At 59.8% G+C, this 56,822-nt stretch carries 50 protein-coding genes, 1 other RNA gene, 1 pseudogene and 1 riboswitch (1 of these 53 running past the window's edge); of the genes and pseudogenes, 36 read left to right on the plus strand and 16 right to left on the minus strand.

Going from position 1 to position 56,822, the window contains the following annotated elements:
- Window positions 1-70: 70 nt before the first annotated feature.
- Together AC3WTM_RS20810 and AC3WTM_RS20815 are read right to left on the minus strand one after the other, a co-directional pair.
- On the minus strand, window positions 71-913 hold the full coding sequence (locus AC3WTM_RS20810; protein ID WP_371318439.1) for a methyl-accepting chemotaxis protein: 843 nt from the start codon (window positions 911-913) through the stop codon (window positions 71-73).
- A gap of 12 nt (window positions 914-925) precedes the next feature.
- Window positions 926-2,212, minus strand: a pseudogene (locus AC3WTM_RS20815) (methyl-accepting chemotaxis protein); the annotation flags it as partial.
- Between the two features lie 271 nt (window positions 2,213-2,483).
- Between AC3WTM_RS20815 and AC3WTM_RS20820 the strand changes: the two are divergent.
- Window positions 2,484-3,302: a M48 family metallopeptidase gene (locus AC3WTM_RS20820; RefSeq protein ID WP_102671749.1), complete on the plus strand. Its 819-nt coding sequence runs from the start codon at window positions 2,484-2,486 to the stop codon at window positions 3,300-3,302.
- 165 nt (window positions 3,303-3,467) lie between these two features.
- On the opposite strand, the gene AC3WTM_RS20825 is transcribed toward AC3WTM_RS20820, so the two are convergent.
- From AC3WTM_RS20825 to AC3WTM_RS20835, 3 genes are all read right to left on the minus strand, one after another.
- Window positions 3,468-4,052, minus strand: coding sequence for a TMEM165/GDT1 family protein (locus AC3WTM_RS20825; protein WP_102671694.1), 585 nt, complete (start codon window positions 4,050-4,052; stop codon window positions 3,468-3,470).
- 89 nt (window positions 4,053-4,141) lie between these two features.
- A riboswitch (yybP-ykoY riboswitch) is annotated at window positions 4,142-4,266 on the minus strand.
- Window positions 4,267-4,316: 50 nt separating this feature from the next.
- A complete protein-coding gene (locus tag AC3WTM_RS20830) occupies window positions 4,317-5,315 on the minus strand; it encodes a methyltransferase (RefSeq protein WP_102671693.1) in 999 nt (332 codons plus the stop codon).
- Window positions 5,316-5,348: 33 nt separating this feature from the next.
- Entirely contained in the window at window positions 5,349-6,314 is a 966-nt protein-coding gene (locus AC3WTM_RS20835) for a 2-hydroxyacid dehydrogenase (protein WP_102671692.1), read from the minus strand.
- A 91-nt stretch (window positions 6,315-6,405) separates the two neighbouring features.
- On the opposite strand from AC3WTM_RS20835, the gene AC3WTM_RS20840 reads away from it, so the two are divergent.
- The 7 genes from AC3WTM_RS20840 to AC3WTM_RS20870 all read left to right on the plus strand — a co-directional run bounded on the left by AC3WTM_RS20840 (window position 6,406) and on the right by AC3WTM_RS20870 (window position 17,120).
- A complete protein-coding gene (locus AC3WTM_RS20840; RefSeq protein WP_102671691.1) occupies window positions 6,406-7,035 on the plus strand; it encodes a LysE family translocator in 630 nt (209 codons plus the stop codon).
- A 281-nt stretch (window positions 7,036-7,316) separates the two neighbouring features.
- Window positions 7,317-8,999: a fatty acid--CoA ligase gene (locus AC3WTM_RS20845; protein ID WP_102670975.1), complete on the plus strand. Its 1,683-nt coding sequence runs from the start codon at window positions 7,317-7,319 to the stop codon at window positions 8,997-8,999.
- A gap of 339 nt (window positions 9,000-9,338) precedes the next feature.
- Complete coding sequence (locus tag AC3WTM_RS20850) at window positions 9,339-11,243, plus strand: DUF1302 domain-containing protein (protein ID WP_102670976.1); 1,905 nt, start codon at window positions 9,339-9,341, stop codon at window positions 11,241-11,243.
- Between the two features lie 28 nt (window positions 11,244-11,271).
- Window positions 11,272-12,636, plus strand: coding sequence for a DUF1329 domain-containing protein (locus AC3WTM_RS20855; RefSeq protein WP_102670977.1), 1,365 nt, complete (start codon window positions 11,272-11,274; stop codon window positions 12,634-12,636).
- A 175-nt stretch (window positions 12,637-12,811) separates the two neighbouring features.
- Complete coding sequence (locus tag AC3WTM_RS20860; protein ID WP_102670978.1) at window positions 12,812-15,550, plus strand: winged helix-turn-helix domain-containing protein; 2,739 nt, start codon at window positions 12,812-12,814, stop codon at window positions 15,548-15,550.
- A gap of 89 nt (window positions 15,551-15,639) precedes the next feature.
- The gene (locus tag AC3WTM_RS20865; protein ID WP_102670979.1) at window positions 15,640-16,281 is read left to right on the plus strand and encodes an MBL fold metallo-hydrolase; all 642 of its coding nucleotides are present in this window, start codon (window positions 15,640-15,642) and stop codon (window positions 16,279-16,281) included.
- Between the two features lie 104 nt (window positions 16,282-16,385).
- Window positions 16,386-17,120 carry a YiaD family glycine zipper/OmpA-like lipoprotein gene (locus AC3WTM_RS20870; RefSeq protein ID WP_102670980.1) on the plus strand — a complete coding sequence of 245 codons (735 nt, stop codon included), beginning with the start codon at window positions 16,386-16,388 and terminating at the stop codon, window positions 17,118-17,120.
- Between the two features lie 273 nt (window positions 17,121-17,393).
- Here AC3WTM_RS20870 and AC3WTM_RS20875 read toward each other — a convergent pair whose 3' ends face one another.
- Window positions 17,394-17,828 carry a Z-ring associated ZapG family protein gene (locus AC3WTM_RS20875; protein WP_008045970.1) on the minus strand — a complete coding sequence of 145 codons (435 nt, stop codon included), beginning with the start codon at window positions 17,826-17,828 and terminating at the stop codon, window positions 17,394-17,396.
- Window positions 17,829-17,972: 144 nt separating this feature from the next.
- On the opposite strand from AC3WTM_RS20875, the gene AC3WTM_RS20880 reads away from it, so the two are divergent.
- From AC3WTM_RS20880 to zapE, 3 genes are all read left to right on the plus strand, one after another.
- Window positions 17,973-18,602 (plus strand): alpha/beta hydrolase, encoded by a 630-nt coding sequence (locus AC3WTM_RS20880; protein WP_102670981.1) that lies wholly within the window; start codon window positions 17,973-17,975, stop codon window positions 18,600-18,602.
- Window positions 18,603-18,626: 24 nt separating this feature from the next.
- Window positions 18,627-19,982: a tryptophan--tRNA ligase gene (locus AC3WTM_RS20885; protein WP_102670982.1), complete on the plus strand. Its 1,356-nt coding sequence runs from the start codon at window positions 18,627-18,629 to the stop codon at window positions 19,980-19,982.
- A 90-nt stretch (window positions 19,983-20,072) separates the two neighbouring features.
- Window positions 20,073-21,167: a cell division protein ZapE gene (gene zapE / locus AC3WTM_RS20890; protein ID WP_007998226.1), complete on the plus strand. Its 1,095-nt coding sequence runs from the start codon at window positions 20,073-20,075 to the stop codon at window positions 21,165-21,167.
- Window positions 21,168-21,257: 90 nt separating this feature from the next.
- Here zapE and AC3WTM_RS20895 read toward each other — a convergent pair whose 3' ends face one another.
- From AC3WTM_RS20895 to AC3WTM_RS20915, 5 genes are all read right to left on the minus strand, one after another.
- The gene (locus tag AC3WTM_RS20895; protein WP_102670983.1) at window positions 21,258-22,241 is read right to left on the minus strand and encodes an asparaginase; all 984 of its coding nucleotides are present in this window, start codon (window positions 22,239-22,241) and stop codon (window positions 21,258-21,260) included.
- A 77-nt stretch (window positions 22,242-22,318) separates the two neighbouring features.
- Window positions 22,319-23,512, minus strand: coding sequence for a hypothetical protein (locus tag AC3WTM_RS20900; protein ID WP_102670984.1), 1,194 nt, complete (start codon window positions 23,510-23,512; stop codon window positions 22,319-22,321).
- A 16-nt stretch (window positions 23,513-23,528) separates the two neighbouring features.
- Window positions 23,529-24,416, minus strand: a complete 888-nt coding sequence (locus AC3WTM_RS20905) for a nitrilase family protein (protein WP_102670985.1) — start codon at window positions 24,414-24,416, stop codon at window positions 23,529-23,531.
- 207 nt (window positions 24,417-24,623) lie between these two features.
- On the minus strand, window positions 24,624-26,570 hold the full coding sequence (locus tag AC3WTM_RS20910; RefSeq protein WP_102670986.1) for a flavin monoamine oxidase family protein: 1,947 nt from the start codon (window positions 26,568-26,570) through the stop codon (window positions 24,624-24,626).
- 198 nt (window positions 26,571-26,768) lie between these two features.
- Entirely contained in the window at window positions 26,769-27,689 is a 921-nt protein-coding gene (locus AC3WTM_RS20915; RefSeq protein ID WP_173677934.1) for a GlxA family transcriptional regulator, read from the minus strand.
- Between the two features lie 221 nt (window positions 27,690-27,910).
- On the opposite strand from AC3WTM_RS20915, the gene AC3WTM_RS20920 reads away from it, so the two are divergent.
- Window positions 27,911-29,047, plus strand: coding sequence for an acyl-CoA dehydrogenase family protein (locus AC3WTM_RS20920; RefSeq protein WP_102670988.1), 1,137 nt, complete (start codon window positions 27,911-27,913; stop codon window positions 29,045-29,047).
- Window positions 29,048-29,148: 101 nt separating this feature from the next.
- Here the strand turns inward: AC3WTM_RS20920 and AC3WTM_RS20925 are convergent, their stop codons facing one another.
- Window positions 29,149-30,189: an NADP(H)-dependent aldo-keto reductase gene (locus tag AC3WTM_RS20925; RefSeq protein WP_102670989.1), complete on the minus strand. Its 1,041-nt coding sequence runs from the start codon at window positions 30,187-30,189 to the stop codon at window positions 29,149-29,151.
- Between the two features lie 245 nt (window positions 30,190-30,434).
- Between AC3WTM_RS20925 and rplM the strand changes: the two genes are divergently transcribed.
- The 7 genes from rplM to AC3WTM_RS20960 all read left to right on the plus strand — a co-directional run bounded on the left by rplM (window position 30,435) and on the right by AC3WTM_RS20960 (window position 35,323).
- Window positions 30,435-30,863: a 50S ribosomal protein L13 gene (gene rplM, locus AC3WTM_RS20930; RefSeq protein WP_007917032.1), complete on the plus strand. Its 429-nt coding sequence runs from the start codon at window positions 30,435-30,437 to the stop codon at window positions 30,861-30,863.
- Window positions 30,864-30,877: 14 nt separating this feature from the next.
- The gene (gene rpsI, locus AC3WTM_RS20935; RefSeq protein WP_003228056.1) at window positions 30,878-31,270 is read left to right on the plus strand and encodes a 30S ribosomal protein S9; all 393 of its coding nucleotides are present in this window, start codon (window positions 30,878-30,880) and stop codon (window positions 31,268-31,270) included.
- A gap of 268 nt (window positions 31,271-31,538) precedes the next feature.
- The gene (petA, locus tag AC3WTM_RS20940) at window positions 31,539-32,132 is read left to right on the plus strand and encodes a ubiquinol-cytochrome c reductase iron-sulfur subunit (RefSeq protein ID WP_057713353.1); all 594 of its coding nucleotides are present in this window, start codon (window positions 31,539-31,541) and stop codon (window positions 32,130-32,132) included.
- Complete coding sequence (locus tag AC3WTM_RS20945) at window positions 32,132-33,343, plus strand: cytochrome b (protein WP_102670990.1); 1,212 nt, start codon at window positions 32,132-32,134, stop codon at window positions 33,341-33,343. The genes petA and AC3WTM_RS20945 overlap by 1 nt, the downstream gene beginning before the upstream one ends.
- Window positions 33,343-34,125 carry a cytochrome c1 gene (locus AC3WTM_RS20950; protein ID WP_057713354.1) on the plus strand — a complete coding sequence of 261 codons (783 nt, stop codon included), beginning with the start codon at window positions 33,343-33,345 and terminating at the stop codon, window positions 34,123-34,125. Before AC3WTM_RS20945 ends, AC3WTM_RS20950 begins: the two co-directional genes overlap by 1 nt.
- A 150-nt stretch (window positions 34,126-34,275) precedes the next feature.
- Window positions 34,276-34,893 carry a glutathione S-transferase N-terminal domain-containing protein gene (locus AC3WTM_RS20955; RefSeq protein ID WP_007989864.1) on the plus strand — a complete coding sequence of 206 codons (618 nt, stop codon included), beginning with the start codon at window positions 34,276-34,278 and terminating at the stop codon, window positions 34,891-34,893.
- Between the two features lie 16 nt (window positions 34,894-34,909).
- The gene (locus AC3WTM_RS20960; protein WP_007998247.1) at window positions 34,910-35,323 is read left to right on the plus strand and encodes a ClpXP protease specificity-enhancing factor; all 414 of its coding nucleotides are present in this window, start codon (window positions 34,910-34,912) and stop codon (window positions 35,321-35,323) included.
- A gap of 90 nt (window positions 35,324-35,413) precedes the next feature.
- On the opposite strand, the gene AC3WTM_RS20965 is transcribed toward AC3WTM_RS20960, so the two are convergent.
- The 4 genes from AC3WTM_RS20965 to AC3WTM_RS20980 form a co-directional block, all read right to left on the minus strand.
- Window positions 35,414-35,992, minus strand: a complete 579-nt coding sequence (locus AC3WTM_RS20965) for a BON domain-containing protein (RefSeq protein WP_057713355.1) — start codon at window positions 35,990-35,992, stop codon at window positions 35,414-35,416.
- A complete protein-coding gene (locus AC3WTM_RS20970) occupies window positions 35,989-36,582 on the minus strand; it encodes a phosphoheptose isomerase (protein WP_007972584.1) in 594 nt (197 codons plus the stop codon). Before AC3WTM_RS20970 ends, AC3WTM_RS20965 begins: the two co-directional genes overlap by 4 nt.
- A gap of 103 nt (window positions 36,583-36,685) precedes the next feature.
- Entirely contained in the window at window positions 36,686-37,048 is a 363-nt protein-coding gene (locus tag AC3WTM_RS20975; RefSeq protein ID WP_090457618.1) for a YraN family protein, read from the minus strand.
- Complete coding sequence (locus AC3WTM_RS20980; RefSeq protein WP_102670991.1) at window positions 37,048-38,859, minus strand: penicillin-binding protein activator; 1,812 nt, start codon at window positions 38,857-38,859, stop codon at window positions 37,048-37,050. The genes AC3WTM_RS20975 and AC3WTM_RS20980 overlap by 1 nt, the downstream gene beginning before the upstream one ends.
- Window positions 38,860-39,036: 177 nt before the next feature.
- Here AC3WTM_RS20980 and rsmI point away from each other — a divergent pair, with 177 nt between their 5' ends.
- The 17 genes from rsmI to ftsZ form a co-directional block, all read left to right on the plus strand.
- Window positions 39,037-39,942 carry a 16S rRNA (cytidine(1402)-2'-O)-methyltransferase gene (gene rsmI / locus AC3WTM_RS20985; RefSeq protein WP_167362876.1) on the plus strand — a complete coding sequence of 302 codons (906 nt, stop codon included), beginning with the start codon at window positions 39,037-39,039 and terminating at the stop codon, window positions 39,940-39,942.
- Between the two features lie 75 nt (window positions 39,943-40,017).
- An RNA gene (gene rnpB / locus AC3WTM_RS20990) (RNase P RNA component class A) lies at window positions 40,018-40,371 on the plus strand.
- Window positions 40,372-40,727: 356 nt separating this feature from the next.
- Entirely contained in the window at window positions 40,728-41,183 is a 456-nt protein-coding gene (gene mraZ, locus AC3WTM_RS20995; RefSeq protein WP_007917012.1) for a division/cell wall cluster transcriptional repressor MraZ, read from the plus strand.
- The gene (rsmH, locus tag AC3WTM_RS21000) at window positions 41,180-42,127 is read left to right on the plus strand and encodes a 16S rRNA (cytosine(1402)-N(4))-methyltransferase RsmH (protein ID WP_371918579.1); all 948 of its coding nucleotides are present in this window, start codon (window positions 41,180-41,182) and stop codon (window positions 42,125-42,127) included. The genes mraZ and rsmH overlap by 4 nt, the downstream gene beginning before the upstream one ends.
- The gene (ftsL, locus tag AC3WTM_RS21005) at window positions 42,124-42,417 is read left to right on the plus strand and encodes a cell division protein FtsL (protein ID WP_007998257.1); all 294 of its coding nucleotides are present in this window, start codon (window positions 42,124-42,126) and stop codon (window positions 42,415-42,417) included. The genes rsmH and ftsL overlap by 4 nt, the downstream gene beginning before the upstream one ends.
- Window positions 42,417-44,156 carry a peptidoglycan D,D-transpeptidase FtsI family protein gene (locus AC3WTM_RS21010; RefSeq protein WP_173677933.1) on the plus strand — a complete coding sequence of 580 codons (1,740 nt, stop codon included), beginning with the start codon at window positions 42,417-42,419 and terminating at the stop codon, window positions 44,154-44,156. Before ftsL ends, AC3WTM_RS21010 begins: the two co-directional genes overlap by 1 nt.
- On the plus strand, window positions 44,156-45,619 hold the full coding sequence (locus tag AC3WTM_RS21015; RefSeq protein ID WP_102670992.1) for a UDP-N-acetylmuramoyl-L-alanyl-D-glutamate--2,6-diaminopimelate ligase: 1,464 nt from the start codon (window positions 44,156-44,158) through the stop codon (window positions 45,617-45,619). The genes AC3WTM_RS21010 and AC3WTM_RS21015 overlap by 1 nt, the downstream gene beginning before the upstream one ends.
- Window positions 45,612-46,979, plus strand: a complete 1,368-nt coding sequence (locus AC3WTM_RS21020) for a UDP-N-acetylmuramoyl-tripeptide--D-alanyl-D-alanine ligase (RefSeq protein WP_102670993.1) — start codon at window positions 45,612-45,614, stop codon at window positions 46,977-46,979. Before AC3WTM_RS21015 ends, AC3WTM_RS21020 begins: the two co-directional genes overlap by 8 nt.
- Window positions 46,979-48,061, plus strand: coding sequence for a phospho-N-acetylmuramoyl-pentapeptide-transferase (mraY, locus tag AC3WTM_RS21025; RefSeq protein ID WP_015096766.1), 1,083 nt, complete (start codon window positions 46,979-46,981; stop codon window positions 48,059-48,061). Before AC3WTM_RS21020 ends, mraY begins: the two co-directional genes overlap by 1 nt.
- 6 nt (window positions 48,062-48,067) lie before the next feature.
- Complete coding sequence (murD, locus tag AC3WTM_RS21030; protein WP_102670994.1) at window positions 48,068-49,414, plus strand: UDP-N-acetylmuramoyl-L-alanine--D-glutamate ligase; 1,347 nt, start codon at window positions 48,068-48,070, stop codon at window positions 49,412-49,414.
- Complete coding sequence (ftsW, locus tag AC3WTM_RS21035; protein ID WP_056726220.1) at window positions 49,411-50,628, plus strand: putative lipid II flippase FtsW; 1,218 nt, start codon at window positions 49,411-49,413, stop codon at window positions 50,626-50,628. Before murD ends, ftsW begins: the two co-directional genes overlap by 4 nt.
- The gene (gene murG, locus AC3WTM_RS21040; protein WP_046041926.1) at window positions 50,618-51,688 is read left to right on the plus strand and encodes an undecaprenyldiphospho-muramoylpentapeptide beta-N-acetylglucosaminyltransferase; all 1,071 of its coding nucleotides are present in this window, start codon (window positions 50,618-50,620) and stop codon (window positions 51,686-51,688) included. The genes ftsW and murG overlap by 11 nt, the downstream gene beginning before the upstream one ends.
- Window positions 51,681-53,141 carry a UDP-N-acetylmuramate--L-alanine ligase gene (gene murC, locus AC3WTM_RS21045; RefSeq protein ID WP_102670995.1) on the plus strand — a complete coding sequence of 487 codons (1,461 nt, stop codon included), beginning with the start codon at window positions 51,681-51,683 and terminating at the stop codon, window positions 53,139-53,141. Before murG ends, murC begins: the two co-directional genes overlap by 8 nt.
- On the plus strand, window positions 53,138-54,121 hold the full coding sequence (locus AC3WTM_RS21050) for a D-alanine--D-alanine ligase (RefSeq protein WP_102670996.1): 984 nt from the start codon (window positions 53,138-53,140) through the stop codon (window positions 54,119-54,121). The genes murC and AC3WTM_RS21050 overlap by 4 nt, the downstream gene beginning before the upstream one ends.
- Before the next feature lie 4 nt (window positions 54,122-54,125).
- Window positions 54,126-54,995, plus strand: a complete 870-nt coding sequence (locus AC3WTM_RS21055) for a cell division protein FtsQ/DivIB (protein WP_102670997.1) — start codon at window positions 54,126-54,128, stop codon at window positions 54,993-54,995.
- A 15-nt stretch (window positions 54,996-55,010) separates the two neighbouring features.
- Entirely contained in the window at window positions 55,011-56,270 is a 1,260-nt protein-coding gene (gene ftsA, locus AC3WTM_RS21060; protein WP_102670998.1) for a cell division protein FtsA, read from the plus strand.
- A gap of 73 nt (window positions 56,271-56,343) precedes the next feature.
- Window positions 56,344-56,822, plus strand: the 5' end (the start) of a protein-coding gene (gene ftsZ, locus AC3WTM_RS21065) for a cell division protein FtsZ (protein WP_008016708.1). Its footprint extends 715 nt past the window's final position; 479 of the gene's 1,194 nt are visible here — the first part of the coding sequence; the start codon lies at window positions 56,344-56,346; its stop codon lies off the right edge, out of view.

Raw genomic sequence — 56,822 nt, forward strand, 5'->3', positions numbered from 1 at the left:
CGCTCCCACAGGTTTTGTGAACACCGCAAATCCCTGTGGGAGCGAGCTTGCTCGCGATGGGGCCGCTGGATCAAACCCTGAACTGATTGATCAACCGCCGCTGCTGTTCAGCCAGTTTGGTCAAGTCGGCACTGGCCGCACTCGACTCATCCGCACCACCGGCCACTTCATTGGCCACCTGGCCGATGTTGATTACGTTGCGGTTAATGTCGTCCGCCACGGCACTTTGCTCCTCAGCCGCGCTGGCAATCTGGGTGTTCATGTCGTTGATCACCGACACTGCCTGAGTAATGGTTTCCAGTGCTTCAGCGGCTTTCGATGCGTGAAGTACGCTTTCGTCCGTGCGGTTCTGGCTGTCTTCCATTACTCGCACCACATCCCGCGTGCCCTGCTGCAGTTGCTGGATCATGGTCTGGATTTCTTCGGTGGCCTTTTGTGTCTTCTGCGCCAGGTTACGCACCTCGTCGGCCACCACGGCAAAACCTCGGCCCTGTTCACCGGCACGGGCGGCTTCGATGGCTGCGTTCAGGGCCAGCAGGTTGGTCTGCTCGGCGATCCCGCGAATGGCGGTGAGGATGGCGTTGATGTTTTCGCTGTCCTTGGCCAGGGTTTGCACCACGCCGACGGCCCGGCCGATCTCCACGGCGAGGGCGCCAATGGAGTTCGAGGTGTCGCGCACGATCTGCATGCCCTGGCTGGCGGCCTGATCGGCATGGCTGGCGGCCTGTGCGGCCTGGGTCGCATTGCGCGCGACGTCCTGGGCGGTGGCGGTCATTTCCTGTACGGCGGTGGCCACTTGATCGATCTCGGCCATTTGCTTGTGCACGCCGGTGTTGGTGCGGATGGCGATATCGGCGGTGTGTTCCGATGAATCGCTGACACTCTGCACCGAAGTCACCACTTGGGTGATCATCGCCTGCAACTTGGCCAGGAAAGTGTTGAAGCCTTTGGCGATCGAGCCCAGTTCATCGGCGCGATCACTGGTCAGGCGTCGGGTCAGGTCGCCTTCGCCCTGGGCGATATCGTCGAGCATGGCCACCATCTGCTTGAGCGGACGGGCGATGCCGTGGCCCACCAGCCAGATCACCAGCAAGCCGATACCGGCAATCACCAGGCCAACCATCGCCATACCGAAGGTGTCGGATTTGCGCTGCGCGTCCAGATCGGCCTGGAGCTTTTGCAGGTCGGCCATGACCGCATTCAGCGGCAACTGCAGCATCAGGGTCCAGCGGGCGTCGGTCTGGCCGATGCCGAACGGCAGGTACAACTCGATTCGGCCTTGGGCCTTGTCGACGGTATAGGTGACTTCGCCGCGTTTGAGATTGGCCATGTTGGCGATCTGTTTGCTGTCGAGGATGTCGCTGACCTTCTCGCCGAATTTGCTCGGATCCTTGGTGTAGGCAACGATCCGGCCATTGCCGCCGATCAGGGCCATTTCCCCGGCGCCGCTGTAAAGTTTCTGGTTGGCGCCCAGGAGCATTTCCTGGATGAAGTTCACCGACAGGTCAGCACCGACGATGCCCTGGAAGGCACCGTTGAGCATGATCGGTTCAATAAAGGAGGCGAGCATGACGATTTTGTCGCCCACCTTATAAGGCGCCGGATCGATCACGCAGGATTTTTTGGTTTCTTTCGAGCACAAGTAGTACTCGCTGGCGCGCACGCCAGTGGACAGGGTTTTCTGGTCGTCGACGTCCACCAGTTTGTCCAGGCCCAGGGTGCCGTCGTCGTTGCGGAACCACCAGGGCAGGAAGCGCCCGTTGCTGGCGTCGATGCCGACCACCTGGGTGCCGACGTAGGTCGCATCGTTGTGATCCAGTGCGTCTTTTTCCCAACCGATGTAGGTGCCGAGGATTTTCGGGTTCTTGACCACGTTTTCCTTGATCAGGCCGATCAGTTGCTCGCGGCTCAGGCTCAGGGCGGGCTGGCCATCGGCACCCGGTGTGCCGATCAGGGCGTTGACCCGCACCAGTCCGCCGGCAATCAGCAGCGGTGCTTCGAGTTCGCGCTGGATCTGGCTGACCTGGGTTTGCGCCAGGGACGTCAGGCGTTGTTCGATGACTTGCTCGAATTGGGCCTGGGTCCGCTCCTGGACCATGTCTTGCGTCCGGGCGCCGGAGAACAGTGCGTACACAACCAGCGCTGCCACGACACTAAGGACAATGGCGCCGGCAAGGGCCGCCACGGAAAACTGGATCGACTTGAATTTCATGGAGGCTCCGCACGCGAAAGGACGTTTGCCCAGGTGTATCGGCAGGGTGACGGGCGGGCATGAGCGCGGGCAGTTGAAAGGACCGTTTTTGCGTGCCGGATGTCGTAATTGAATCAATGAGCGGCGTTATGGGCTGCGGGTTGTCGCCGTATGTGAATTTTTTCTACGGCGATGAGAGCTTTGTCCGAATTGTGCGTCTTACGTCCATTGTATCTGGCGTCGATACATTTCCACGCCTAGGATAAGCGGCATGTTTTCAGAGAGTTTTTTGATGAACAAGATTTTGGTTGTCAGTGCACTGAGCGCAGCGCTGTTGCTCACCGGCTGCCAGTCGGTCAATACCACCAGTGGCGGCGCTGTAGGCGTTGAGCGCAAGCAGTACATGTTCAGCATGTTGTCTGCGCAAGAGGTCGACCAGATGTACGCCCAGTCCTATCAGAAGACAGTGGGCGAAGCGTCCAGCAAGGGTGTGCTGGACAAGTCCAGCAATGAAGCCCGGCGGGTTCAGGCGATTGCCGACCGGCTGATTGCCCAGGCGCCGAATTTCCGTCCGGACGCGGCCCAGTGGAAGTGGGAAGTCAACCTGATCAAGAGCGATGAACTCAATGCCAACTGTGGCCCTGGCGGCAAGATCATTTTCTACACCGGGTTGATCGACAAACTGCAACTGACCGACGATGAAATCGCCGCGATCATGGGCCATGAAATCGCCCACGCCCTGCGCGAGCATGGTCGTGAAGCGATGTCCAAGGCTTACGGCATCGAAATGGCCAAGCAGGGCGCCGGTGCATTGTTGGGGGTGGGGCAGGACACCTTGGCCCTGGCCGATACCGTGGCCAACTACGGCATGACCTTGCCCAACAGCCGTGCCAATGAAAACGAGGCGGACCTGATCGGCCTGGAACTGGCCGCCCGCGCCGGTTACAACCCGAATGCCGCGATCACCCTGTGGAACAAGATGAGCAAGGTCTCGGAAGGTTCACCACCGGAGTTCCTGAGTACTCACCCGGCGTCGTCGAGTCGTATTGCGGCGTTGCAGGCGGCGATTCCGAAGGTCATGCCGCTTTATGAGCAGGCTAGGAAGTCCTGATAGTCATGTGGTGAGGCTGCTGGCCTCTTCGCGAGCAAGCCCGCTCCCACAATAAATCTCCATTGACTGCAAACTTTGTGTGCACTGGAGACCCAATGTGGGAGCGGGCTTGCTCCGGGCGGCGTTCCGACGAAGAACGATAACGCGGTCTAACGACCTATCGCGTCAAACCCACCCGCTGCTCTGCATCGCCTTGTACACCGCGACAATCGCCAGGATGAAGAACGCCGACGCCGCCAGTCGACGGATCAGGGTCAACGGCAATTTCTCCGCGGCAAAGTTACCGGCCAATACCACGGGCACGTTGGCAATCAGCATGCCGAGGGTGGTGCCGATGATCACCAGCCATAGCTCCGGATACTGCGCAGCCAGCATCACGGTCGCGATCTGGGTCTTGTCGCCGATTTCCGCCAGGAAGAACGCAATCAGTGTAGTCAGGAACGGCCCGAACTTGCGGGCGGTGCTGGCTTCGTCGTCATCCATCTTGTCTGGGACCAGGGTCCATAGCGCCGTGGCGGCGAAGCTCGCAGCAAGGATCCAGTGCAACATCGTATCCGAGAAGAAACTGCCGACCCAGGCGCCCACTGCACCGGCGGCCGCATGGTTGGCCAGGGTCGCGGCGACGATACCGGCGATGATCGGCCAGGGCTTGCGGAAGCGGGCAGCGAGAATGAGCGCAAGCAGTTGCGTCTTGTCGCCGATTTCGGCCAAGGCAACGATTGCGGTAGGTACGAGTAGTGAATCCAGCATCAGGGGTTTTCCTAAGGGGCGGGTCGACACGGCTATGACACGTACAGCCTTCCCGCCCCGGGTAAGGTGTTCGTGTCATAGGTCTTGTCAAACCCTGCGATCCATCTGATGTGGATGCTTGGGTCGCATGCGCCATGGTCTGAGGACCAAGTATGTTGACGCATGCCGGACGAGCGTGGCGCTCGTGGGAGACTACTCCCCTAGGACGGAGCGGATTCTGCCTTTGCAAAACCCATTCGGCAAGCCTTCTTTTTCAACGAAGTTCTATCCGCGCTTGGCTCGGTAGATCCGGAAGCCCTGTCCTTCGGCCTTGATCGTGCACGGGCCCAGATGCTCTTCGATCAGAGGCTGGTACTTCAGGAAGCTGTTCGCCACCAAACGCAGTTCACCGCCGTTTTTCAGATGTTTGGCCGCTTTTCGCAGCAAATTCTCCGTTGCGAAATAGTCGGTGTGCACGCCGACATGGAACGGAGGATTGCTCAGGATCGCACTCAAACCCATCGGGGCGGCATCGATGCCGTCACCGGTAATCACCTCGGCTTCCAGACCATTGGCCGCCAGGGTCAGGCGACTGCTGGCAGCGGCAAAGGCATCCACATCCAGCAACGTGACCTGATTATGCGGGTAACGACGTTTCACTGCCGCGCCCAAGACCCCTGCGCCGCAACCGAAATCGAGCAAGTGACCGCTGGGCAGTTTGTCCAGATGTTCAAGCAGCAGCGCGCTGCCGCGATCCAGGCGACCATGGCTGAACACCCCCGGCAGGCTGATGACCTTCAACGGGCCTTCGGCCAGCGGCAGTTCATAGGTCTGCGCCAGGCTTTCCAGTGGTTTGGCTTCAGGCGCGTTGGCCACGGTGACCAGCCAGAGCTGGCAGTGGCGCGCGCTGTCGAGTTTGCGTGGCTTGCCGAACGGGTTGAGTTGTTTGGCGGCGCCTTCGATGCCGCTTTTTTTCTCGCCGACCAGGTACAGCTCGCGGCCAGCCAGCCGTGAGGCGAGGGCGTTGAGAATGTAGTCGGTCAGGTCCTTGGCCTTAGGCAGAAACACCACCGCTGTATCGAACTCGCGCTCAGGAGCATTCACACCAAAATGGCTGCGCTCGGCGAAGCGGGCGTCCAGCGAGGCCTGATCGCCGGCGTGCCAGCACCAGCCATGAGCTTCGGGCAGACGGCCCAGCAAGTCGTCGGCGGGCAAGCCGGCCAACAACACCGAGCCCTGGAATAACTCGGCCTGACGAAGCAGTACTTCACTGCGCGGATCCATAACTGCTCCTGTGAAAAAAAGTGCCGCAGTTTATCAACTGACGACCCGCAGCGCCTTACCGCTGAAGTACCCCAGTGCATTTTCGGTCACTTGGCCAACGATTCGCTGGCGCGCTTCACGGCTGCCCCAGGCGTTGTGCGGAGTGACGATCAGGCGCGGGATGTCATGGGCCAGCAGCGGATTGCCGTTGACGGGAGGCTCGACGCTCAGCACGTCAGTGGCGGCGCCGCCCAGATGCCCGTTGCGCAAGGCGTTGGCCAGCGCCTGTTCGTCGATCAGGCCTCCGCGAGCGGTGTTGACCACGAATGCGCCGGGTTTCATCGCGGCCAGTTCGCGGGCGCCGATGAAGTGACGGGTGTGTTCGTTGAGCGGGCAGTGCAGGGTCAGGGCATCGACTTGCGGTAGCAGCTCATCCAGTGGCAGGCGGTCCGGCCGGGCAGGGCGCCCTGGAATTTGCCCCAGCACAACGCGCATACCGAAGGCTTCAGCCAGCCGTGCGACCGCGCCGCCCAATTCGCCATGGCCCAAAAGACCAAGGGTTTTGCCTTCGAGTTCGACAATCGGGTAATCCAGCAAACAGAATTGTTTGGCTTGCTGCCAGCGGCCTTCGCCGACGGCTTTTTGATAATCGGCCAGGCGCGTGGCCAGGTTGAGCAGCAGCATGATCGTGTGCTGCGCCACCGACGGTGTGCCGTAGCCCTGGCAGTTGCACACGGTAATCCCGTGGGCGCGGGCGGCGGCGAGGTCGACATTGTTGGTGCCGGTGGCAGTGATCAGGATCAGCTTGAGATCAGGGCTGGCGGCCATGGCGGCGGCATCGATCAGGATCTTGTTGCTGATGGCGACGGTCGCACCCTTGAGGTGTTCGATGACTTGATCGGGCAAGGTCTGGGCGAACAGCTGCAAATCGCTGAAGCAACTGCGCAAGGGGGCTAGGTCAAGGTCGCCGAGGTCCAGGGACGGGTGGTCGAGGAATACGGCGCGGCGAGTGTTCGTCATCAACTGTACCTTTTGTGCAATGAACTGAAGGCGTAATCTGCCGAGCCTACCAGATGAAATAAATAGTTACGCTTGGCCTGAAGGAGCCCCAATGTACTGGACAGAGTTCTTGACCGTTGCCCTGATTCACTTGCTGGCCGTGGCCAGCCCTGGCCCGGACTTTGCCGTGGTGGTGCGCGAGAGTGTTACCCACGGTCGGCGTGCGGGCACCTGGACCGCGCTGGGCGTGGGCACGGCGATTTTCCTGCATGTGGGTTACTCGCTCTTGGGTATCGGCCTGATCGTGTCCCAGTCGATCGTGCTGTTCAATGCCTTGAAATGGGCCGCCGCCGCTTACCTGCTGTACATCGGTTACAAGGCGCTGCGCGCGCAACCGGCCAGGTCTGTGGCTGACGACCTGCACAAGGAAGCCGGCGAGCGCACCGCCCGTGGTGCCTTCACCTCGGGTTTCGTCACCAACGGTCTCAATCCGAAAGCCACGCTGTTCTTCCTTTCGCTGTTCACCGTGGTGATCAACCCGCACACGCCGCTGGCCGTACAGGCCGGGTACGGGGTTTACCTGGCGGTGGCGACAGCGATCTGGTTCTGCCTGGTGGCGATGTTGTTCAGCCAGCAGCGCGTACGCGCCGGTTTCGCCCGCATGGGCCACTGGTTCGACCGGACCATGGGCGCGGTGCTGATTGCGATTGGCGTGAAGCTCGCTTTTACCGAGATGCACTGATCAGATATCTGTCCTTGTAGGAGCAGCCGGTCGACGCTCGATTGCCCGCGATGCTCGTCCACGATAACACTCGATATCTGCCCCCCCCCCCCCCCGCGGTAATCCCGGGTTCATCGCGAGCAAGCTCGCTCAAACAGATGATCAAACCCTATGATTGATGGCGCAACGCTATCATTCATGGGGTTCTGCAAATCATTCCTTTGGCTGATTTGGCTGACGTTCAAGGGCACTACAGTGCGTACTTTCAGTCACGACCGTGCAGTCAGATTAAAGGGATTATTATGTTGCAGACTCGCGTTATCCCCCCGGCCGAAGGCGCTTACCAGTACCCGCTGTTGATTAAACGGCTGCTGATGTCCGGTGCCCGTTATGAGAAAACCCGCGAGATCATCTACCGCGACAAGTTGCGCTATAGCTATCCGACCCTGATCGAACGGGTAGCCCGCCTGGCCAACGTGCTGACAGCGGCCGGAGTCAAGCCTGGGGATGCCGTGGGTGTGATGGACTGGGACAGCCATCGTTACCTGGAATGCATGTTCGCCATCCCGATGATCGGTGCGGTGATCCACACCATCAACGTGCGCCTGTCACCGGAACAGATCCTCTACACAATGAACCACGCCGAGGATCGCTTTGTGCTGGTCAACAGCGAGTTCGTCGGTCTCTACAAGGCCATCGAGGGGCAACTGACCACGGTCGACAAAACCCTGCTGTTGACTGACCTGCCGGAAAAAACCGCGGACCTGCCGAATCTCGTCGGCGAATACGAACAACTGCTGGCCGCGGCGAGCCCGCAATACGACTTCGAGGACTTCGACGAAAACTCGGTCGCGACCACGTTCTATACCACCGGCACCACCGGTAACCCCAAGGGCGTGTACTTCACCCATCGGCAACTGGTGCTGCACACCATGGGCGTGTCGACCATCATGGGCGCGATCGATAGCGTGCGCCTGCTGGGCACCAACGATGTGTACATGCCAATCACTCCGATGTTCCACGTGCACGCCTGGGGCTTGCCGTATGTGGCGACCATGCTCGGGCTCAAGCAGGTGTATCCCGGCCGCTATGACCCGGAGTACCTGGTGGAGTTGTGGCGCAAGGAAAAGGTCACGTTCTCCCATTGCGTACCGACCATTCTGCAGATGGTCCTCAATGCCAAGGCCGCGCAGAACGTCGACTTCGGCGGCTGGAAAATCGTCATCGGCGGCAGCGCCCTGAACCGCACGCTGTACGAGGCGGCCAAGGCCAAAGGCATTCAGCTGACTGCCGCCTACGGCATGTCGGAAACCGGGCCACTGGTTTCGTGCGCGCACCTCAACGACGAATTGATGGCGGGTACCGAAGACGAACGCACCACTTACCGGATCAAGGCCGGCGTGCCGGGGCCACTGGTGGAGGCGGCGATCGTCGACACCGAGGGCAACTTCCTGCCCGCCGATGGCGAGACCCAGGGCGAACTGGTGTTACGCGCGCCATGGCTGACCGAGGGGTATTTCAATGAGCCGCAGAAGGGCGCCGAGCTCTGGGCCGGAGGCTGGCTGCACACAGGTGACGTGGCGACCCTGGACAGCATGGGCGTGATCGACATTCGTGACCGGATCAAGGACGTGATCAAGACCGGTGGCGAGTGGATCTCCTCCCTGGACCTGGAAGACCTGATCAGCCGTCATGCGGCGGTACGTGAAGTAGCAGTGGTGGGGATCCCCGATCCGCAGTGGGGCGAGCGGCCGTTTGCCCTGCTGGTGCTCCGTGAGGGGCATGCAATCGGGGCGCGGGAACTCAAGGAACACCTCAAGCCGTTTGTGGAGCTGGGGCACTTGAGCAAGTGGGCAATTCCGAGCCAGATCGCCCTTGTTACTGAAATTCCCAAGACCAGTGTCGGCAAGCTCGACAAGAAGCGCATTCGTGTCGACATCAGCGAGTGGCAAGCCACCAACAGCACCTTCCTCTCGACGCTTTAAGCGTCACCTGGCGTGCTCGAAAGGGCACGCCAGCCCCCACCAAGCAAGCGCTTGGCTTGTCAAATCGAAATTTTCAGCCATCCTTGCGGTGCCGACGGGTGTCGGACTGGCGAAAGGACTGTTCCAGAGTGGCTGGCAGCTGCAAATCACACTTTAGAGGGATCAAGCGCTACTACCTGCTGGCTATAGTCCACTCAAGGATTTTTAAGAACGGGGCAACCGCACGAACCGGGGCGATGCAACTTTGGAATGACTTTGGGATGCCATGGCTCCCGGTTATCCACAGCGTTTTTAGAAGTGCTCTTGCCATAAAAATAAAATGCACATGGAGTAGCGTCGATGACATCAGCAAACCAGTTCTGGCGCCGGGCGAAACTGCCCCTGGCTGTCAGTCTTGCCTCTACGCTCGCCGGGCCAGCATTCGGCGTCAGTTTCAACGTCGGTGAAATCGAAGGTCAGTTCGACTCATCCCTGTCGATCGGTGCCAGTTGGTCTACCGAAAGTGCCAACAAGAACCTCATCGGTGTCAACAACGGCGGCAAGGGTCTGTCCCAGACTTCTGATGACGGTCACCTGAACTTCAAGAGCGGGGAAACTTTCTCGAAGATCTTCAAGGGCATCCATGACCTTGAACTGAAATACGGCGATACCGGTGTTTTCGTCCGTGGCAAATACTGGTACGACTTTGAACTGAAGGACGAAAGCCGTCCGTTCAAGGACATCAGCGACGACAACCGCAAGGAAGGCGCCAAGTCTGCCGGCGGCCAGATCCTCGACGCCTTCGTCTACCACAACTACTCCATTGCCGATCAGCCAGGCTCCGTGCGTCTGGGCAAGCAGGTCGTGAGCTGGGGTGAAAGTACCTTCATCGGTGGTGGCATCAACTCGATCAACCCGATCGACGTGTCCGCGTTCCGCCGTCCGGGGGCCGAGATCAAGGAAGGCCTGATCCCGGTCAACATGTTCTATGTGTCCCAGAGCCTGACCGAAAACCTCTCGGCCGAAGCGTTCTACCAAATTGAATGGGACCAGACCGTTGTCGACAACTGCGGCACGTTCTTCTCCCAGCCAGACATCGTTGCCGACGGCTGCGACGACAACCTGCGCGTACTGGCCAAGCGCTCGCAAATTCCGGCCATTGCCCTGGGGCCTTTGGCCGCCAACGGCGTCGACGTCAACAATGAGGGTGTTCTGGTGCGTCGTGGCCCCGATCGCGATGCCCGCGACAGCGGCCAGTGGGGCGCGTCCCTCAAGTACATGTTCGATCCGCTGGACACCGAGTTCGGCGCCTACTTCATGAATTACCACAGCCGTGCGCCGATCTTCAGCGCTACCGGTGCGCCGCAGTCGGTCTACAACACTGCAGCGGCCCTCCAGGGCGGCCCGTTCGCCGCACTGGCGCCATTGCTGGTGGCGGGTAATTCGCAGTACTTCATCGAGTACCCGGAAGACATCCGACTCTACGGCCTGAGCTTCTCCACCACCCTGCCTACCGGTACGGCGTGGAGCGGTGAGATCAGCTACCGTCCGAACGCTCCGGTGCAGCTCAACTCCACCGACATCCTGTTCTCCGGTGTTCGTCCTATAGGCAATAACAACCCGAACAACCCGTTGACCAATGCATCGCTGCTTACCGGCGTGCCGGGTCAGGACCTGCACGGGTATCGTCGCAAGGAAGTCACCCAGTTCCAGACCACCCTGACGCACTTCTTCGATCAGGTCATGGGCGCCAGCCGTCTGACCCTGGTGGGCGAAGTGGGCGTGACCCACGTTGGCGGCCTGGAAAGCACTTCCGACGTTCGTTATGGTCGCGATCCGGTCTACGGTCCGGGTGAATTGCCAGCCTCTGGCGCGCTCAATACCTGCGTGACACTCAACAACAGCACCATCAGCGGTGCCGGCCCGGGTACGCCGACCAACAACCGCAGCCGCAACTGCACCGACGAAGGCTTCACCACTGCGACTTCATGGGGCTACCGCGGTCGTGCCATCTGGGAATACAACGACGTGTTTGCCGGTGTGAACCTCAAGCCAAACGTAGCCTGGTCTCATGACGTGGAAGGCTACTCCCCTGGGCCTGGCGGCAACTTCGAGGAAGGCCGCAAGGCGGTGAGCCTGGGTGTCGACGCCGAGTACCAGAACACCTACACCGCGAGCCTGGCCTACACCAACTTCTTCGACGGCAAGTACACCACCGTGGATGACCGCGACTTCGTTGCGCTCAGCCTCGGCGTGAACTTCTAAGCACTGAATTTTCAGGACGAACGAACATATGAAAATAACAAAGAGTCTGTTCCACGCCGGTGTTCTGGGCCTTTCACTGCTGGCGACCAGCGTCATAGCAGCGGTTCCCCAGGCCGAGGCCGACAAACTGGGCAAGAGCCTGACCCCGATGGGCGCTGAGATGGCGGGTAACGCCGACGGTTCGATTCCGGCCTGGAAACCGTTGCCGAAGAATGCCGGAGCGGTCGACAGCAAGGGCTTCCTGTCCGATCCGTACCCGGGTGAAAAACCGCTGTTCACCATCACGGCGCAGAACGTCGACCAGTACAAGGAAAAGCTTGCCCCGGGCCAGTACGCGATGTTCAAGCGCTACCCGGAAACCTTCAAGATGCCGGTTTATCCGTCCCATCGCGGTGCCACTGTGCCGGATGACGTGTTCGCCTCCATCAAGAAGAACGCCACCAACACCAAACTGGTGTCCGGCGGCAACGGCCTGGAGAACTTTGAAACCGCCATTCCGTTCCCGATTCCGAAAAGCGGCGTTGAAGTCATCTGGAACCACATCACCCGTTATCGTGGTGGTAGCGTGACCCGCCTGGTAACCCAGGCCACGCCACAGCCGAACGGCTCGTTCAGCCTGGTGTACTTCCAGGACCAGTTCGTGTTCCGCGACAAGATGAAGGACTACGATCCGGCGAACCCGGGCAACATCCTGTTCTACTTCAAGCAGAAAGTGACCGCGCCGGCGCGTCTGGCCGGTGGTGTACTGCTGGTTCACGAAACCCTCGACCAGGTCAAGGAGCCGCGCTCGGCATGGGTCTACAACGCCGGCCAGCGTCGTGTGCGCCGTGCGCCGCAAGTGTCCTATGACGGCCCGGGTACCGCAGCCGATGGTCTGCGTACCTCCGACAACCTGGACATGTACAACGGTGCACCGGATCGTTACGACTGGAAGCTCGAAGGCAAGAAAGAGATGTACATCGCCTCCGATGCCTACAAGCTCGACGATCCGAAGCTCAAGTACGCAGACATCATCAAGGCCGGTCACATCAACCAGGACCTGGCTCGTTACGAGTTGCGTCGTGTGTGGCATGTAGTTGCCACCCTGAAGGAAGGTCAGCGCCACATCTACGCCAAGCGTGACTTCTACATTGACGAAGACACCTGGCAAGCAGCGGTCATCGATCATTACGACGGTCGCGGTCAACTGTGGCGCGTCGCCGAGGCCCATGCCGAGAACTACTACGACAAGCAAGTACCGTGGTATGCCCTTGAAACCCTGTACGACTTGCAATCGGGTCGTTACCTGGCGCTGGGCATGAAGAACGAAGAGAAGTCCGCCTATGACTTCGGCTTCACTGCCACCACCAGCGACTTCACCCCGGCCGCCTTGCGTCAGGATGGTGTTCGCTAAAGTGAACTGAGTAGAGGCCGCACCCTCTGAAAACGCCCCGACTGGTTCGGGGCGTTTTTTTTGCCTGTAGACTTTTTGTAGCCATTTGTAGCAATTACCTTCATTCCCTATCCGTTTACGGCTAGTCTGCGGACATCTGCAACGCCGCCACCCGCAATTCAAACAAGAGCCGGCTATGACTGATTTGTCTACATCCCCAGGTTCTGCAAACGTTGCTGTCGCGACACTCGACGGGCGCTTCTTCCGCCCGCCGTTGCCCGACGGCCATGTGCTGCGTCCACGTTTGTGCGAGCGCCTGAGTGCCGGGCTCGGTGGCAGGTTATTGCTGGTCAGTGCACCGGCAGGGTTCGGCAAGAGTTCGTTGGCGGTGGAGTTTTGTCAGGGGTTGCCGGCGCACTGGCAAAGTCTCTGGCTGGGTTTGAGCCCGCGAGACAGTGACCCGGGACGTTTTCTCGAGCGCCTGCTGGAAGGCCTCCAGGACTACTTCCCGCACCTGGGCAGGCAATCGCTCGGGCTGTTGAAAATGCGCCAGCGCCATCAGCCTTTCGCATTCGAAGAATGGCTGGATGGCCTGCTCGACGAATTGGCCGAGCACTTGTCTACCGCGACGCCATTGCTGCTGGTGCTGGATGATTACCATCTGGCCCAGGGGCCGGTACTGGACCGTTGCCTGCAATTTTTCCTCAATCATCTCCCTGATGGCTTGCTGGTGATGGTCACCAGTCGCCAACGTCCCGACTGGCATCTGGCGCGGCTGCGGCTGTCGCGACAACTGCTTGAATTGCATGAACAGGATCTGCGCCTGACCCACGACGAGGCCTTGAGCCTGCTCGACCGGCACAGCAGTTCCTTGCGCGGTGAAGCGCTGGAAAACCTGATCCAGCGCAGCGAAGGTTGGGTCGCGGGGTTGCGTTTCTGGCTGCTGGCCGCCTCGGAGGCGGGTACCGACGGCGCGCTGCCGCAATCCTTGCACGGCGGGGAAGGGCTGATCCGCGATTACCTGCTCGAAGAGGTCATCGATTGCCTGCCCGCCGAGGTCCAGTCGTTCCTCTACGACACGGCGCCCCAGGAGCGCTTTTGCAGCGAACTGTGCGATGCCGTTCGCGACGCCCATGACAGCGGCGAAATCCTGCGCTTCCTGCTCGCTCACCAGGTGTTCCTGGTGCCGCTGGATGAGCACGGCCACTGGTATCGTTACCATCACCTGTTTTCCGATCTGTTGCGCACGCGCCCGACTTCCCAGTCGATGGTGCCGGCCGCCAGCCTGCACCTGCGTGCCTGCCGCTGGTTCAATGCCCAGGGACTGCTCGATGAGGCCGTGGAGCAGGCCTTGCGCGCCGGTCATCTGGACGTCGCGGCGAACCTGGTGCAGAACCTCTCCGAAGAGCAGCTGCTGGCCGAGCAGAATGTCGGCATGTTGCTGCGCTGGAAAATGGACTTGCCTGACAGCTTGCTGATCAGCACGCCGCGGCTGATCGTGCTTTATAGCTGGGCGTTGGGGATGGCTTGCCAACTGGATGCCGCCGAAGAGCTGGCCAGCCATTTGAGCCGTTTCCTGCCTGCTCCGTCGGCCACCGCACAGAAGTCGATGCTCGCTCAATGGCTGGCGTTGAGCGGCATCATTGCCCGTGGACGCGGCAACCGCGAACTGACGCTGCGGTACTGCCGCGAAGCGTTGGAAAGTCTTCCGTGCAAGCGTTATGGCCAGCGCCTGATGTGCCTTTCGACCCTGTCCAACCTCGCCATTGCCGACGGCGATTTGTGGCGGGCACGGGGATTGAACCGCGAATCGCTGGAGTTGGCGCAACGGGTCGGCAACCCCTTGTTCGAAGCACTGGCGCACTACGACCGCGCCCGGGTGTTGCAAGCTCGCGGGGAAATCTGTCGGGCGCTGGAAGAAGTCCGTCAGGGAATGCAGCGCCTGCAGAGCTTGCCTGCGCAACGGCTATATGCGGTTCGCGCCCGGCTGACCTTGTACGAGGGTTTTTTGCTGGCCCTGCGTATGCAACCGCAATTGGCGCGGGTGCGATTACAGGCCGGTTTGAGCGAGGCGCGCGCCTGCCGTGACATCAGCGTACTGATCGGCCACTGCGTGATTGCCAGGCTGGAAGGCAGCAGCGGCGAGTTCGCCAAGGCCTTTGCCGAGCTTGCCGAAGCCGAACGGCTCATGCACATCTGGGATGTGCCACCGATCTACTACCTGGCCATGATCACCTTGGTCAAATGTGAACTCTGGCTGGCCCAGGGGCGCACCGATCTGGCCGAAGCCTGGCTGGCGCGTCTGGGACAGACCTATAACGGCGAAAACGCGGCGGCACCACCGGAGTTCCACCCGCAATTACCGCTGCATATCGAATTGCAACAAGCCTTGCTCGACGTCATCCAGGGCCAACCGATGCTGGCCGAAGGGCGTTTGAATGCACTGCTCGAACATGGCCAGCAAAGCGGTCGGCAGATGCTCAGCGCCATGGCGCTGACCCAGAAAGTGGCGTTGTTGCTGGGTAGTGGACGGGAACCGGAAGCACGCAAGGCACTGGCCCAGGCGCTGGACGCCGCCGGCGGAGGGGTGCTGCAACCCTTCGAGGGCTTGTTGGCCGAGCACCCGGACTGGCTGCGTGGGCAGCTTCAAAGCTGTCCGCCAACCCCCGTTTCCCTGAGCCTCAGTGAAAAACTGCCGGCATTGGCTGCCCGTCCCGGGCTGGAGTCCTGCGCAGCCGCAGAGCAACTCAGTACCCGTGAAATGGCGGTCCTTAGATTGATCGCCCAAGGCTGTTCGAACCAGGAAATCAGCGATCAGCTGTTTATTTCCCTGCACACGGTCAAGACCCACGCCAGCCATATCAATAGCAAGCTCGGGGTCGAGCGGCGTACGCAGGCGGTGGCGCGAGCCAAGGAATTGGGGGTGCTGGGCTAAGGATTTTTCACGTTACACATCGCGGCCATTTGCAGGATACTCAATTGTGAGAAAATCGCTCATCCACGTTTATCGAGCAGGCCCCGCCGATGTCCCAGCAACCCACCCTCATTCGCGAAACCTTCCCCGTCGGTCCTTTGCAGTGCAACTGCACGATCATCGGTGATCCGGTAACGAAAAAGGCCATCGTCGTCGATCCGGGTGGCAATCATGAGCTGATCCTGGCGCGTCTCGATGCCCTGGGACTGAAAGTGGTCAGCATCATTCACACTCACGCCCACCTCGATCATTTCCTGGCTTCCGGTCAACTCAAGGAGAAAACCGGTGCGACGTTGCATCTGCACAAGGAAGACCAGTTTCTCTGGGACAACCTGGAAATGCAGTGCCAGATGTTCGGCGTTCCTTATACCCCGGTGCCATCCCCGGATCGCTGGCTGGCCGATGATGAGGAGCTGGCCTGCGGCTGCGGCGTGGCGCTGCACACGCCAGGTCATACGCCGGGCTCCATGAGCTTCTGGTTTTCCGAAGCCAAGCTGCTGATTGCCGGTGATACGCTGTTTCGTCGCGGTGTCGGACGCACGGATTTGTGGGGCGGCGACCAGGCGACCATCGTGCGCTCGATCAAGCAGCGGCTGTACACCCTCGACGAAGACGCAACCGTGGTGACCGGGCATGGTCCGGACACCCGTCTGGGCGATGAAATGCGCGAAAACCCGTTTGTACGGGTCTGATTTGTAACGAACGGAATTTTTGTTCCAGGAAATGATCCAACTCCCGCAAAGACTGATGCCTTGGTCCGTTGCACCACAGAATGCAAAAAAAGTAGGAGCTTTACATGTTCACCATGCGTCGTTTGATGATTGTCGCTACTGCCGTGGCCGTACTGTCCGGCTGTGCCTCGCCCAACCCTTATGACGGTCAGCCGCAGGGTCAGGCGGATGGCAGCTCCCAAGGCATGAGTAAAACCGCGAAATACGGTGGCCTCGGCGCTCTGGCCGGTGCGCTGGCTGGTGCTGCGATTAACCACGATAACCGTGGCAAGGGCGCACTGATCGGTGCTGCGGTGGTCGGTGCTTCCGCCGCCGGTTACGGCTACTACGCCGATCAACAAGAGAAAAAGCTGCGCGCCAGCATGGCCAATACCGGTGTTGAAGTGCAGCGCCAGGGCGACCAGATCAAGCTGATCATGCCGGGCAACATCACGTTCGCTACCGATTCGGCGAACATTGCCCCAAGTTTCTATCAGCCGCTGAACAACCTGGCGGGCTCGCTCAAAGAGTTCAACCAGAACCAGATCGAGATCGTCGGCTATACCGACAGCACCGGCAGCCGCCAGCACAACATGGACCTGTCCCAGCGTCGCGCCCAGAGCGTGGCAACCTACCTGACCTCGCAAGGTGTCAGCGGTGCCAATCTGAGCGCCCGTGGCGCCGGTCCGGATAGCCCGGTTGCCAGTAACGGCGACGCCAATGGCCGGGCGCAGAACCGCCGTGTAGAGGTCAACCTCAAGGCGATTCCGGGCCAGGAGTATGGTGGTCAGCAGCAAGGTCAGGTTCAGCAGTACCCTTGATCGTCTGATTGAACCCCAGGCGTAGAAAAGCCCGCTCGATCTTCTACGGATCGGGCGGGCTTTTTTTGTCGTCAGTTCCGGCCCCTTCGCGGGCAAGCCCGCTCCCACAGGTCATGTGTTGGATGCAGATTTTGTGTACGACATCGACCATTGTGGGAGCGGGCTTGCCCGCGAAGAGGCCAGACCAGGCAGCAGAAATCTGGAACAGACAGAAACAAAAAAGCCCCCGGACCAGTGAAAGTCCGGGGGCTTTTTGTATGGCGCGAAAGCTGATTACTTCTTCAGGCCATAATGCTCATCGAGCATGCCCGGCGAGTTCGGGGCTTTGGGTGCGTAGTCGCGAGGCGGCTCCTGATCGCGCGGTGGTGTCAGGCGTTCACGGGGTGCCTGTGCCGCGTCGGCGTGCAGGGAAGCCAGCAGGCGTTGGCGAGTCTGTTCGTCCAGGGCCAGGCGGTTGGCGCCCTCGGCGAGATGGTCCTGCACTTCCTGATAGCTCTGAGTCAGCTTTTTGACCAGTGTCGCGGTGCTGTTGAAGTGGGTCACCACCTCGTTCTGATAACTGTCGAAACGTTCCTGAATATCGTCCAGCTGACGCTGCGTGCGGCTGGGCGCGGCGTTCGGTGCAACGCGAGCGATCAGGAACCCAATGGCGACACCCACAACCAGGGCAAGAGTCGGTAACAACCAAACTAAGAGCGAGTGTTCCACGAGTCCTTCCTCTATAAACGGCTTTGCTTTACGTTAACGGCTCGAACCTGCGCTGTATACCGCGATTCACTCGCAATAGACAGCCACAGACAATTTGCTAGACGAGTCGACCTGATCCGAGGTCACGGAGTTCCTTCCTTGCTTATGCGTGAAACCCCTGTAGTGATTGATGGCCCGGTGGGTCAACTGGAAGCACTGTACCTGGACAACGAGCAGACGCGTGGCCTGGCGCTGATCTGCCATCCGAACCCTGTGCAGGGCGGCACCATGCTCAACAAAGTGGTCTCGACCCTGCAGCGCACCGCGCGTGATGCCGGTTTGATTACTTTGCGTTTCAATTACCGCGGGGTGGGTGCCAGTGAAGGTACACATGATATGGGCACCGGCGAAGTCGATGATGCCCAGGCTGTGGCCGAATGGTTTCGCGCCAGACACCCGCAATTGCCACTGACCCTGTTCGGTTTCTCCTTCGGTGGATTTGTTGCAGCAAGTCTTGGCGGACGTCTGGAAGCGAAGGGCGAACCGCTCAAACATCTGTTCATGGTCGCACCGGCGGTCATGCGCCTGAGCGCTCAGGACTCGCTGCCACAGCAGGGCGAGCTGACCCTGATCCAGCCGGAAACCGACGAAGTGATCGATCCGCAGCTGGTTTACCAATGGTCCGACACGCTTGAACGTCCCCATGAGCTGCTGAAAGTGGCAGAATGCGGACACTTTTTTCATGGCAAGCTTACCGATCTCAAGGATCTGATCCTGCCGCGTCTCTCGAATTGATTGCAGTCTGACAAGCGATTACCCATGACGACTCGTACCCGTATCCTCACCGGCATCACCACCACCGGCACGCCGCACCTTGGCAACTACGCCGGTGCCATCCGCCCGGCGATCCTGGCCAGCCGTGACAGCAATGCCGACTCGTTCTACTTTTTGGCGGACTACCACGCCCTGATCAAGTGCGATGACCCGCTGCGCATCCAGCGCTCGCGTCTGGAAATCGCTGCGACCTGGCTGGCCGGTGGCCTGAATGTCGACCGCGTGACCTTCTACCGCCAGTCCGACATCCCGGAAATCCCCGAGCTGACCTGGCTGCTGACCTGCGTCGCCGCCAAGGGCCTGCTCAACCGCGCCCACGCCTACAAGGCTTCGGTGGACAAGAACGTCGAGACCGGCGAAGACCCGGATGCAGGCATCACCATGGGCCTTTACAGCTACCCGGTGCTGATGGCCGCGGACATCCTGATGTTCAATGCGCACAAGGTGCCGGTCGGTCGTGACCAGATCCAGCACGTGGAAATGGCGCGGGATATCGGCCAGCGCTTCAACCATCTTTTTGGCCAGGGCAAAGAGTTCTTCACCATGCCCGAGGCGTTGATCGAAGAGAGCGTCGCCACGTTGCCAGGCCTGGATGGTCGCAAGATGTCGAAGAGCTACGACAACACCATCCCGTTGTTCAGCAGCGCCAAAGAGATGAAGGACGCGATTTCGCGGATCGTCACCGACTCCCGCGCACCGGGCGAAGCCAAGGATCCGGACAACTCGCACCTGTTCACCCTGTTCCAGGCGTTCGCCACCCCGGCGCAGGCCGACGAGTTCCGCAGCGAGCTGTTGCAGGGCCTGGGGTGGGGCGAGGCGAAGAGTCGTCTGTTCCAGCTGCTGGACGCCGAACTGGGTGAGTCCCGCGAGCGCTACAACCAACTGATCGAGCGCCCGGCGGATCTGGAAGACATCCTGCAACACGGCGCGAAAAAGGCCCGTGCGGTGGCGACGCCGTTCCTCCACGAACTGCGTGAAGCGGTGGGTCTGCGCTCCTTCGTTGCCCAGACTCAAGTGGTGGCGACCACCAAGAAGAAAGCCGTGAAGGCTGCGCGTTTTGTCAGCTTCCGCGAGGACGACGGCAGTTTCCGCTTCCGTCTGCTGGCAGCCGATGGCGAACAACTGCTGCTGTCGCGCAATTTCGCCGATGGTAAAACCGCCGGTCAGGTGACCAAGCAACTGCAAGCGGGCCAGCCATTGGACGTGCGCAGTGACGAACTGGGCTTCAGCGTCTGGCTCGAAGGCGAGTGCGTTGCCGACAGCCCGGGCTTCGCCAACAGCACCGTACGCGACGCTGCCATCGAAGCCTTGCGCATTGCCCTGACGCCGGTTCAGGAATAAACAACGGTTCGGCCCGACCAAGGGCCGATTGCCATTCCTCGGGGTCGTCGCTACAGTGTCGGCCCGTTTTTGTTGCCTTGCTAACGAATTATGACGCCCCTAGAACGATATCAAGCTGATCTGAAACGCCCGGAATTCTTCCATGACGCCGCGCAGGAAACTGCCGTGCGTCATTTGCAGCGCCTGTACGACGACCTGGTCGCGGCCGAGCAAAACAAGCCGGGCCTGCTGGGCAAGTTGTTTGGCAAGAAGGATCAGACCCCGGTCAAGGGCCTGTATTTCTGGGGCGGCGTAGGTCGCGGCAAGACTTACCTGGTGGACACCTTCTTCGAAGCGCTGCCCTTCAAGGAAAAGTCCCGCACCCACTTCCACCGCTTCATGAAGCGCGTGCACGAAGAGATGAAAACCCTGGGCGGCGAGAAAAACCCGCTGACCATCATCGCCAAGCGTTTCGCCACCGAAGCCCGGGTCATCTGCTTCGATGAATTCTTCGTTTCCGACATCACCGACGCCATGATCCTTGGCACCCTGATGGAAGAACTGTTCAAGAACGGCGTAACCCTGGTCGCGACTTCGAACATCGTGCCGGATGGCCTGTACAAGGACGGCCTGCAACGCGCGCGCTTCCTGCCGGCTATTGCGCTGATCAAGCAGAATACCGAGATCGTCAACGTCGACAGCGGCGTCGACTATCGTCTGCGTCACCTCGAACAGGCCGAGCTGTTCCACTATCCACTCGACGAAGCAGCCAACGAAAGCCTGCGCAAGAGCTTCCGTGCACTGACACCGGAATGCACGGCAGCGGTCGAAAATGACGTGCTGATGATCGAAAACCGCGAAATCCGTGCCCTGCGCACCTGCGATGACGTGGCCTGGTTCAACTTCCGTGAACTGTGCGACGGCCCGCGCAGTCAGAACGATTACATCGAGCTGGGCAAGATCTTCCACGCCGTGCTGCTCAGCGATGTCGAGCAGATGAGCGTCACCACCGACGACATCGCCCGACGCTTCATCAACATGGTCGACGAGTTCTACGACCGTAACGTGAAGCTGATCATTTCTGCTGAAGTCGAGCTAAAGGATCTCTACACCGGCGGGCGCTTGAATTTCGAATTCCAGCGTACCCTCAGCCGACTGCTGGAAATGCAATCCCACGAATTCCTGTCCCGGGCGCACAAGCCGTAAGACAGTTCGGAAAATGAAAGAGGCCTGCAAATGCAGGCCTTTTTTGTCAGTGCAAATCCTTCTCCCACAGGCTCGTACATTGTTTTGAAGTCAAATGTCTTCGCGGAGATACCGTGCAAGTTCGTGCTGCCGTTGGCAACCGAGTAACAGCCAAAGCAGAATCCGGGCTTTTCGCGGACATAGAAAACCCGCCATCGATGCCCCCTTTCGGATCAAGTCCATTTCACCACCGCCAAAACCGTAAGAGGCACGAGCGGTGGAGCCGGAACCGGTTCGGGTCGCAATGATCACGGGGATCCGTTCGGCAATATGCTCAATCATTGGCGCCCAACGCTGCGAGAGGTGGCCGGCGCCGAAACCGCCGACCACCAGCCCGTCGTAACCGAGTGCGAGAATATTCTCCAGTAGCAGGGTGTCGGCCGAAAGTGAGGCCTCAAGCAGCGCAACCTTCTGTGTGGTCTGTTGCGGCAACGGCAACACGGTGCGCTGCGCCGGCGGGCGCAGGTAGCGAACACGATCTTCCAGCAGCAGGCCTGCGGGACCCACGATCGGAGACGAAAACGCCTGCAATGCCAGCGAATCGGTTTTGCGTACGCTGCACGCTTGATGAATCTGTCCATTCATCACGACCTGGACACCGCGCTGCTGGCTGTTCTGCGCCAGGGCAACGCGACATGCATCCAGCAGATTGGCTGGTCCATCGGCACCTGGCTGCGCTGCGGAACGCATGGCACCGGTCAGCACCAAGGGGGTGTCGTAGGGCCACAGGTAATCCAGAAACGCCGCGGCTTCTTCGAGGGTGTCAGTACCCTGGGTTATCACGACCCCAACGGCGCCCTGTTTGACCTGAAACTCAGCCCAGGACAATACGTACAGCAAAAACCCGAAATCCAGGGAGGCACTGGGCAGCAGGCTGAGGGTCTCGACGGTGACTTCGGCCAGCGCCGTCAGTTCCGGAATGGAAGTCAGCAGGGCTTCGCCGCTGACGGTCGGGATGACGCCTTCACCGGCATTGCTCGCTTGCATGCTTACCGTGCCGCCAAGTGCCGCGATGGACAGTTTGGGCAGGTCCATGGGATACCTCGCTTGTTTGTAATGAAAAGTGGCTGTATCCGCTTTTGAGGCCGCGATACAGCCGAACGGCAGGGACATCAGTCAGCGATCAGAAAACCGATCAGCGGCACGATCAGCAGTGTGCTGATGGCCATCGACAGTACATTGGCGATGTAGGCGTGCATGTCGGCTGGTAGTTTCCTGGCAATCACACAGGCCAGCGGTGGTGCGAGCAATGCCCCCAGCAGTGCACTTGAGACGATAATCTGCCAGCTGCCGCCATAGGCCAGGATCGCCGCGGGCACCACGGAAACCAGCGGGATGTAAGTGGGATACCAGCCGCGCAACATCCATTGTCGACGCCAGATCAGCACGCCGATGGCCGAGGCCAATGCCTGTGCACCGATGATGTGCAGCAACAGGCCCGATCCGTATGCGGGGCTTGAAGGGTTCAAGCTGTACGCCAGCAATGCCCCCAGTATCAGGCCAAGGCTGGCCAGCTCATTGCCGAAGAACGGTGCTTCGGAAAAGTCCGCCAGAATTCGGCGCAGGCTCCAGACGACGCCATAGTTGGGCACCTTGGCGGTGGCGATCGAGGCGGGTGGTGTTTCCGATGACCTGGATTTCACCAGGTTCGGCCAATAGCGGCAGAACAGAAACGCCAGGACACTGGCAACTGCCATGCCCAGCACATTGCCGATCACCGCAGGCAAGGCCAGCGGTTGGCACACGTAGTTGACGATCAGCAGACACATCGGCGTGACGAGTACCGCGCCCATGAGTGCGCCGTTGATCGTGACCTTCCAGCCACCGCCAAACATCAGCACCATCGCCGCTGGCAGCGAGACGAACGCTACGAATGTGGGTTGCCATGTTGTGGTTGTCACCGTCCAGCCCCACAGCAGATTGCTCAGCAGCAGCCCGAGCAATGAACTGGTGACCAGCCAGGGCCAAAGTCCCGTTCCATAGGAGATGGCAAACCCTTGCCAGGGTTTCCCCGTTCGATTCGCCCAATAAGCCAGATAAGCGCCCGCCAGCAGGCCGATCGAGGCGAACTCGTGCTTGTAGAAAGCCACCTCGCTGATGTCACCTAACACCCAGCGCAACCAGGCACTCGGTTCGGGTAGCAGCGAAACCATGTCGCCGTACCCGGGCCAATGCGCTCCCCAGTAAGTCCGGTTGCTGAAAGAAAGCCAGACGATCAGTAGTGTCGCGCCGATCATTAGCAGGACGACGGCTGTATCAATCGGTGATTTGCGCGACGGTTGGTTTTTGTCGGTTGTAACTTCCATGCGATAGGCCTCCTGATCAACGTGGGAGGCAAGGGTGTTGGGTGTAGCCGAGCATCTGATCGTATAGATCGGCTCGGCGATCGCGATGCAGGTCGTTCAGGTTGTTCCAGATGGGCGCGCTGCGGGAGCTGGTCAGGTCGACATCGGCAAACAGGATTTCCTGCCTGTCTGCCGAAGCAACGGCGCCAATCGGCCAGCCGTTGGTTCCGGCAATCAACGAACAACCCAGGTAGCGCGCGCCGCGCTCCTCGCCGATACGGCTGGCGGCAGCGATGAACACGTTGTTGACGTGAGCGGCGGTCATCGTCAGATAGGACGCCATGCACTTACCGGCATCGTCGAACAGCGGCGGCGGTGTCCAGACCCAGTTGTTCAGGCTGCAAATGATGTCCGCGCCTTGCTGGGCGAGGATCCGTGGCACCTCCGGGAACCAGATGTCCCAGCAGATCAACAGCCCGATGCGGCCGATCGGTGTGTCGAAAACCGGGAAACCCAGGTCGCCAGGGGTGAACCAGAGCTTCTCCAGATTCCACAAATGGGCTTTGCGGTACTTGCCGATAAAACCGTCTGGTCCCACCAGAACGCCGGTGTTGAAGAGTCGCATGCCGTCGCGTTCGGCCAGACCGGCCACGAGGTAAACGTTGTGCTCGCTGGCGAAGTCGATCCAGCGCTGCACGCTTGGCCCGTCGGGAACCTCCTCTGCATGGGCGAAGGCATCCTGTCGATTGCTGAAGAAATAGCCGGTATTGGAAAGCTCGGGCAGAACGATGAGGTTTGCACCGCCGTTTACCGCTTCAAGCGCCAAATCCAGGCTGCGCCGCAGATTACCTGCACATTTCTCGATTCCGACTTGTGGATCGAATTGCACGACTGCTATTCGAACAGGGCTTGTTGGCTCAATCATTCCGTCGTTCCTCTTTTAATTGTTTTTCAAGGTGTTAAATGGCGTGTTTATAAGAGGGGAATCAGGAATGGGGCGTAAGTCAGCTACTTCCGTTTAGGTCGTAGTCCTTGTCCGAAAATGGATCGGCGTGATGTTTGATGGCAGTGGGTCGCAGGCACGAGAAGTAGAGCCATGTATTGCATGCATGGCTCTGGAACGGGGATGTGATCAGGTTTTGAGTTGGTAGTGCGGGTAGTCGCTCAAGGAAAACCCGCCATTGAAGGTTGCGGCAGTTTTGTTGCAGATATGAATCACTGCATCGACAGCGCCGCGAAAACATGGCTCCGTCCAGCCGGCGTCGACGGAAAATGACTCGCCGGACAAATACAAGCCTGATACATGAGCAAGGTCCCGGTTGTACTTCATCAGGCCGACGGCATCGTAGTAGGCGCCCGGTCGGTAAAGCTTGGCACAGCCCAGTGCATTTTTATCAGTGATCCAGCGCTGAACCACCGCTTGATCAATGCCGATGTAGGGAGAAATTTTCTCCTGGATGTTGGCAGAGTTCATGAGTATGCGATCCAGCTCTTCGGCGCATTTTGATACCAACTCCTTGTCGCTGAATGAGGCGAGCTTGGTTGCGTCATCTTCCCAGGTATAACTCAGCAGGATGCAGTCATAGCTGTAGTTGTCGTTGTAGCGGTAGGTATAGACATCGTGGATAAAACTGTCGGTTACGATGGCTTGCGGGATGTTTTTATTTTTCGAGAGAAATGATTTTTTCAGCGGTGCAAACACTTTGCAGCTGGTTTCCCAGTGTGCGGTTTTGTAGGCGTTGATCGTCTCGAAAGGAAGCATCTCCCGAGTGAAATTTTCGAGCTTGAGTCGAGTTTCAATCAGCCAGGAGGGGAGTGTCATGATGACCGAGTCAAAGTCATCAAATTGCTCCTGGATTTGTTCGGGTTGACTGTGTTTCCAGTTGTAATGGACGCGTATTTTTTGATTGGTCAGCTTTTCCAGTTTTGTGACGGATGAGTCGGTGAGAAGCCCATTGCTTCTTTCGAGGCTATGTTCGTAGATGGACTTTCCGGTTTCGTCGGTTTTCACAAACAGCAGGCATTCGTCCAGCGCGGCGAGGCCGATGTAGCGAGGGCTGTCGAAACGCTGCCCCATTGAGTCAAAAACGGCTTCGCTATTCAGGTAGGGCGAATCCAGTGGATCGCCGTTTGAGTCCACTCGACCATGGATCAGTTGCAATTGGCTGCTGAAACCGAAAATCGCGGTGCGCAGGGGGTAAAGGCAGCAGACGTCGTAAAAAGCTCCCCAGCTACCGTCACCTATACCTATCGCGTAAAAAATAGCGGATTCTTGCGCAGACATTCCCATACCGCCGAAATCCCCGGGTGAGCGGTCATCCCAAGCTTCCAGTGCTGGCATGCCGACCAGGTCGCGGAACGAGACACTCTCGTATTTTTCGACGATGGAAGCCCATATGGCTTCCCATTCCTGGGTCGCATAAAGCTCGGCAACGTGGCGGGTCATGCGATCGGCAAAGGCTTTCCACTTGGAGTAAACCTTTTGCAATTCATCGCCGGGAGGCGGTGTGACGCCGTCTTCGTTTTTCCATATCAACATTTGCGGCGCCGATCCTCCGCCCATGCTGCCCTCCCGGAGATAGATGCCTGTCGAGCTGACCCATTGGCTACCGGGGTTGGCGAAGTCTGAAAGCGCCAATTCAAATTGATTGGCGTAGTAAGCCATCAGCGACCGACCTTCTGTCGGTGGCTCATCTGCCCGGTTGAAGAAGGGCATGCGCATGGCGCCCATTTCAAACGGTGTATGGCTTGCTGCCGAGTTTCGGCTACCCGGAACGGTCAGATGCCTGCCGCCGATGCGTCTGGATTGTTCGATGAGAGTGATATGGGTAAAGCCGCAGCGATAGAGTTCTCTGGCGGCCGTCAGGCCTGTGACGCCAGCGCCGATGATGCAGATTTTATGTTGCGGGTCGGTTGCCCTGGCGATGCCGTTTTCCTGTTCTACCAATGCACGATAGTCAAAGCACAAATCCGGTGGATTAGGAAAGCGGGCTGCCCATTTGTTTTTAGCCGAACGCTTTGTTCGGGCGGCTTCCTTGGCGACATATGAAGGGTAGTTGTAGCTTGATCCGATAGTCATGGTTGATCTTCCCTGATGGTGTTTGCAGGGAAGATGTTGAGTTTTTCAAGGGGCTGCGTCTGTGGGCAGGGTTGGTTGCTCTGGCGCTCTGTATTCCGCTCTTTGCGTAGGAAAGTGCATAGCGAAAGAACTGCGTGGCCGGCGCAAGACTCAATGTGGAAGCGAGCCGGCTCGCTCCCATATTCGGTTGGTGTTCGGCTATGCAGCCTGCTGAAACTGCTGCCGATACTGATTCGGCGACAGTTCGGTGTGCTGGCGGAACAGCCGCGCAAAGAAGCTCGCATCGTCATAACCAACCTCGTAGCTGATGGTCTTGATGCTCTTGCGGCTGCCGGACAACAAGCCCTTGGCGGTTTCGATGCGCAGGCGTTGCAGGTAATGCAGCGGCTTGTCGCCGGTGGCGGTCTGGAAGCGGCGCATGAAGTTGCGGATGCTCATGCCGTGTTCGCGGGCGACGTCTTCGAAGCGGAACTTGTCGGCGAAGTGTTCTTCGAGCCAGTGCTGGATCTGCAGGATGATCACGTCCTGGTGCAGCTTCTGCCCGCCGAATCCAATCCGTCCCGGTGAATAGCTGCGCTGCACTTCATAGAGGATGTCCCGGGCCACGGCCTGGGACACGTTGGCGCCGCAGAAGCGCTCGATCAGGTAGATGTACAGGTCGCATGCCGAGGTGGTGCCGCCGGCGCAGTACAGGTTGTCGGCATCGGTCAGGTGTTTGTCCTGATTGAGCTGGACCTTGGGGAAGCGTTCGGCGAAGGCATTGAAGAAGCGCCAGTAGGTGGTCGCTTCCTTGCCATTGAGCAGGCCGGCTTCGGCCAGCCAGAAAACACCAGTGGCCTCGCCGCACAGTACGGCACCGCGCGCATGTTGCTGGCGTAGCCAGGGCAGGATTTGCGGGTAGCGTTTGCAGAGGCTGTCGAAATCGTCCCAGAACGCGGGAAGAACGATGATGTCGGCGTTTTCCAGTCCACCATCCACCGGAATCACCACATCGCTGAAGGTGTTGACCGGCTTGCCATCGGGGCTGACCAGGCGGGTTTCGAACGCCGGTGTCAGGCCCTGGCCCAGCTGTTTGCCGTAGCGCAGGCTGGCGAGATGGAAGAAGTCCTTGGCTTGCATGAGGGTGGAAGCGAAAACCCGGTCGATGGCCAGGATGCTGACGCGCCGCAGGGGCGTGGAGGCTTGGTTAGACATAATTCAACTTTATTTTTATAGGGGGAAGTGGTCACCAGACGGCTGGATCGTCTTATTTTTTGTCGGATGTGTCCAGTGTCCTGTATCGGGAGCGAGGCATAGTCTCTGAAGGTCAACTCCTTCTAAAAACAAAGAAAAGGTGCCGCATGATCCCCAGAACCCTGTTCAGTTCCGAGCACGAGCTTTTCCGCGACAGCGTGCGGACGTTCCTCGAAAAAGAGGCGGTGCCGTTCCATGGGCAATGGGAAAAACAGGGCTATATCGACCGCAATCTGTGGAACAAGGCAGGTGAGGCGGGAATGCTTTGCTCGCACTTGCCGGAAGAGTACGGCGGCCTGGGGGCGGACTTTCTCTACAGTGCGGTGGTGATCGAAGAGGTGGGGCGACTTGGCCTGACCGGCATCGGTTTTTCCTTGCACTCGGACATCGTGGCGCCCTACATCCTGCATTACGGCAGTGAGACGCTGAAGCACAAATACCTGCCGAAACTGGTGTCCGGCGAGATGGTTACCGCGATCGCCATGACTGAACCGGGCGCCGGTTCCGATCTGCAAGGGGTGAAAACCACGGCCGTGCTCGATGGCGATGAGTACGTGATCAACGGCTCCAAGACCTTTATCACCAATGGCTACCTGGCCGATCTGGTGATCGTTGTCGCCAAGACTGATCCGAAGGCCGGCGCGAAAGGCACCAGTCTGTTTCTGGTGGAAGCCGATACGCCGGGCTTCCACAAGGGCAAGCGCCTGGAAAAGGTCGGGATGAAAGCTCAGGACACCTCGGAGCTGTTTTTCCAGGACGTGCGTGTGCCCAAGGAAAACCTGCTGGGCCAGGCTGGGATGGGCTTTGCCTACCTGATGCAGGAGTTGCCCCAGGAGCGCCTGACGGTGGCCATTGGCGGGCTGGCTTCAGCCGAAGCGGCGCTGCAGTGGACGCTGGACTACACCCGTGAGCGCAAGGCGTTCGGCAAGTCGATCGCAGATTTCCAGAATACCCGATTCAAACTGGCGGAGATGGCCACGGAAATCCAGATCGGCCGGGTCTTCGTGGACCGCTGCCTGGAGCTGCACCTGCAAGGCAAGCTCGACGTGCCGACAGCGGCGATGGCCAAGTACTGGGGCACCGACCTGCAGTGCAAGGTGCTCGACGAGTGTGTGCAGTTGCACGGTGGCTACGGGTTCATGTGGGAGTACCCGATCGCGCGGGCATGGGCGGATGCACGGGTGCAGCGGATTTATGCGGGGACGAACGAGATCATGAAGGAGATTATTGCGCGGTCACTTTGATTTGCGGTGACCGGGCGGACGCCATCGCGGGCAAGCCCGCTCCCACAGGTATCACCGAACCTGTGGGAGCGGGCTTGCCCGAGATTGGTTTTAAAGATCAATCAAGGCGCAGGATTCGGATGATCCTTGTGAATCGCCTCGATCCCTTCCAGTACTTCCTCCGACAGTTTCAGATCGAAACTGGCAATGTTGCTCTCCAGTTGCTCCATCGTCGTCGCGCCAATGATGTTGCTGGTCACGAATGGCTGCTGCGTCACGAACGCCAGGGCCATTTGCGCCGGGTCCAGGCCGTGCTCGCGAGCCAGTGCGACATAACGGCTGCAGGCTACTTCCGACTGCGGGTTGAAATAACGGCTGAAGCGACTGTAGAGGCTCAGACGGCCTTTTGGCGGGCGGGCGCCGCCTTCGTACTTGCCTGACAGGAAGCCGAACGCCAGCGGCGAATAGGCCAGCAGTCCGCATTGCTCGCGGATGGCAATTTCCGCCAGGCCGACTTCGAAGCTGCGGTTGAGCAGGTTGTACGGGTTCTGGATCGACACGGCACGCGGCCAGCCACGGGCTTCGGCCAGGGCCAGGAAACGCATGGTGCCCCATGGTGTCTCGTTGGACAGGCCGATGTGGCGGATCTTGCCAGCGCGGACCTGCTCATCCAGCGCTTCGAGGGTGTCCTCCAGCGGGGTCAGGTTGGCTTCGATCTTGTGCTTGTAGCCCAGTTGCCCGAAGAAGTTGGTGCTGCGCTCCGGCCAGTGCAGTTGGTACAGGTCGATGTAATCGGTTTGCAGGCGCTGGAGGCTGGCATCCACCGCTTCGGTGATGTGCTGGCGGTTGTGGCGCAGGTTTTTGTCGCGGATGTAGTCGATGGTGTTGCCGGGGCCGGCGATCTTGCTGGCCAGGATCCAGTCGGCGCGATCGCCGCGGCTTTTGAAATAATTGCCGATGTAGCGTTCGGTGGTGGCGTAGGTTTCGGCCTTGGGTGGCACCGGGTACATCTCGGCTGTGTCGATGAAGTTGATCCCGGCACTTTTGGCTCGCTCAATCTGGGCGAAGGCGTCTGCCTCGCTGTTTTGCTCGCCCCAGGTCATGGTCCCGAGGCAGAGGGCACTCACGTTCAGATTGGTTCGGCCTAGCTGGCGATAGTCCATCGGGTGCTCCTTGGGCAAAACAATCATAAAAGCAGGTTGAATTATTTTTCGCAATCTGCATAATTTCGCACCTCTTTCTGCAGTGGAAGTGATGCGCCGCCGCCGAAGAATCTTGCCGTTGAACGGACGCGCCGACCCGAGCCCCCGAAAGCGTCTGTATCCGGCTGCCTTTGACTTGTCAAAGTACGCACTATTCAGTAAGATCCGCCGTCTAATTTACAGGGCGGCCCCTGAGGCTATAAAGAATGAAAACTTTTACTGCTAAACCGGAAACAGTAAAGCGCGACTGGTTTGTCGTCGACGCTGCTGGTCAGACCCTGGGTCGTCTGGCCACCGAAATCGCGAGCCGTCTGCGTGGCAAGCACAAGCCTGAGTACACTCCTCACGTTGACACCGGCGACTACATCGTCGTAATCAACGCTGAGCAGATTCGTGTTACCGGTGCTAAAACCACTGACAAAATGTACTACTCCCACTCCGGTTTCCCGGGCGGCATCAAGTCGATCAACTTTGAAAAGCTGATCGCCAAGGCCCCTGAGCGCGTGATCGAGACCGCGGTTAAAGGCATGCTGCCTAAGAACCCACTGGGTCGCGACATGTACCGTAAGCTGAAAGTCTATGCGGGCGCTGCACACCCACATACTGCTCAGCAGCCCCAAGAACTGAAGTTTTAACGGAATAGTACATTATGTCGGCGACTCAAAATTACGGCACTGGCCGTCGCAAGACCGCAACCGCACGCGTTTTCCTGCGTCCGGGTACTGGTAACATCTCCATCAACAACCGTTCGCTGGATAACTTCTTCGGCCGCGAAACTGCCCGCATGGTAGTTCGTCAGCCGCTGGAGCTGACTGAGACTGTCGAGAAGTTCGACATCTACGTCACCGTGATCGGCGGTGGTGTGAGTGGTCAGGCTGGCGCAATCCGCCACGGCATCACTCGTGCTCTGATGGACTACGACGAAACTCTGCGCAGCGCCCTGCGTAAAGCCGGCTTCGTAACCCGCGATGCTCGTGAAGTTGAACGTAAGAAAGTCGGTCTGCGTAAAGCGCGTAAGCGTCCGCAGTACTCGAAGCGTTAATTCGCTTTCACGTTCAAAAAAGAACGCCCAGTTTCCTCACGGAGCTGGGCGTTTTTTTATGTCTGCGATTTATCAAAGAATTGCGCTGTGACAACTTGCCACATCCGCAGACACCCTATACTACAAGGCTTGGGGGTGATGGGCTCCGGTAATTACCTTGTCAGAATTGGGGCTTTTCATTACCATTCGGCAAAATTTTTATAAGTACATAGTTTTACTTAGTAGATGCCTGATTTAACAGGCCACAAAGCTGATGGGAGAGGACTGAATGAGCAATGACGGCGTGAATGCAGGCCGGCGTCGCTTCTTGGTAGCAGCCACATCCGTGGTGGGTGCTGCAGGAGCGGTGGGGGCTGCGGTCCCGTTCGTGGGGTCATGGTTTCCCAGTGCCAAGGCGAAAGCCGCAGGTGCACCGGTGAAAGTGAATGTCAGCAAAATCGAGCCAGGCCAGCAGATGATTGCTGAGTGGCGCGGCCAGCCGGTGTTCATCGTCCGCCGTACACAGGAAATCCTGGGGAATCTTAAGAAGATCGAGGGCCAGCTCGCTGACCCGGCCTCCAAGAACTCGACACAACCGACTTACGTTGATCCGGAAACCCGTTCGATCAAGCCCGAGGTCCTGCTGCTGATCGGTATCTGCACGCACCTGGGTTGCTCGCCGACCTTCCGTCCCGAAGTGGCACCTGCGGATCTGGGTAAGGACTGGGTAGGCGGCTATTTCTGCCCTTGCCACGGTTCCCACTACGATCTGGCTGGTCGCGTCTACAAGTCGCAGCCTGCGCCTTTGAACCTGCCAGTTCCCCCGCATTCCTATGAGACCGATGAAATTATTATCATTGGCGTCGATACGGAGAAAGCGTGATGAGCAAGTTCATGGATTGGGTTGATGCGCGCTTTCCCGCCACCAAAATGTGGGAAGACCATCTCAGCAAGTATTACGCTCCGAAGAACTTCAACTTCTTCTACTTCTTTGGCTCCCTGGCGCTGCTCGTTCTGGTCAACCAGATCGTTACCGGTGTCTGGCTGACCATGAGCTACACCCCGTCGGCGGAAGAGGCATTCGCTTCCGTCGAATACATCATGCGCGACGTCGAGTACGGCTCGATCCTGCGTCTGCTGCACTCCACTGGCGCTTCGGCGTTCTTCATCGTGGTCTATCTGCACATGTTCCGTGGCCTGCTCTACGGTTCGTACCAGAAGCCGCGTGAACTGGTGTGGGTCTTCGGCATGCTGATCTACCTGGCGCTGATGGCCGAAGCCTTCATGGGTTACCTGCTGCCGTGGGGCCAGATGTCCTACTGGGGTGCACAGGTGATCATCTCGCTGTTCGGTGCGATCCCGGTCATCGGCAACGACCTGACTCAGTGGATTCGTGGTGACTACCTGATTTCCGGTATTACCCTGAACCGCTTCTTCGCCTTGCACGTGGTTGCCCTGCCGATCGTTATCCTGGGTCTGGTGGTGTTGCACATCCTGGCGTTGCACGAAGTCGGTTCGAACAACCCGGACGGCGTGGACATCAAGAAGCACAAGGACGAAAACGGCATACCGCTGGACGGCATTGCCTTCCACCCGTACTACACCGTGAAAGATATTGTCGGCGTGGTGGTGTTCCTGTTCATCTTCTGCACGATCGTGTTCTTCTTCCCGGAAATGGGTGGCTACTTCCTCGAAAAGCCGAACTTTGAAGTGGCGAACGCCTTCAAGACCCCAGAGCACATTGCTCCGGTCTGGTACTTCACTCCGTTCTACGCCATCTTGCGTGCGGTTCCGGACAAGCTCCTGGGCGTGATCGCCATGGGCGCGGCCATTGCCGTGCTGTTCGTCCTGCCGTGGCTCGACCGCAGCCCGGTCAAGTCGATGCGCTACAAAGGCTGGCTGAGCAAGATCTGGCTCTGGGTGTTCTGTATTTCGTTCGTGATCCTGGGTGTATTGGGTGTTCTGGCTCCGACTCCAGGCCGTACGCTGTTGTCGCAGGTATGTACCTTCCTGTACTTCGCCTACTTCATTCTGATGCCGTTCTACACCAGGCTCGAGAAGACCAAACCGGTTCCGGAAAGGGTGACTGGCTGATGAAAAAACTATTTGCTGTATTGATGCTTGCTGCATTGCCGGTGTTTGCTTTCGCAGCTGAGCACGGTGGCCCCGAGCTGGAAAAAGTCGACATCGACGTTTCCGATAAGGCGGCCATGCAGGACGGCGCGCGTACCTTCGCCAACTACTGCATGGGCTGCCACAGTGCCAAGTTCCAGCGCTATGAGCGTGTTGCCGACGACTTGGGCATTCCCCATGAGTTGATGCTCGAGAAGCTGGTGTTCACTGGCGCCAAGATCGGCGATCACATGAGCATCGGCATGCAGCCAGCGGACGCCAAGGCCTGGTTTGGCGCAGCGCCGCCGGACCTGACCCTGGTTGCCCGTGTTCGCGGCACTGACTGGCTCTACGGTTACCTGAAGTCGTTCTACGAAGATCCTTCGCGCCCATGGGGTGTGAATAACAAGGTTTTCCCGAACGTGGGCATGCCTAACGTCCTGGTCGGTCTACAGGGTCGCCAGGTGGTGGGTTGCAAACAGGTTCAGATCGTCGAAGACGGCAAGAAGCAATATGATCCTTTGACTGGTACGGCGCTGACTCATGAAGCGTGCGATCAGTTGACCATCGTGCCGAAAAGCGGTGCCCTGACTGCAGAGCAGTTCGATGAGAAGGTCAAGAATCTGGTAACCTTCCTGGCTTACTCGGCTAACCCGGTTAAGCTGCAACATCAGCGCATCGGTACGTACGTATTGTTGTACCTGGCGTTCTTCTTCGTCTTCGCTTACCTGCTCAAGCGCGAATACTGGAAAGACGTGCACTGATAAAGCTTCAAGCTATTGCTGTTAATCGCGCGCGCCCAAGGGCGCCTCTGAAGATGTAGCGAAACTGGTGATCCAGTCGTTACGGGAGGCGCCCTCTGGGCGCGCTCGTTTTTCCGCTTTCGATAATTTCTACAAGCGAGGAGGATCGCCATGGGCGTGACCAATCGGTTGGCCTGTTACTCCGACCCCGCCGACCACTATTCCCACCGAGTGCGCATCGTACTGGCAGAGAAGGGTGTCAGCGCCGAGATCATTTACGTGGAGGCTGGTCGCCAGCCACCTAAACTGATTGAGGTGAACCCTTACGGCAGCTTGCCCACGCTGGTCGATCGCGACCTGGCGTTGTGGGAGTCGACTGTGGTGATGGAATATCTGGATGAGCGTTACCCGCACCCGCCGCTACTGCCGGTTTATCCTGTGGCGCGTGCCAACAGTCGCCTGCTGATGCACCGCATTCAGCGAGACTGGTGTGGTCTGGTGGACCTGATTCTGGATTCGCGGACCAAGGAAGCGGCTCGTGCCGTGGCTCGAAAAGAGTTGCGCGAAAGTCTGACGGGTGTGTCGCCACTGTTTGCCGACAAACCGTTTTTCCTCAGTGAGGAACAAAGTCTGGTGGATTGCTGCCTATTGCCAATACTCTGGCGATTGCCGATTCTGGGTATAGAACTGCCGCGGCCGGCTAAGCCGCTGCTTGATTATATGGAGCGCCAGTTTGCGCGTGAGGCTTTCCAGGCGAGTCTGTCTGGTGTCGAACGCGACATGCGCTAAGGCTTAAGGAGCCGTTATGAACTCCAGTCGACCTTATCTGGTCCGCGCGCTCTATGAGTGGATTGTGGACAACGATTGCACCCCGCACATGCTGGTCAATTCCGAGTACCCGTCGGTGCAGGTGCCTCAGGGGTTTGCCAGTGACGGACAGATCGTCCTGAACGTATCGCCACAAGCCGTGCGTCACTTGCACATGGATAACGAGGCGGTCAGTTTCGAGGGCCGCTTTGGTGGCGTACCGCACACCTTGTACGTGCCAATTGCTTCGATCCTGGGTATCTACGCCCGGGAGAATGGCCAGGGCATGGTGTTCGATCTGGAATCGCCCATGGGCGAGGACGACGAGATCGAGCCGGATGACGATCTTCCACCACCCGACAGTGAGCCGCCGCGTCCAAGCGGTCGACCGAGTTTGAAGGTGGTTAAATAAAAAAAGGGTGATCCGCAAGGGTCACCCTTTTTTATTTCGCCGCCTTCAAATGATGCAGGAGCGAGCTTGCTCGCTCCTGCAAGATGTAGATCAGTCGATGTACTCGAACAATTTCACGATCTTCTGTACGCCGGAAACGCCTTGCACCAGGTTGGTCGCCTGTGCCGCTTCCTGCTTGGTCAGCAGGCCCAGCAAGTAGACGATGCCGTTTTCAGTGACTACCTTGATGCGCGAGCCGGGGATGTTCGCATCGGCGAGCATCTGGGTCTTGATCTTGGTGGTCAGCCAGGTGTCGTTCTGTCGTGCCAGCAGCGAGGAGGGTGGCAGGACTTGCAGTTCGTTGTGCACCTTTTTCACGCGCTGGACAGCGGCGGCAGCCTGTTCGGCCTTGGCCTTGAGGTCTGCGCGTGGCGTTTGCCCGGCGAGCAGTACGACACCGTTGAAGCTGGTGACGACGATATGCGAATCCTTATCCAGGGCTGGGTCGGCCTTGGCAACGTTCACGCCAACCTTGGTGTCGATCAGGGAATCGTCGATCTTGCTGCCCAGTGTGCGAGTGCCGCGGTCATCTTCAATCGGTGCTTCACGGCTGGCAGTCACCACCGAGGTGCAGCCGCTGATGCTGAGGCACAGGGTCAAGGCCAGTAGGCCAAGGCGATTAGGGGTCATTCTTCACTCCCGAACAATTGGCTGTCGATCAAGTCGCAAAGGCAATGGATCGCCAGCAGATGGACTTCTTGAATACGAGCGGTGACGTTGGCCGGTACGCGAATCTCGACGTCCTCGGGCAACAGTAGCGACGCCATGCCGCCGCCATCACGCCCCGTCAATGCTACGACAATCATTTCGCGATCATGTGCGGCCTGAATCGCTTGAATTATGTTGGCCGAGTTGCCGCTGGTGGAGATAGCCAGCAACACATCGCCCGGTTGGCCGAGCGCGCGGATTTGCTTGGAGAATATTTCGTTGTAGCTATAGTCGTTGGCAATCGAGGTGATCGTCGAGCTGTCGGTCGTAAGGGCGATGGCCGGCAGGCTTGGGCGTTCGCGCTCAAAGCGATTGAGCAGCTCGGAGGAGAAGTGCTGGGCGTCGCCGGCAGAGCCGCCATTGCCGCAGGAAAGCATTTTTCCTTCGTTGAGCAGGGCGTTGACCATGACCTGGCTGGCTTGCTCGATGTGCGGTGCAAGTACTTCCATCGCCTGTTGCTTGGTGTCGATACTGGCCTGAAAAAGCTGGCGAATTCGGGATTGCATGTCCATCTGTGTGACCTTAAGTAGCGCGGCTGTTCGGCACGTGAATGTGCAGCCCGCAAAGCAAAGAGCAAAATGTTGGGTGATAGTGTCCGGTTCGCAATGCCGGCGATCAGCCGTCGAAGGCATTCTGTAGCCAGTTCAACTGATCGAGGTGGCTGTCGATGGCAATCACGTCGAAGCGGCAAGGGGAATTGGCCCAGCGCGGCTCGCGCTGAAGATAATATTGCGCGGCGAAAATCAGTTTTTGCCGTTTGCGCTCATCGATGCTATCGAGCGCGCCACCCCATTGAGTGTTTTTTCTGTAGCGGACTTCAACGAATACTACTGTATCGCCATCTAGCATGACCAGATCAAGCTCGCCGCGTTTACACAACCAGTTCTGCGCCAGCAGGCGCAGACCTTGTTGTTGAAGATGCTCGAGCGCATGGCGCTCGGCATCCTTGCCGCTTTGCTGGCGTGACCTGTCAGGCATCAGCGAGCGGTGTCCGGCAGGCGCTGAATCTGGCCATTGGCGAACTCGGCCCATGGTAACTGGCGCACGACCCGCTGGCTCTGGGACATGCCAAGGCTGCCCGATTCGCCGTCGATACGGCTGTCCGGCAGTGACTTGAGCTGGCCCAGGCGTGGCGCCAGGCGATAGGCGTCCACACCCATGGCATACAGGCGCCCCAGGCTGCCAGCGGCTTGTGGCCACTGGGCAGTGACCTGGCGGCGCAGTGGATCATTGGCGTCCAGCAACCATGGCGTCTCGCAGAAGCGAATGCCATTCATGTCGTTGTACTGGTTGACGTCACCGTTGGCGCTGAACACGTGAGAGGTGGCGTAGACCGGAACATCGCCGGCGTACTGGAAGTTCAGGGTCGGTTTGATCTGCTGGGCCTGTTGCGGTGTAGAGGCGAGGAAAATGAACTCGATGTCCTGGCGGCGCGATGGCTGGGCAGCCACTTGCGAGCCAACGGTGCTTTGCAGGCTCTTGGCGCGACCTTCGCTCTGACGCAGCTGGAACATGTCGGCAATTTGCTGGGCCAACTGGACCGGTTGGTCGACGCGTTCGGTGGCGACGATGGTGCCGCCATTGGCTTGCCAATCCTGGCTGAACGCCTTGAGCACGCGGTCGCCCCATTCACCTTTCGGCACCATGATGGCTGCGCGATGCAGGCCGTCGGCGCGAGCGCGGCGCGACACTTCGCGGGCTTCGTCTTCAGCGGCAAGGCCGAACTGGAACAGCTGCGCCGGGCCTTGATCGCCTTCACTGTAATTCAATGCCAGGGTGGTGATCGGCAACTGCGGGCGAGTGCTCAGCTGTTTGACCAGCGGCTTCTCCAGCGGGCCGACGACCAGTTGCACGCCATCGGCCTGGGCCTTGCGGTAGAACTCGTCCATGGAAGTCAGGCGCGAGCTGTCATAAAACTCGATGGCGGGTGGTTTCTGCCCGGCCTGTTGGGCCTGGTAGTGAGCGGCCATGAAGCCGTCGCGCAGTGCTTTGCCAACCGCCGCCAGTTGGCCGTCCTGAGGCAGCAGCAGGGCGATCTTGTTCAGGGGCTGGCTGGCCAGTTCCTTGAGTTGGGTCAGTGGCTGCGGCAATTGAATGGCTGCCGGGTGCTTCGGATTCTGCGCGCGCCAGTTGTCGATGGCGGCCTGTTGCTGCTCCAGGGTGCCAGCGGATTTCACGGCCAGTGCCAGGGCCATCCAGCCGCCGAGATCGTCGGTGGCACTTGGCTGCAGCTGATTGGTCGGCAGCGAAGCGATCAGGGTCCAGATGGCTTCGTGGTTTTTGCTCGCGGCTTCGCCTTCGAGCATCGGGGCGATGAAAATGCGCTGGCGAGCGGCGGCAAGGGTCTGGCCATCGGCTTCAAGTGCGCGGGCGTGGATGGTGCCGGTGCGGACCTGTTGTTCCTCGGGCAGTTCGCTCAAGTATTGCAGGCTCGGATGGCTCAAGGCGGCCAGCGCGGCCTTGGGCTGATTGCGTGTCATGGCCAGTTCCGCCGCCAGGGTGTTGGCGAAAACCTGTGGGCCCGGCTTGAGCTGTTCGACAGGAACCTGTTGCAGGATTTGCGCGGATTGGCCGGCGTTGCCCTGGCGATAAGCCAGGTCGGCAGCGCTCAAGCGCAGCAGGGCGGCATCTTCCGGTGATTTGCTTTGGGAGGCTTTCTCAAGCAGTTGCTCGATACTGGCGTCCGGTGTCCGTGGAAGCTCGCCAAGGCTGGAGGAGGGCGAGCTGGCGCAAGCCGTCAGCAAGGCAGCGAGGCAGAGGGCAGATAACAGCCGCAGGCAAGCGATCATGTAAGCGTTCCTGATACTCGATCAAATTAGCGTGGAATTGTACCCAAGCACTGGCCGGGGCGCGATGTTACTGGCGTGAATCAATCAATTTAGCTGGTGTAAATGTTGCGCCAGCGCACAAACGGTCACCGATACCTCGTTTGCTTGCGGGTATCGTGAGTCTCGCTACGCGCTACAATGGCGACTTTTACCGATCATGAGGTGTGCGCTTTGACTGCTCCAGGTGCTTTGAATTCCGCTGCTGGCTCGCTTTATGTGGTGGCGACGCCCATCGGCAACCTGGATGACATCAGTGCGCGGGCGCTGAAGATTCTGCGTGAAGTGGCCCTCATCGCCGCGGAAGACACCCGTCATTCCCAGCGCTTGATGCAGCACTTCGGCATTGCGACGCCATTGGCGGCCTGCCATGAACACAACGAGCGGGATGAAGGTAGTCGCTTTATCACTCGCCTGCTTGCCGGTGACAACGTGGCGTTGATCTCGGATGCCGGGACGCCGCTGATTTCCGATCCGGGTTATCACCTGGTGCGGCAGGCCCGGGCAGCGGGCATTAATGTAGTACCGGTTCCGGGTGCCTGCGCGTTGATTGCAGCGCTGTCGGCAGCAGGGCTGCCTTCCGACCGCTTCATATTCGAAGGTTTTCTGCCTGCAAAGGCTGTGGGGCGACGTGCGCGTCTCGAGCAGGTAAAGGAAGAGCCTCGCACATTGATCTTCTATGAGGCCCCGCATCGCATCCTCGAATGTCTGCAAGACATGGAGCTGGTGTTCGGTCCAGAGCGCCCGGCGCTGCTTGCCCGCGAGCTGACCAAGACGTTCGAGACCCTCAAGGGGCTGCCGCTGGCTGAGCTGCGCGAGTTCGTCGAGTCGGATAGCAACCAGCAGCGCGGTGAGTGCGTGGTACTGGTGGCGGGCTGGTCCGCGCCCGAAGAGGAAGGTGCCGTCAGCAGCGAAGCGATGCGCATCCTCAACCTGTTGCTTGAAGAAATGCCGCTCAAGCGTGCGGCGGCATTGGCGGCGCAAATCACCGGCGAGCGAAAGAATGTGCTGTACCAAATCGCGCTGGATCAGCAGAAGGGCGAGTAAAACCCGACGCGCAGGCGTGCCCAATGGCGCTTGGTGCTTGTTCTTCGGGCGCTCTGCCGGTAACCTTCGCGGCGGAGAGTCGATCGGACAGTCGCTGCCCTCTATGAAAATTAGGGGGGGGAGGAAAGTCCGGGCTCCATAGGGCGAAGTGCCAGGTAATGCCTGGGAGGCGTGAGCCTACGGAAAGTGCCACAGAAAATAACCGCCTAAGCGCTTCGGCGCCGGTAAGGGTGAAAAGGTGCGGTAAGAGCGCACCGCACGTCTGGCAACAGTTCGTGGCTAGGTAAACCCCACTTGGAGCAAGACCAAATAGGGTCCCAAGGCGTGGCCCGCGCTGGGACCGGGTAGGTTGCTAAAGATGTCCAGTGATGGCCATCGTAGACGAATGACTGTTCAAGACAGAACCCGGCTTACAGATCGACTCTCCACCTTTTTCTTTCCTCTGCTTGAATCATTGAGCAGGGGGTTGGGTGATAGCAATTTCCCTCCTTACACATTCATCCGCAGAACCTCTTTTGTAATACCAAAAAAATCTTACTCTTAATAAATTACTTTAACTTTCGAACGCAGCCTTCTGTGCTGATTCAAGTTATCGATCAGTTTCATCTGCCGGATTCTCGTTGTCCCTCCGTTAATGATCCTAAATCTCAGTTCTGTAAGGGTTTTCCTTTACTCCGCGCCTTGACGGTGTGGTGGGCGCATTCCTATAGTGTGCGCAAGTGGCGGAAAGTGGCATGAAGTGGGTTTTTTGAACTCAAAACGCTAGAATTTGGAGAAACGCAGACGTGTTTCGCGGAGCCAACGCTATCAGTCTCGATGCAAAGGGCCGTCTCGCAATGCCGAGCCGGTACCGTGACGAGCTCGATTCGCGCAGTTCCGGGCAATTGATCGTGACAATTGATGCCGTTGATCCTTGTTTGTGTGTTTACCCCCTCGATGAGTGGGAAATTATTGAAACCAAACTGCGCGCACTGCCTTCGCTTCGCGAAGAGAACCGCCGCCTGCAACGTTTACTGATTGGTAATGCCGTCGACCTCGAGCTCGATGGCAGTGGTCGTTTTCTGGTTCCGCCGCGTCTTCGTGAATATGCCAAGTTGGATAAGCGCGCGATGTTGGTAGGCCAACTGAACAAGTTCCAATTGTGGGACGAGGATGCCTGGAACGCGGTTTCTGCCGCCGACCTGGCTGCCATTCAACAACCGGGCGCGATGCCTGATGAACTGCGTGATTTGATCCTGTGACTATTGATAGCGGCTTTAACCACATCACCGTACTGCTTGACGAAGCCGTCGAGGCTCTCGCCGTACGTCCTGATGGCTGCTATCTGGACGGCACGTTCGGACGCGGCGGACACAGCCGGTTGATCCTCCGTCAGCTCGGTCCCGATGGTCGGTTGCTCGGATTCGATAAAGATCCACAAGCGATTGCCACCGGGCAGACGCTAGCGGCCGAAGACGGCCGCTTTGTCGTTGTGCAGCGCAGCTTTGCCGAGCTCGGTTCGGAAGTCGCCGAACGCGGTCTGGCCGGCAAGGTCAGCGGCGTGTTGCTGGATCTTGGTGTGTCCTCGCCACAGCTCGACGACCCTGAGCGCGGCTTCAGCTTCCTCAACGACGGTCCGCTGGACATGCGCATGGATCCGTCCCGTGGCATCAGCGCCGCCGAATTCGTCAACACCGCGCCCGTGGAAGAAATCGCCCGGGTGTTCAAGGAATACGGCGAAGAGCGTTTCTCCGGCCGCATGGCCCGTGCTGTGGCCGAACGTCGCGACATCAAGCCATTCGAGCGCACCGGTGACCTGGCAGAAGTCCTGAAAGTCGCCAACCCAGCTTGGGAAAAGGGCAAGAACCCCGCAACCCGCGCGTTCCAGGGGTTGCGTATCCACGTCAACAACGAACTGGGTGATCTGGAAACCGGCCTCGAAGCCGCGCTGGAGTGCCTGGAAGTGGGCGGTCGCCTGGTGGTGATCAGCTTCCATTCGCTGGAAGACCGTATCGTCAAACTGTTCATGCGCAAGCTGGTGAAAGGCGAAGCCGACAACCTGCCGCGCAACCTGCCGGTTCGGCATGTCGCCTTCGAACCGAAAATCAAAGTCCATGGCAAAGCGCAGACGGCCTCCGACGCCGAACTCAAAGCCAACCCACGTTCCCGTAGCGCTGTCATGCGTGTGGCGGAGAAGCTGCGGTGAGCAAGCTTTTCGCCAAGCCATTGCCCGGCGGAAGCTTCTTCATGCTGCTGCTGTTTGTCGGCGTGCTCGTGTCGGCCATCGGCGTGTCTTACAGCGCGCACTGGAACCGTCAGCTATTGAATTCGCTGTACAACGAACTGAGCGTGCGCGACAAGGCGCAGGCGGAGTGGGGCCGGTTGATTCTGGAACAGAGCACCTGGACCGCCCACAGCCGTATCGAAGTGCTGGCCACCGAACAATTGAAAATGCACATCCCCGGTGCCGCTGACGTGAAGATGGTGGCGCCATGATGAAACTCGAAGGTGCACTCTTTCCTTGGCGGTTCCGCGTGGTGCTGGGTTTGCTCGGCATCATGGTGGCCGCGATTGCCTGGCGCATCATCGATTTGCAAGTGGTCGACCGTGCCTTCCTTAAAGGTCAGGGCGATGCCCGCAGTGTTCGTCATATTCCGATTCCGGCTCACCGTGGTCTGATCACCGACCGTAACGGCGAGCCTTTGGCCGTGAGTACTCCGGTCACCACCCTCTGGGCCAATGCCAAGGAAATGCAAACGGCCAAAGAAAAGTGGCCGGCACTGGCGGCTGCCCTGGGGCAGGACCCGAAAGCCCTGGCCGAGCGCCTTGAAGCGCAGGCCAACAAGGAATTCATTTATCTGGTGCGCGGGCTGACGCCTGAGCAGGGCCAGGCGGTGCTCGATCTCAAAGTGCCTGGCGTCTATGGCATCGAAGAGTTCCGCCGTTTCTATCCGGCCGGTGAAGTGACCGCGCATATGGTCGGCTTTACCGACATCGATGACCATGGCAAGGAAGGTATCGAGCTGGCCTATGACGAATGGCTGGCCGGGGTGCCGGGTAAACGACAAGTCATCAAGGACCGGCGCGGCCGGTTGATCAAGGATGTCCAGGTCACCAAAAACGCCAAGGCCGGCAAGCCCTTGGCGTTGTCCATTGACCTGCGCCTGCAATACCTGGCCAACCGCGAACTGCGTAACGCGATCATCGAGAACGGCGCCAAGGCCGGCAGCCTGGTGATCATGGACGTGAAGACCGGCGAGATTCTCGCGATGGTCAACCAGCCGACCTACAACCCGAACAACCGCCGCAACCTGCAGCCGGCGATGATGCGTAACCGCGCGATGATCGACGTGTTCGAGCCAGGCTCGACCATGAAAGCGATCTCGATGAGCGCCGCCATCGAAACCGGCCGCTGGAAACCGAGCGATACCGTCGAGGTGTATCCGGGCTCCCTGCAGATTGGCAAGTACACCATCAAGGACGTATCCAAGACCGAAGGCCCGGTGCTCGACCTGACCGGCATCCTGATCAATTCCAGTAACGTCGGCATGAGCAAGGTCGCGTTCGATATCGGCGGCGAAACCATTTTCCGTCTGGCGCAGAAAGTCGGCCTCGGCCAGGACACTGGCCTGGGCTTCCCGGGCGAGCGCGTCGGCAATCTGCCGAACTACCGCGAATGGCGCAAGGCAGAAACCGCCACGCTGTCCTACGGCTACGGTGTTTCCGTGACCGCGATCCAGCTGGTCCACGCCTTCTCGGCCCTGGCCAACAACGGTCGCCTCGCACCGCTGACCCTGATCAAGACCGACAAGGCGCCGCAAACCACCCAGGTACTGCCGGAGGCCGTCGCAAAAACCATGCAAGGCATGCTGCAACAAGTGATCGAAGCCCCGCGCGGTGTGTTCCGTGCGCAGGTGCCGGCGTATCACGTGGGCGGCAAGTCGGGTACTGCGCGTAAAACCTCGGTCGGCACCAAGGGTTACGCCGTGAACTCCTACCGTTCGCTGTTCGCCGGTTTCGGCCCGATGAGCGACCCGCGTTACGCCATCGTGGTGGTCATCGACGAGCCGACCAAGGCCGGTTACTTCGGCGGCCTGGTTTCCGCGCCGGTGTTCAGCCGTGTGATGTCGGGCACCCTGCGCCTGATGAACATTACCCCGGACAACCTGCCACCTACTCAACAAGCGAACGCAACACCGGTCGTTCCGCTGAAAGCCAATGGAGGGCGCGGCTGATGTCCCTGAGCCTGAACAAGATTTTCCCTCACGCCGGCCACGATCTGCTGATTCGCGAACTCGCCCTGGACAGCCGCAATGTGCGTGCGGGTGATCTGTTCCTCGCTGTGCCGGGCGGTAAATTCGATGGGCGCGCGCATATGGTTGACGCCCTGCAGCGTGGTGCTGCCGCGGTGGCCTATGAAGTAGAAGGCGCCACGGTCCTGCCGATCACTGAAGTGCCGTTGATTCCGGTCAAAGGTCTGGCGGCTCAGCTGTCGGACATCGCCGGGCGTTTTTATGGCGAGCCAAGCCATCACCTGAACCTGGTGGGCGTGACCGGTACCAATGGCAAGACCAGCGTGACTCAATTGGTTGCCCAGGCGCTGGACCTGCTCGGCCAGCACTGCGGCCTGGTCGGCACGCTCGGTTCGGGTTTCTATGGGGCGCTGGAAAGCGGCCTGCACACCACGCCGAACCCGATTGCCGTGCAGGCGACCCTGGCGGACCTGAAAAAGGCCGGGGCCAAGGCCGTGGCGATGGAAGTTTCTTCCCATGGCCTGGATCAGGGGCGCGTGACTGCCCTGGCGTTCGATGTGGCAGTGATGACAAACCTGTCCCGCGATCACCTGGATTATCACGGCACCATGCAGGCCTACGGCGAAGCCAAGGCCAGGCTGTTTGACTGGAATGACTTGAAATGCCGCGTGGTCAACCTCGACGACGAGTTCGGCCGGCAACTGGCCGCCGACAAGCGCGAGTCGCGGTTGATCACCTACAGCCTGGAAGACTCCGGCGCCTACCTGTATTGCCGTCAGGCGCAATTCGACGACGAAGGCGTGCGAGCCACTCTGGTCACGCCACAGGGCGAGCACCACTTGCGCAGCACCTTGCTCGGTCGCTTCAACCTGAGCAATGTCCTGGCGGCGGTCGGTGCGTTGCTCGGTCTGGATTACGCCCTGGACGAAATTCTCAAGGTGCTGCCGAAGCTTGAAGGCCCTGCCGGGCGCATGCAGCGCTTGGGAGGTGGCTCGCAGCCGCTGGTGGTGGTCGATTACGCGCACACCCCGGATGCCCTGGAAAAAGTACTGCTGGCTCTGCGTCCACACGCCAAGGGTCGGCTGCTGTGCCTGTTCGGCTGTGGCGGCGATCGCGATCGCGGCAAGCGTCCGTTGATGGCCGAAGTGGTTGAGCGCCTGGCCGATGGCGTGCTGGTGACCGATGACAATCCGCGCACTGAAGACCCTGCAGTGATTTTCGATGACATCCGCGCTGGTTTCACGGCTGTGGATAAAGTGGAGTTCGTTGCCGGTCGTGGTCAGGCGATTGCCCGGCTGATCGCCAGTGCCTCGGCGGATGACGTGATTGTCCTGGCCGGGAAAGGTCACGAGGACTATCAGGAAATCAACGGCGAACGCCATGCCTTTTCCGATCTGGTCGAGGCCGATCATGCCTTGACCGCATGGGAGGTGGCCCATGCTTAAGGCCTTGAAACTGAGTGAACTGACCGGTGCGCTGAGTGCTCGCCTGGTGTCAGCCGATGCCAGCTTCGACGGCGTGAGCATCGACAGTCGTGCAATCAAGCCGGGCCAGCTGTTTATTGCCCTGACCGGTCCGCGTTTTGACGGTCATGACTATCTGAATGAAGTCGCCGCCAAGGGCGCCGTGGCTGCGCTGGTCGAGCGTGAAGTTGCTGGCAGCACGCTGCCGCAGTTACTGGTCAGCGACACTCGCCAGGCCCTCGGCCAGTTGGGCGCGCTCAATCGCGCCATCTACACCCATCCGGTCGCAGCCGTTACCGGTTCCAGCGGCAAGACCACGGTCAAGGAGATGCTTGCGAGCATCCTGCGCACCCGTGGTCCGGTGCTGGCGACCCGTGGCAACCTGAACAACGACCTCGGCGTGCCGCTGACCTTGCTCGAACTGGCACCCGAACACACCGCTGCCGTGATCGAGCTGGGCGCCTCGCGCCTGGGTGAAATTGCCTACACCGTCGGCCTGACCCGGCCGCACGTGGCCATTCTCAACAATGCCGGGACCGCCCACGTCGGTGAGTTCGGCGGCCCGGACAAAATCGTCGAAGCCAAGGGCGAGATCATCGAAGGGCTGGATGCCGATGGCGTCGCCGTTCTCAATCTTGACGACAAGGCATTCGGAATCTGGAAGGCACGCGCCGGTGACCGCAAAGTGCTGACGTTTGCGTTGAGCAACGCCAGCGCCGATTTCTACGCCAGTGACCTGACTACCGATGTCCGCGGCTGCCCGGCGTTCAACCTGCACAGCCCTGAAGGCGTGGAGCGCGTTCAATTGAACCTGCTCGGCACCCATAACGTCGCCAATGCCATGGCCGCCGCCGCAGCCACCCATGCCCTGGGTGTGTCGCTGTTCGCTATCGCCACCGGCCTTGGCGCGATGCAACCGGTCAAGGGACGCACCGTCGCGCAACTGGCCACCAACGGCATGCGCGTGATCGATGACACTTACAACGCCAACCCCACCTCCATGTGCGCTGCCGTTGATATACTGGCCGGCTTTTCCGGTCGCACCGTCCTGGTGCTCGGGGATATCGGCGAGTTGGGCGAATGGGCGGAGCAGGGGCACCGCGACGTGGGCGAGTACGCCCGTGGCAAGGTTTCTGCGCTGTATGCCGTCGGGCCAATGATGGCTCACGCCGTGAACGCTTTCGGTCCACAGGCTTTTCACTTCAGCACGCAGGCTGAGCTGATCAAGGCCCTGGGTGCCGAGCAAGACACAAATACCACCATTTTGATCAAGGGGTCGCGCAGCGCTGCGATGGAAAACGTCGTCGCCGCCTTGTGCGGGTCCAGTCTGGAGAAACATTAATGCTGCTGCTGCTAGCGGAGTATCTGCAACAGTTCTACAAAGGCTTCGCGGTCTTCCAGTACCTGACCCTGCGCGGGATTCTCGGTGTACTGACCGCGCTGGTCTTGTCGCTGTGCTATGGCCCATGGATGATCCGCACGTTGCAGAACCGTCAGATCGGTCAATCCGTTCGCAACGACGGCCCGCAGTCGCACCTGTCCAAGTCGGGTACACCGACCATGGGCGGCGCGCTGATTCTGTCGTCCATCGGTGTCAGCACCCTGCTGTGGGCTGACCTGAGCAACCGTTACGTCTGGGTCGTTCTGCTGGTGACCTTGCTGTTCGGCGCCATCGGGTGGGTCGACGACTATCGCAAGGTCATCGAGAAGAACTCTCGCGGCTTGCCGAGCCGCTGGAAATATTTCTGGCAATCGGTATTCGGTCTGGGCGCGGCGATCTTCCTTTATATGACTGCCGCCACGCCGGTGGAAACCACGCTGATCCTGCCGATGCTCAAGGACTACAGCATTCCGCTGGGCGCCGGCTTCATCGTGCTGACCTATTTCGTGATTGTCGGTTCGAGCAACGCGGTCAACCTGACCGATGGCCTCGACGGCCTGGCGATCATGCCGACCGTAATGGTTGGTGGTGGTCTGGGCATTTTCTGCTACCTGTCGGGTAACGTGAAATTCGCCGAATACCTGCTGATTCCTTACGTACCGGGTGCAGGCGAGTTGATTGTGTTCTGTGGCGCGTTGATCGGAGCCGGTCTGGGCTTCCTGTGGTTCAACACTTATCCGGCACAAGTCTTCATGGGTGACGTCGGCGCACTGGCGTTGGGCGCGGCCCTGGGCACCATCGCGGTGATCGTCCGTCAGGAAATCGTCCTGTTCATCATGGGCGGCGTGTTCGTGATGGAAACCCTTTCAGTCGTCATTCAGGTTGCCTCTTTTAAACTGACCGGTCGTCGCGTATTCCGCATGGCGCCCATTCACCACCACTTTGAACTCAAGGGCTGGCCCGAGCCGCGCGTGATCGTCCGTTTCTGGATCATCACCGTGATTCTCGTGCTGATCGGCCTTGCCACCCTGAAGCTGAGGTAGAAATTCGTGTCTCTGATCGCTTCTGACCACTTCCGCATCGTTGTCGGCCTCGGCAAGAGCGGCATGTCCCTGGTTCGCTTCCTGGCGAACCGGGGCGTGGCGTTTGCCGTGGCCGATACGCGGGAAAATCCACCGGAACTGGCCGCGCTCAAGCGTGACTATCCGCACGTGGAAGTGCGTTGTGGCGAGTTGGATGTCGAGTTCCTGTGCCGTGCCGACGAGCTCTACGTGAGCCCCGGCCTGGCGCTGGCGACCCCGGCCCTGCAGGCCGTCGCCGCCCGTGGCGTGAAATTGTCCGGTGACATCGAGCTGTTCGCGCGTAACGCGAAGGCGCCGATCGTGGCCATCAGCGGCTCCAACGCGAAAAGCACCGTCACCACGCTGGTCGGCGAAATGGCGACGGCGGCGGGCAAGCGCGTCGCGGTGGGCGGCAACCTTGGCACGCCGGCACTTGATCTGCTCAGTGACGACGTCGAACTGTACGTGATGGAGCTGTCGAGCTTCCAGCTGGAAACCACTGACCAGCTCAACGCTGAAGTGGCGACCGTGCTCAACATCAGCGAAGACCACATGGATCGCTACAGCGGTCTGCCGGCCTATCACCTGGCCAAACACCGGATCTTCCGTGGCGCCAGGCAGTTTGTGGTCAATCGTCAGGACGCTTTGAGTCGTCCGCTGATGGGCGAAGGGCAGCCATGCTGGACCTTCGGCCTGAGCAAACCCGACTTCAAGGCTTTCGGTATTCGTGAAGAAGACGGCGAGAAATATCTGGCCTTTGAGTTCCAGAACCTGATGCCAGTGCGCGAATTGAAGATTCGCGGCGCCCACAACCAGTCCAACGCCCTGGCAGCCCTGGCCCTGGGCCATGCGGTCGGCTTGCCGTTCGATGCCATGCTGTCGAGCCTGCGCACCTTCGCCGGTCTCGAGCATCGCTGCCAATGGGTCCGTGACCTCGACGGAGTGGGTTACTACAACGATTCCAAGGCCACCAACGTCGGTGCCGCACTGGCGGCCATCGAAGGCCTAGGCGCGGACATCGACGGCAAGATCGTGCTGATTGCCGGTGGCGACGGCAAGGGTGCCGAGTTCAAGGACCTGTGCGATCCGGTGGCGGCCAATTGCCGCACCGTAGTGCTGATGGGGCGTGACTCCGACAAGATCGGTGAAGCCATAGGCGATGCCGTACCGCTGATCCGCGCCGGCTCCCTGATCGAAGCCGTCGAGCAATGCCGTGCTGCAGCCCAACCGGGCGACGTGGTGCTGCTGTCGCCTGCCTGCGCCAGTTTCGACATGTTCAAGAACTACGAAGACCGTGGTCACCAGTTCGTCAAAGCCGTGGAGGATCTGGCATGAGCCTCAAAGGCATCATCAAGCCGTATCCATCGCCGCTCATCACCGGGCGCGGTATTGACCTCGACTTCCCGATGCTCGCCGGCTGCCTGACGCTGCTCGGCCTGGGGCTGATCATGATCGCCTCGGCATCGACCGAAGTGGCAGCCGTGCAGTCGGGAAGCGCCCTGTATTACATGATTCGCCACCTTATTTACGTGGTGCTGGGCCTGGGTGCCTGCATCGTCACCATGATGATCCCTATTGCCACCTGGCAGCGCCTGGGCTGGCTAATGCTGCTGGGGGCGTTCGGCTTGCTGGTGATGGTGATCATCCCGGGGATCGGCCGTGAAGTGAATGGTTCGATGCGCTGGATCGGATTCAGTTTCTTCAACGTCCAGCCTTCCGAGATCGCCAAGGTGTTCGTGGTGATCTACCTCGCCGGTTATCTGGTGCGTCGCCAGAAAGAAGTGCGTGAAAGCTGGATGGGCTTCTTCAAGCCGTTCATCGTGCTGCTGCCGATGGCGGGCCTGCTGCTGATGGAGCCGGACTTCGGTGCCACCGTCGTGATGATGGGGGCCGCGGCGGCGATGCTGTTCCTTGGCGGGGTCGGGTTGTTCCGCTTTTCCCTGATGGTGGTCCTGGCCGTCGGCGCAGTGGTGCTGTTGATTCAAATGCAGCCGTATCGAATGGCGCGTCTGACCAACTTTGCCGACCCGTGGGCCGACCAGTTCGGCGCTGGCTATCAGTTGTCCCAGGCATTGATTGCCTTCGGTCGTGGCGAATGGCTGGGCGTGGGCCTGGGCAACAGCGTGCAGAAACAGTTTTACCTGCCGGAAGCCCACACAGACTTCGTGTTCTCGGTCCTGGCCGAAGAGCTGGGTGCGGTGGGTTCGTTGTGCACCGTGGCACTGTTTGTCTTCGTGTGTATTCGTGGCATGTACATCGGTTTGTGGGCTGAAAAGGCCAAGCAGTTTTTCGCAGCTTATGTGGCATACGGCCTGTCGTTCCTGTGGATCGGCCAGTTCCTGATCAACATCGGCGTGAATGTCGGCCTGCTGCCGACCAAGGGGCTGACCCTGCCGTTCCTCAGTTATGGCGGTAGTTCGTTGGTGATTTGCTGCGCCTGTCTCGGCTTGTTGCTGCGCATCGAGTGGGAAAGTCGAACCCACCTGGGCAGCGAAGAGATGGAGTTCCATGAGAGCGACTTCGCCGAGGAGCCGAACCATGGGCGCTAACGTCATGATCATGGCTGGCGGTACCGGTGGCCACGTGTTCCCGGCGCTGGCCTGTGCCCGCGAATTCCAGGCTCGCGGCTACACCGTGCACTGGCTCGGAACCCCACGTGGGATCGAGAACGATCTGGTACCGGCGGCCGGCATCGAACTGCATCGGATCAATGCCAGCGGTCTGCGCGGCAAGGGCAAATTGTCCCTGCTAAAGGCACCGTTCATGTTGTTCAAGTCGGTCTGGCAGGCGCGGGCGATCATTCGCCGTCTGCAGCCGGTCTGCGTTGTTGGATTTGGTGGGTTTGTGACCGGTCCTGGCGGCGTCGCGGCCAAACTGGCCGGTGTGCCGGTGATCGTTCACGAACAGAACGCCGTGGCCGGTACCGCCAATCGGTTGCTGGTGCCGTTGGCCGCCCGAGTCTGTGAAGCGTTCCCCGACACCTTTACCCTGTCGGACAGCCGCCGGACCACCGGTAATCCGGTGCGCACGGAGCTGTTCCTCGAGACATCGCGACCTGCCCTGGCCGGTCGCAAGGCGCGTTTGCTGATCCTGGGTGGAAGTCTGGGCGCAGAACCGTTGAACAAGTTGCTGCCTGAAGCCCTGTCGCAAGTCGCTGCCGATTTGCGTCCGGAAGTGTTCCATCAGGCCGGCAAAAACCACGATGAAGTGACTGCAGAGCGTTATCGCGCGGCTGGCGTCGAGGCGCAGGTGCAGCCCTTCATCAAAGACATGGCCCAAGCCTACAGCTGGGCCGACCTGGTGGTATGTCGCGCAGGCGCGCTGACCATCAGTGAACTGGCCGCCGCCGGTCTGCCCTCGATGCTGGTGCCTTTGCCTCATGCCATCGACGATCACCAGACCCGCAACGCCGAATATTTGGCCCGTGAAGGCGCAGCCTTCCTGATGCCACAAAGAACGACTGGCGCAGCGGATCTTGCCGCTCGCCTGACAGAGGTCCTGATGCAACCACAACGACTCAACGAAATGGCTACCGCGGCACGCCGCCTGGCCAAACCCGATGCCACACGTAACGTGGTCGATAGCTGCCTGGAGGTGGCCCATGGTTGAGAGTCAGAAAGCCATGCCGCAACCGGAAATGCGCCGCATCCGTCGCATCCACTTCGTCGGTATCGGCGGTGTGGGCATGTGCGGGATTGCCGAAGTGCTGCTGAACCTGGGTTATGCCGTGTCCGGCTCTGACCTGAAGGCTTCGCCGGTGACTGAACGCCTGGAGTCCTTCGGCGCGCAGATATTCATCGGCCATCGCGCCGAGAACGCCGCGGCCGCCGACGTGCTGGTGGTGTCGAGCGCCGTGAACACGTCCAACCCGGAAGTCGCTACCGCACTGGAACGCCGTATCCCGGTGGTGCCGCGTGCAGAGATGCTGGCTGAGCTGATGCGTTATCGCCACGGTATCGCCGTTGCCGGTACCCACGGCAAAACCACGACCACCAGCCTGATCGCTTCGGTGTTCGCCGCCGGTGGCCTGGACCCGACATTCGTGATCGGCGGCCGCCTCAATGCCGCAGGCACCAATGCCCAGCTTGGCACCAGCCGCTACCTGATCGCCGAAGCCGACGAAAGCGACGCCAGCTTCCTGCACTTGCAGCCGTTGGTGGCCGTGGTCACCAACATCGACGCCGATCACATGGCGACCTACGACGGTGACTTCAACAAGCTGAAGAAAACCTTCGTCGAATTCCTCCACAACCTGCCGTTCTATGGTCTGGCAGTGATGTGCCTGGACGATCCGGTGGTGCGTGAAATCCTCCCGCAGGTCAAGCGCCCGACCGTTACCTATGGCTTTGGCGAAGATTGCGACGTGCGCGCCATCAATGTGCGCCAGCAAGGCATGCAGACCTTCTTCACCGTACTGCGGCCTGACCGCGAGCCGCTGGATGTTTCGGTCAACATGCCGGGCAACCACAACGTGCTGAACTCGCTGGCGACCATCTGCATCGCCACCGACGAAGGTGTCAGTGATGAAGCCATCGTCCAGGGCTTGTCCGGGTTCCAAGGGGTCGGCCGACGCTTTCAGGTCTACGGCGAACTGCCGGTGGACGGCGGCAATGTGATGCTGGTCGATGACTACGGTCACCACCCGACGGAAGTCGCGGCCGTGATCAAGGCCGTACGCGGTGGCTGGCCGGAGCGCCGCCTGGTGATGGTCTACCAGCCGCACCGTTACAGTCGCACCCGTGATCTGTACGACGATTTCGTCAATGTTCTGGCCGACGCCAACGTACTGCTGCTGATGGAAGTCTATCCGGCCGGCGAAGAGCCGATTCCGGGCGCCGACAGCCGCAAGCTGTGCAACAGCATCCGTCAGCGTGGCCAGCTCGACCCGATCTACATCGAGCGTGGCGTCGACCTCGCGCCAGTGGTCAAGCCGCTGCTGCGCGCCGGCGACATCCTGCTGTGCCAGGGCGCTGGCGATATTGGCGGTCTCGCACCAAAACTGTTGAAAAGTGAGTTGTTCGCCGGTGCCGTTGCCGCGCCGGAGAAGGGGAAGTTGAAATGAGTGTTGCCTACGCCAACCTGGTCTCCACGATCGCGCCGAAAGACTTCGGCCGCGTCGCCGTGCTGTTTGGCGGCAAGAGCGCCGAGCGTGAGGTCTCCCTGAAGTCGGGTAACGCCGTTCTGGACGCGCTGCAAAGCGCCGGTGTGGACGCGTTTGGCCTCGACGTGGGCGATGACCTGCTGCAGCGTCTGCTCAACGAAAAAATCGACCGCGCCTTCATCATCCTCCACGGCCGTGGCGGTGAAGACGGCAGCATGCAGGGCCTGCTCGAATGCCTGGGCATTCCGTATACCGGCAGCGGCATCCTGGCTTCGGCCCTGGCCATGGACAAACTGCGCACCAAGCAGGTCTGGCACAGCCTGGGCATTCCAACCCCACGTCACGCGGTACTGAGCAGCGAGGCCGATTGTATTTCGGCGGCGACGGAACTGGGCTTCCCTTTGATCGTCAAACCGGCCCATGAAGGTTCAAGTATCGGTATGGCCAAAGTGAGTTCCGCGTCCGAATTGATCGACGCATGGAAAGCGGCCAGTACCTACGATTCGCAAGTGTTGGTCGAGCAATGGATTCACGGTCCGGAGTTCACCATCGCCACCCTGCGTGACCAGGTGTTGCCGCCGATTGCCCTGGGCACCACGCACAGCTTCTACGACTACGACGCCAAGTACATCGCCAACGATACCCAGTACCGCATTCCGTGCGGTCTGGACAGCGCCAAGGAAAAGGAACTCATGGACCTCACGGCGAAAGCCTGTGAAGCGCTGGGTATCGCCGGTTGGGGCAGGGCAGATGTGATGCAGGACGCCGACGGGCAGTTCTGGTTCCTGGAGGTCAACACCGCACCGGGCATGACCGATCACAGCCTGGTGCCGATGGCGGCCCGTGCCGCCGGTCTGGATTTCCAGCAACTGGTTCTGGCCATTCTGGCCGAGAGCGTTGCCGGCAAGACTGCCGGTAACCAAGAGTCGACGAGAGGTTAAGGCCATGCAAGGCGCTCAGCTCAGACATCAGCCCTCCGCACCGACCGGCCGCAAGCCGGTACCGCGGGGTGCCAGCCGAATGGTGGCCAAAGAGCCGATGTCCGCGCGCCTGCCGAAAGCCAACTTTGGTTTTCTCAAAGCGTTGTTCTGGCCGGTACTGCTGGTGGCTTTGGGGTTCGGTACTTACGAAGGCGCGACACGGTTGTTGCCGTATGCCGACAGACCGATCACCAAGATCAACGTGCAGGGCGACCTGAGTTACATCAGCCAGCAAGCGGTGCAGCAGCGGATCGCCCCCTACGTGGCGTCGAGCTTCTTCACCATCGACCTGGCGAGCATGCGCACCGAGCTGGAACAGATGCCATGGATTGCCCACGCCGAAGTGCGCAGGGTGTGGCCGGATCAAGTGGTGATCCGCCTGGAAGAACAGCTGCCAGTGGCCCGATGGGGCGACGAGTCGCTGTTGAACAACCAGGGCCAGGCCTTCACCCCGCGCGAGCTGGCGAACTATGAACACCTGCCACAGCTGTTCGGCCCACAGCGGGCTCAGCAGCAAGTGATGCAGCAATACCAGGTACTGAGCCAGATGCTCAGGCCGCTGGGCTTCTCGATTGCACGCCTCGAACTGCGTGATCGCGGCAGCTGGTTCCTGACCACCGGCCCCGGCAGTGCGGGTCCCGGGATAGAACTGCTGCTCGGACGCGGCAACCAGGTGGAAAAGATGCGCCGTTTCATCGCCATCTATGACAAGACGCTCAAAGAACAGATTACGAACATTGCGCGCATCGATCTGCGCTACGCCAACGGCCTCGCTGTTGGCTGGCGGGAACCTGTAGCGCCCACGGCAGCCCAACCCGCTGTCGCGAAGAATTAAGAAGAGGCAGGACCCATGGCAAACGTGCAAAGCGGCAAAATGATCGTCGGTCTCGATATCGGCACCTCCAAGGTGGTGGCGCTGGTGGGCGAGGTCGCGGACGACGGCACGCTGGAAATCGTCGGGATCGGCACCCATCCGTCCCGTGGCCTGAAAAAAGGCGTGGTGGTGAACATCGAGTCCACCGTGCAATCGATCCAGCGCGCCATCGAAGAAGCGCAGCTGATGGCTGGTTGCCGCATTCACTCGGCGTTCGTCGGCGTGGCCGGTAATCACATCCGCAGCCTGAACTCCCACGGCATCGTGGCGATTCGTGATCGCGAAGTCAGCTCGGCGGACCTTGAGCGTGTGCTCGACGCTGCCCAGGCCGTGGCGATCCCGGCTGACCAGCGCGTGCTGCACACCCTGCCGCAGGATTACGTAATCGATAACCAGGAAGGCGTCCGCGAACCGCTGGGCATGTCCGGCGTACGTCTGGAAGCCAAGGTCCACGTGGTCACCTGCGCCGTCAACGCCGCACAGAACATTGAAAAATGCGTGCGCCGCTGCGGTCTGGAAATCGACGACATCATTCTCGAGCAACTGGCTTCCGCGTACTCGGTACTGACCGATGACGAGAAGGAGCTGGGCGTGTGCCTGGTGGACATCGGTGGCGGTACTACCGACATCGCGATCTTCACCGAAGGCGCGATCCGTCACACCGCGGTGATCCCTATTGCCGGTGACCAGGTGACCAACGACATCGCCATGGCGTTGCGCACTCCGACCCAGTACGCCGAAGAAATCAAGATCCGCTACGCCTGTGCCCTGGCCAAACTGGCCGGTGCCGGTGAAACCATCAAGGTGCCAAGCGTTGGCGATCGTCCGCCGCGCGAACTGTCCCGCCAGGCCTTGGCCGAAGTGGTCGAGCCGCGCTACGACGAGCTGTTCACGCTGATCCAGGCCGAACTGCGCCGCAGTGGCTACGAAGACCTGATCCCGGCCGGCATCGTGCTGACCGGCGGTACGTCGAAGATGGAAGGCGCTACCGAACTGGCCGAGGAAATCTTCCACATGCCGGTGCGCCTGGGCGTGCCTCACGGCGTGAAAGGTCTGGATGACGTGGTACGCAACCCGATCTATTCCACCGGCGTCGGCCTGTTGATGTACGGCCTGCAGAAGCAGTCCGACGGCATCTCGTTCTCGGGCATCGGCAGTCGCGACAGCTACAGCAACGAAGAGCAACAGGCTCCGCTGCTGGACCGCCTGAAGAAGTGGGTCCAGGGCAATTTCTGAAGATTTACCGCAATACCGTTACACCGAAGCACGCAGTAGGCGAAAAAACTAGAGAATGTAAAGGAGAGGGAAAATGTTCGAACTCGTAGACAACATCCCCGCAAGCCCGGTAATCAAAGTTATCGGTGTCGGCGGTGGCGGCGGCAACGCTGTCAACCATATGGTCAAGAGCAACATCGAAGGCGTCGAGTTCATCTGCGCCAACACCGATGCTCAAGCGCTGAAAAACATCGGCGCGCGGACCATCCTGCAACTGGGCACCGGCGTGACCAAGGGCCTGGGCGCTGGCGCCAACCCTGAAGTCGGCCGTCAAGCCGCTCTGGAAGACCGTGAGCGCATTGCCGAAGTGCTGGCCGGCACCAATATGGTGTTCATCACCACTGGCATGGGCGGCGGTACCGGTACCGGTGCTGCGCCGATCATCGCCGAAGTGGCCAAGGAAATGGGCATCCTGACCGTTGCGGTCGTGACGCGTCCGTTCCCGTTCGAAGGCCGCAAGCGTATGCAGATCGCCGACGAAGGCATCCGCATGCTCTCCGAAAGCGTCGACTC

This window comes from Pseudomonas sp. EU05-FHT14B02, assembly GCF_058791055.1.

What these genes read in the sequence shown, in the direction of transcription:
- AC3WTM_RS20810 (WP_371318439.1), bottom strand. Translation starts at nt 913, where the DNA reads ATGATCACCCAAGTGGTGACTTCGGTGCAGAGTGTCAGCGATTCATCG.
- AC3WTM_RS20820 (WP_102671749.1), top strand. Translation starts at nt 2,484, where the DNA reads ATGAACAAGATTTTGGTTGTCAGTGCACTGAGCGCAGCGCTGTTGCTC.
- AC3WTM_RS20825 (WP_102671694.1), bottom strand. Translation starts at nt 4,052, where the DNA reads ATGCTGGATTCACTACTCGTACCTACCGCAATCGTTGCCTTGGCCGAA.
- AC3WTM_RS20830 (WP_102671693.1), bottom strand. Translation starts at nt 5,315, where the DNA reads ATGGATCCGCGCAGTGAAGTACTGCTTCGTCAGGCCGAGTTATTCCAG.
- AC3WTM_RS20835 (WP_102671692.1), bottom strand. Translation starts at nt 6,314, where the DNA reads ATGACGAACACTCGCCGCGCCGTATTCCTCGACCACCCGTCCCTGGAC.
- AC3WTM_RS20840 (WP_102671691.1), top strand. Translation starts at nt 6,406, where the DNA reads ATGTACTGGACAGAGTTCTTGACCGTTGCCCTGATTCACTTGCTGGCC.
- AC3WTM_RS20845 (WP_102670975.1), top strand. Translation starts at nt 7,317, where the DNA reads ATGTTGCAGACTCGCGTTATCCCCCCGGCCGAAGGCGCTTACCAGTAC.
- AC3WTM_RS20850 (WP_102670976.1), top strand. Translation starts at nt 9,339, where the DNA reads ATGACATCAGCAAACCAGTTCTGGCGCCGGGCGAAACTGCCCCTGGCT.
- AC3WTM_RS20855 (WP_102670977.1), top strand. Translation starts at nt 11,272, where the DNA reads ATGAAAATAACAAAGAGTCTGTTCCACGCCGGTGTTCTGGGCCTTTCA.
- AC3WTM_RS20860 (WP_102670978.1), top strand. Translation starts at nt 12,812, where the DNA reads ATGACTGATTTGTCTACATCCCCAGGTTCTGCAAACGTTGCTGTCGCG.
- AC3WTM_RS20865 (WP_102670979.1), top strand. Translation starts at nt 15,640, where the DNA reads ATGTCCCAGCAACCCACCCTCATTCGCGAAACCTTCCCCGTCGGTCCT.
- AC3WTM_RS20870 (WP_102670980.1), top strand. Translation starts at nt 16,386, where the DNA reads ATGTTCACCATGCGTCGTTTGATGATTGTCGCTACTGCCGTGGCCGTA.
- AC3WTM_RS20880 (WP_102670981.1), top strand. Translation starts at nt 17,973, where the DNA reads ATGCGTGAAACCCCTGTAGTGATTGATGGCCCGGTGGGTCAACTGGAA.
- AC3WTM_RS20885 (WP_102670982.1), top strand. Translation starts at nt 18,627, where the DNA reads ATGACGACTCGTACCCGTATCCTCACCGGCATCACCACCACCGGCACG.
- zapE (WP_007998226.1), top strand. Translation starts at nt 20,073, where the DNA reads ATGACGCCCCTAGAACGATATCAAGCTGATCTGAAACGCCCGGAATTC.
- AC3WTM_RS20895 (WP_102670983.1), bottom strand. Translation starts at nt 22,241, where the DNA reads ATGGACCTGCCCAAACTGTCCATCGCGGCACTTGGCGGCACGGTAAGC.
- AC3WTM_RS20900 (WP_102670984.1), bottom strand. Translation starts at nt 23,512, where the DNA reads ATGGAAGTTACAACCGACAAAAACCAACCGTCGCGCAAATCACCGATT.
- AC3WTM_RS20905 (WP_102670985.1), bottom strand. Translation starts at nt 24,416, where the DNA reads ATGATTGAGCCAACAAGCCCTGTTCGAATAGCAGTCGTGCAATTCGAT.
- AC3WTM_RS20910 (WP_102670986.1), bottom strand. Translation starts at nt 26,570, where the DNA reads ATGACTATCGGATCAAGCTACAACTACCCTTCATATGTCGCCAAGGAA.
- AC3WTM_RS20915 (WP_173677934.1), bottom strand. Translation starts at nt 27,689, where the DNA reads ATGCAAGCCAAGGACTTCTTCCATCTCGCCAGCCTGCGCTACGGCAAA.
- AC3WTM_RS20920 (WP_102670988.1), top strand. Translation starts at nt 27,911, where the DNA reads ATGATCCCCAGAACCCTGTTCAGTTCCGAGCACGAGCTTTTCCGCGAC.
- AC3WTM_RS20925 (WP_102670989.1), bottom strand. Translation starts at nt 30,189, where the DNA reads ATGGACTATCGCCAGCTAGGCCGAACCAATCTGAACGTGAGTGCCCTC.
- rplM (WP_007917032.1), top strand. Translation starts at nt 30,435, where the DNA reads ATGAAAACTTTTACTGCTAAACCGGAAACAGTAAAGCGCGACTGGTTT.
- rpsI (WP_003228056.1), top strand. Translation starts at nt 30,878, where the DNA reads ATGTCGGCGACTCAAAATTACGGCACTGGCCGTCGCAAGACCGCAACC.
- petA (WP_057713353.1), top strand. Translation starts at nt 31,539, where the DNA reads ATGAGCAATGACGGCGTGAATGCAGGCCGGCGTCGCTTCTTGGTAGCA.
- AC3WTM_RS20945 (WP_102670990.1), top strand. Translation starts at nt 32,132, where the DNA reads ATGAGCAAGTTCATGGATTGGGTTGATGCGCGCTTTCCCGCCACCAAA.
- AC3WTM_RS20950 (WP_057713354.1), top strand. Translation starts at nt 33,343, where the DNA reads ATGAAAAAACTATTTGCTGTATTGATGCTTGCTGCATTGCCGGTGTTT.
- AC3WTM_RS20955 (WP_007989864.1), top strand. Translation starts at nt 34,276, where the DNA reads ATGGGCGTGACCAATCGGTTGGCCTGTTACTCCGACCCCGCCGACCAC.
- AC3WTM_RS20960 (WP_007998247.1), top strand. Translation starts at nt 34,910, where the DNA reads ATGAACTCCAGTCGACCTTATCTGGTCCGCGCGCTCTATGAGTGGATT.
- AC3WTM_RS20965 (WP_057713355.1), bottom strand. Translation starts at nt 35,992, where the DNA reads ATGACCCCTAATCGCCTTGGCCTACTGGCCTTGACCCTGTGCCTCAGC.
- AC3WTM_RS20970 (WP_007972584.1), bottom strand. Translation starts at nt 36,582, where the DNA reads ATGGACATGCAATCCCGAATTCGCCAGCTTTTTCAGGCCAGTATCGAC.
- AC3WTM_RS20975 (WP_090457618.1), bottom strand. Translation starts at nt 37,048, where the DNA reads ATGCCTGACAGGTCACGCCAGCAAAGCGGCAAGGATGCCGAGCGCCAT.
- AC3WTM_RS20980 (WP_102670991.1), bottom strand. Translation starts at nt 38,859, where the DNA reads ATGATCGCTTGCCTGCGGCTGTTATCTGCCCTCTGCCTCGCTGCCTTG.
- rsmI (WP_167362876.1), top strand. Translation starts at nt 39,037, where the DNA reads ATGGCGACTTTTACCGATCATGAGGTGTGCGCTTTGACTGCTCCAGGT.
- AC3WTM_RS21010 (WP_173677933.1), top strand. Translation starts at nt 42,417, where the DNA reads ATGAAACTCGAAGGTGCACTCTTTCCTTGGCGGTTCCGCGTGGTGCTG.
- AC3WTM_RS21015 (WP_102670992.1), top strand. Translation starts at nt 44,156, where the DNA reads ATGTCCCTGAGCCTGAACAAGATTTTCCCTCACGCCGGCCACGATCTG.
- AC3WTM_RS21020 (WP_102670993.1), top strand. Translation starts at nt 45,612, where the DNA reads ATGCTTAAGGCCTTGAAACTGAGTGAACTGACCGGTGCGCTGAGTGCT.
- mraY (WP_015096766.1), top strand. Translation starts at nt 46,979, where the DNA reads ATGCTGCTGCTGCTAGCGGAGTATCTGCAACAGTTCTACAAAGGCTTC.
- ftsW (WP_056726220.1), top strand. Translation starts at nt 49,411, where the DNA reads ATGAGCCTCAAAGGCATCATCAAGCCGTATCCATCGCCGCTCATCACC.
- murG (WP_046041926.1), top strand. Translation starts at nt 50,618, where the DNA reads ATGGGCGCTAACGTCATGATCATGGCTGGCGGTACCGGTGGCCACGTG.
- murC (WP_102670995.1), top strand. Translation starts at nt 51,681, where the DNA reads ATGGTTGAGAGTCAGAAAGCCATGCCGCAACCGGAAATGCGCCGCATC.
- AC3WTM_RS21050 (WP_102670996.1), top strand. Translation starts at nt 53,138, where the DNA reads ATGAGTGTTGCCTACGCCAACCTGGTCTCCACGATCGCGCCGAAAGAC.
- AC3WTM_RS21055 (WP_102670997.1), top strand. Translation starts at nt 54,126, where the DNA reads ATGCAAGGCGCTCAGCTCAGACATCAGCCCTCCGCACCGACCGGCCGC.
- ftsA (WP_102670998.1), top strand. Translation starts at nt 55,011, where the DNA reads ATGGCAAACGTGCAAAGCGGCAAAATGATCGTCGGTCTCGATATCGGC.